Consider the following 56,383-nt stretch of genomic DNA (forward strand, 5'->3'; position numbering starts at 1 on the left):
CACTGCATCGCCCCCGACCGCGGGGTGGTCAAAACGTCCGCGCCCCCCGTCGGCGCGGGCCCAACACCGGAGGGGCGGGGGCCGCAGGACCCACGCGTCCGGCCCCGGCCTCCGGCACGACCGACGGCGCAGGCCGGTCGGGCCGCCGGGCTCAGCGGCTGAGCCGGTCGATCTCGGCGAGCTCCTCGGCGGTCAGCGGGCCGCCCTTCAGCGCGTCGAGGTTCTGGTCGAGCTGGGCGACACCGGACGCACCGATGATCACCGAGACCACCCGCTCGTCCCGCAGCACCCACGACAGTGCCAGCTGGGCGAGGGTCTGGCCGCGCTGCTCGGCGACCTTGTTCAGCGCCCGCAGCTGGTCCAGCTTCCGCTCGGTCAGCGCCTCCTCCCGCAGGAAGTGGCCGACCGACATCCGCGAACCGGCCGGCACGCTGCCGGACAGGTAGCGGTCGGTCAGCAGGCCCTGGGCCAGCGGGGAGAAGGCGATCATGCTGGTCTGCGTCTCGCCGATCGCGTCCAGCAGCCCGTCCTCGGGGGTGCGGTTGAGGATCGAGTAGCTGATCTGGTTCATCAGCACCGGCGTGCCCATGCCGCGGAGGATCTCCACCGCCTCCCGGTGCTGCTCGGCCGGGTAGTTGGAGATCGCCGCGTACAGTGCCCTGCCCGAGCGCACCGCGTGGTCCAGCGCCCCCATCGTCTCCTCCAGCGGAGTCGTGGGGTCGTAGCGGTGCGAGTAGAAGACGTCGACGTAGTCCAGGCCCATCCGGCCGAGGGACTGGTCCAGGCTGGACAGCAGGTACTTGCGCGAGCCGCCGTCGCCGTACGGGCCCGGCCACATGTCGTAGCCCGCCTTGGACGCGATGAACAACTCGTCCCGGTACGGCCTGAAGTCCTGCGCGAACAGGTAGCCGAAGTTGCGCTCGGCACTGCCGTACGGCGGGCCGTAGTTGTTCGCCAGGTCGAAGTGGGTGACACCGCGGTCGAAGGCCCGGCGCAGCACCGCGCGCTGCACCTCCAGCGGCTGCGAATCGCCGAAGTTGTGCCACAGGCCGAGCGAGACGGCGGGCAACTGCACACCGCTGCGGCCCGCCCGCCGGTAGGTCATGGACGCGTAGCGGTCGTCCGAGGGGAGATAGGTCATGCCGGCATCCTGCCAGGTGGCCCGCCCGCGCCCGGGACCAACGGCCCTGCCGGACCGGTGGGCCGCCGCGTAGCCTGGCCGCAACGGCCCGCAGGGCCCGTACCGAGAGGAGCCCGCCGGTGCCGCACCCCGACATCACCGACCGCGCCGACCTCGAACGGCTGCTGCGGCGCTTCTACGAAGTCGCCTTCGCCGACCCGCTGATCGGCCCCTACTTCACCGAGATCGCCCGGCTCGACCTCGAAACCCACCTCCCGCACATCACCGACTTCTGGGAGAGCGCCCTGCTGCGGACCGGCGAGTACCGCCGCAACGCCTTCTCCCCGCACCTCGGCCTGCACCAGCGGCGCCCGCTCACGGCCGCCCACTTCGGCCGCTGGGTCCAGCTCTGGCAGGCCGCCGTCGACGGCCTCCACACCGGCCCGAACGCCGACCGCGCCAAGGCCCAGGGCGAACGGATCGCCCTCGCCATGCTCCGCCGCACCGCCGGCCCCGACACCACCGGCACCGAGGGCGGCTTCGTCCCCCTCTCGGCCGTCCTCCTGCGCAGCTGAACCGACAGCCCAGGGGCAAGCCCGTCAGGGGCGCGGGGAACTGCGCAGTCCGGATGCGGGCCACCGTACGGATCGGGGCTTGGCCCATGCTGTCGTGACGCCCGCTCCCGGACTGCGCAGTTCTTCCCAGCCTTGGGCCGGGAGGTGCCCCCACACGCCCCTCGTGGGCCGGCCCGCAGCCGGTGGTGCGTTCCCTGCCCCGTGCGTGTCCGACCTGTCCGGGGGCTTGGAGCCGGCTTGGAACCGGCAGGGAGTCCGCTTGGAACGGGCACGAGGCCATCGCTTACGCTCGTTGCACGATGGTGCGGATATCGGTGCTGGGCACGCTGACGGCGCAGGTGGCGGGGGCGGGGATCGGCCTCGGCGGCCCGCGGCAGCGCGGTGTGCTCGCCCGCCTGCTGGTGGCCCGCGGCGCGGTCGTCCCGGTGGACCGGCTGATCGACGACCTGTGGCAGGGGAGGCCGCCGGCCAAGGCCGCCGTCTCGCTGCAGGCGTACGTGTCCAACCTGCGCCGCATCCTCGAACCCGAACGGGGCCCCCGCGAACCCGCCCGGCTGCTGCTCAGCCGTGCCCCCGGCTATGCCCTGGCGCTGCCCGCCTCAGGCGTGGACGCCTGGGACTTCGAGGTACGGCTGCGGGACGCCCGCGGGCTCCAGCCGTTCGCCGAGCGGGCCGCGAAGGATCTCGGGCACCCCGTCTCCCGGCTGTTCGACGAGGCGCTGGCGCTCTGGCGCGGCAGCGCCTTCGCGGAGTTCGCCGACGAGCCCTGGGCCGCCGCCGAGATCGCCCGCCTCGGTGAACTGCGGGTCGCCGCACAGGAGTCCGCCGTGGTGGCGGCACTGGAGGAGGGCCGTGCCGGCGACGCCGCTGCGGCCGCCCTCGCGCTGACCGAGGAGCACCCGCTGCGCGAGGAGGGCTGGCGGCTGCTCGCCCGGGCCCTGTGGGGCGCCGGCCGGCAGGCCGAGGCCCTGGACGCGCTGCGCCGTGCTCGTACCGTGCTGACGGCCGAGCTCGGCCTCGATCCGGGGCCGGCCCTCGCCGAGCTGGAGTCCGCCATCCTCCGGCAGCAGACGGACCTGCTCGGCGTGCCGCTCCCGGCCGCCGACCTGCCGCCGTCCCGCCCGGCCGGCCCGCGGTGCGGCAACGGCCCGCAGGATCCGCCGTTCGTCGGCCGGGAGGCCGAGCAGCGCACGCTGCGCGAGGCCGCGACGGCCGCCACCGTCCCCGGTGGCCGGTCGGTGGTGCTGGTCTCCGGCGAGGCCGGCGCCGGGAAGTCCACCCTGCTCGCCCGCCTCGGCAGCGAACTGCGGCGCAGCGGCTGGCTGGTGGCCACCGGCCGCTGCCCGGAGACGGAGGGCGCCCCGCCCGCCTGGGCGTGGACGGAGGCGCTGCGCGAACTCGCCGGGCAGCACCCGCCGTCCACCGTCACCAGGGCCGAACTCGCCCCGCTGCTCGGCGAGGACGACCCCACCCGCCGCCGGGACGCGCTGACCGGCCGCTTCCGGCTGCACCGGGCGGTCGCCCGCTGGCTGGAGGCCGCCACCGAGCGGGCGCCGGTCGCGGTGATCCTCGACGACCTGCACGCCGCCGACCAGGAGACCCGCGCCCTGGCCGCCGAACTCGCCGCCGTGCACGGCCCCGAGCGGCTGCTGCTGGTGTGCGCGCACCGCCCCGGGGAGGGCGGGCTCACCGACCTGCTCGGCACCTTCGCCCGCCGCTCGCCGTACCGGATCGCGCTCGGCGGCCTGGACGAGGCCGAGGCCGGCACCCTGATCGGCGCGGTCTGCGACACCCCGGTCGACGCGGAGACCGTCCGCGCCCTCGCCGAGCGCACCGGCGGCAACCCCTTCTACCTGGTGGAGAGCGCCCACCTGCTGGCCGGGGAGGGCGCCCTGGTGGCCCTCCAGGAGGTGCCGCAGGGCGTCCGGGACGTGCTGCGGCGCCGCTTCGACCGGCTGCCGCCCGCCACCGTGGAGGCGCTCCGGCTGGCCTCGGTGGCCGGCCGGGAGACCGAGGTCGAACTGCTGGTGCACGCCTCCGGCGACGAAGAGGAGGAGCTGCTGGAGGCGCTGGAGGCAGCCGTCGTCGGCGGCCTGCTCACCGAACCCCGCCCCGGTACCGTCCGGTTCGCGCACGCCCTGGTCCGCGACACCCTCTACGGCGACCTCAGCGGCCTGCGCCGGGCCCGCCTGCACGGCCGGTTCGCGGAGGCGCTGTGCGCACTGCGCCCCGACCGCCTCGCCGCCCTCGCCCACCACTGGACGAGCGCGGCCTCCTCCGCCACCGCCGAGCGCGCCGTCGACGCCTGCGTCCGCGCCGCCGAGGCCGCCGAACGCCGCTACGCCCACCAGACCTGCGCCGACCTGCTGCAGCAGGCCCTGGACAACCTCGACCGCGTCCCGGACGGCGGCGACGACCGGCCCGCCCGCCGGACCGCCCTGCTCGGCGCCCTGCTGCGGGCCCAGGTCCGCGGCGGTGCCGTCGCCGCCGCCACCGCCACCCGCGGCCGGGCCGTCGCCCTCGCCGAGGAGACCGGCCGGGAGGACCTGCTGATCGAGGCCTGGACGGCCTGGACCGAGCCCACTCCCTGGGTCACCCACCCCTACGGCACCTACGACGAACAGGCCGTGGAGACCCTGCAGCGGCTGCTGCGCCGCACCGACCTGGCCCCCGCCGTCCGCTGCCGCCTGCTGGACGCCCTCACCCAGGAGTGCAACTGCGCCGGCGAGCCGGTCGGCACCGCCGCCGCGGACGAGGCCGTCGCCATCGCCCGCGCCGAGGGGGACCCCCGGCTGCTGGCCCTCGCCCTCGCCGCCAGTGCCCGGATCTGCGACTACGAACTCGGCGCCCCGCGGCGCGCGGTGATCGCCGACGAGCTCGCCGCCCTGGCCCGCCGCCACGACCTGCCCGCCTACCGCTGGCACGCCGAGCAGCTGTACGCCACGGCGGCCGCCGTCGCCGCGGACATGCCGGCGCTGCGCCGCCACATCGCGGCCGCCGCGGCCATCGCCGGACGCTACGGGCTCGCCGAACTCGCCGACGTCGGCCTCTGCCACCGCGGCATGCTCGAACTCGCCGCCGGCCGCACCGCGGAGGCCGCCGAACTGTACGGGCGGGCCGTGGCAGGACTGCGCGCCCGCGCCTCGGTGCACGCCGAGGGATTCGGCGCGCTCGCCGAACTCACCATCGCCGTCCGGGAGGGCCGGATCGGCGGCGAGCTGCCCCGGGTGCGCTCGCTGTCCGCCGGGTACGGCCGGCTCGGCGCAGACGTCGAGGCCCTCGCCCTCGCCGCCCTCGGCCGGACGGAGGAGGCCCGCGCGGTGCGGGCCCGTCGGCTGCCCGTCCAGCCCGACTACTACCGGTCCTTCTTCCTCGCCCTGCGGGCCGCCGCCGTCCTGGCCCTCGAGGAGCACGCCGAGGCCGACGAGCTGATCACCGAACTCCTGCCGCTGCGCAACCTGGTGGCCGGCGCCGCCTCGACCTCCGTGGCACTGCGCCCGATCGCCATGGTGCTCGGCGAGCTGGCCCGGATGCTCGGCCGCACCGAGGAGGCGGCGGAGCACTTCGCGCACGCCGCCGAGATCGCCCGCCGCTGGGAGTCCGCGCCGTGGGAGGCGGAGGCGCTGGCCGCCCTGCACGGCCTTCCCGCGGTGCCGGACGAGGAGGCCGTCGCCCGGCACCAAGTGGGCTCCAAGCAGCACCCCGCAGGCTGAACGGGTAACGACCACCGGACTGCCGAAAGGCCCCGACCATGTCAACCCTGCTCGGCCGCCTCGGCGGCGCAGCCGCCGCCCGCCCCTGGCGCACCGTCCTCGGCTGGGTGCTGCTGCTGGCCCTCGCCCTCGGCCTGGCCGCCGCGTTCGGCGGCACCCCGCGCGACGACTACCGGGTGCCCGGCACCCGCTCCACCGCCGGCGCAGACCTGCTGAAGGACCGCTTCCCCGAGATGTCCGGGGCCAACGCCCGGGTCGTCGTCCACGACCGGCACGGCAAGCCGGTGCCCGCCGCAGAGCTGGACGGACTCCGCGCCCGGCTCGCCGCCCTGCCCAAGGTCACCGCGGTGGCCCCGCCGCAGCTCTCCGCCAAGGGCGACACGGCCCTGCTGGCCGTCGACTACTCGGCCCCCGTCACCGAATTCAAGGGCTCCGAGGGCCTCGACGCCCTCCGCGGGGCCGGCCGCCCCACCGAACAGGCCGGACTGCAGGTCGAGTTCGGCGGCCAGCTGCCGGAGAACTTCACCGCACCCGACGGCACCGCCGAGATGATCGGCATGGGCGCCGCACTGGTGATCCTGGTGATGGCCCTCGGCACCCTGGTCTCCGCCGGCCTGCCGCTGGTCGTCGCGCTCGCCGGCCTCGGCCTCGGCACCGCGCTCACCACCCTGATGGCCGCCGTCACCGACATCAGCCCCACCGCCCCGACCGTCGCCTCCATGGTCGGCCTCGGCGTCGGCATCGACTACGCCCTGCTGCTGGTCAGCCGCCACGTCGAGGGCCTGCGCAAGGGCCTGACGAAGCAGCAGGCCGCCGCCGAGGCCACCGCCACCGCCGGCGCCTCCGTCGTGGTGGCCGGCTCCACCGTGCTGGTCGCCCTGTTCGGCCTGCGGCTCGCCGGGCTGCCCACCTACTCCTCCTTCGGCTACGCCACCTTCGCCGTCGTCGGCTCCGTGATGCTGGCCGCGCTGACCCTCGTCCCGGCGCTCTGCTCGCTCGCCGGGGACCGCCTGCTGCGGCGCGCCGAGCGCCGCAACCCGAAGCTGAAGGCCGGGAACGGCCCGACCCGCACCGAGCGCTGGGCCGCACTGATCGGCCGCCGTCCGGTGGTCGCGGCCCTCGGTTCGCTGGTGGTCCTGCTGGCGCTGGCCGCACCGATGCTGCACATGCGCACCTGGCCGCAGGACGCCGGCAGCCAGGCCGCGTCCAGCACCACCCGCAAGGCGTACGACCTCACCGCGGACGCCTTCGGGCCCGGCGCCAACGGCCCGCTGCTGATCGCCGTCGACCTGAAGAAGCTCCCGCAGGAGAAGCTGCCGCCGCTGGTGGCCGGCCTGAAGGGGCAGCCCGGCGTCGCCGCCGTCAGCCCGCCGCTGGTCAACCGGGCCGGGGACGCCGCGATCGTGAGCGTCACCCCCGCCACCGGGCCGCAGGACGAGCGCACCGCCCGTCTGCTGAAGGACGTCCGCGAGGACGTCCTGCCGGACGGCGCCGAGGTCACCGGCACCGTCGCCGCCTTCTCCGACATCTCCGACCGGCTGGCCTCCCGGCTGTGGGTCGTGGTGCCGGTGGTCGTCGCGATGTCGCTGATCCTGCTGACCGTGCTCTTCCGGGCGCCGGTGATCGCGGTCAAGGCCGCGGCGATGAACCTGCTCTCGGTGGCCGCCGCGTACGGCGTGATGACCGCGGTCTTCCAGTCCGACACCGGCGCCCGGGCGCTGGGGCTGCCGCACGAGGTGCCGGTCTCCAGCTGGGTGCCGATCCTGATGTTCACCGTGCTGTTCGGCCTGTCCATGGACTACGAGGTCTTCCTGCTGGACCGCGTCCGCGAGGACTGGCTGGCCACCGGCGACGCCAAGGGCTCCGTGGTGCGCGGCCTGTCCGCGACCGGGCGGGTGATCAGCAGCGCGGCCGCCATCATGGTCGCGGTGTTCACCGGCTTCGCGATCGACCCGGACATCACCGTGAAGATGATGGGCGTCGGCATGGCCGTCGCGGTGCTGATCGACGCGACGATCGTCCGGCTGGTGCTGGTGCCCGCCACGATGACCCTGCTCGGCCGCCTCAACTGGTGGCTGCCCGCCCCGCTCGCCCGCCGGATGCCGGTGCCCGGCGCGGCCCGCGACCCGCAGCCCGCCGCCGCCGAGCCGGAGCGCGTCCCGGCCTGACCGGGCGCCGGCCGGCGCCGTTCGTCGGGAGCCGTCCCCGCCCGGGGGCGGCTCCCGCCGTTCTTCGCGCGGTGGACGGCTGTACCTACTGGTATGTACAGTCGGCGCATGAGCACCCAGGACCGCCTGATCGAGAGCACCCAGGAGCTCCTCTGGGAGCGCGGGTACGTCGGCACCAGCCCCCGCGCCATCCAGCAGCGCAGCGGCGCCGGCCAGGGCAGCATGTACCACCACTTCGCCGGCAAGCCCGGCCTCGCCGCCGCAGCCCTGCAGCGCAGCGCCGAGGAACTGCGCGCCCTCGCCGAGGAGCGGCTCTCCGCCCCCGGCACCGCCTACGAGCGGATCGCCGGCTACCTCGAGCGCGAACGCGAGGTGCTGCGCGGCTGCCGGATCGGACGGATGGCCCAGGACCCGGAGGTCGTCGCCGACCCGCAGCTGCGGGCCCCCGTCGAGGAGACCTTCGCCTGGCTGCGCGGCCGGATCGCCGGGATCGTCGCCGAGGGGCAGGCCGCCGGCGAACTCGCCCCGGGCGCCGACCCGGCCGACACCGCCGCCGTCGTCGTCGCCGTCGTCCAGGGCGGTTACGTCCTCGCCCGTGCCGCCGGCGACCCCGAACCCTTCCACCGGGCCGTCCGCGGAGCCCTCGCCCTCCTGCGGCCCGCGCCCTAGGGAGGCGGGCACGCAGGCGTTCCGACCCCGACTTCCGGAGAAGTGAGCCGATGCAGGCCATGCAGTACGAGATAGTCCTGCCCGCCGACTACGACATGGGGATCGTCCACCGGCGGGTGGCGGCCAAGGGCCATCTGACGGACGACTTCCCGGGCCTGGGGTTCAAGGCCTTCCTCGTCCGGGAGCGCGGCAGCCTCGGCTCCCCGGTCAACGCCTACGCCCCGTTCTACCTGTGGCGGACGGCCGCCGGCATGACCGACTTCCTGACCGGCCCCGGCTTCCGCGGGCTGAGCGCCGACTTCGGCCGCCCGGAGGTACGGCACTGGATCGGTGCGGGCCTCCGTACCGGGCCCGCCGCGGACGCCGTGCCCCGGTTCGCCTCCCGCACCGTCCGGGCCGTCCCGCCCGGCGCCGACCCCGGCGAGGAGACCGCCCGCGCCGTGGCCGCCCTCGGCGACGCCCCCGGGCTGCACAGCGCCGCCGTCGCCCTGGACCCGGCCCGCTGGGAGCTCGTCCACTTCGCCCTCTGGCAGGACACCCCGCCCGAGGAGCCCGCCGAGGGCCACCGGACGGCCTACCGGGTGCTGCACCTCTCCCGTCCGGAGTTCGGCCTGCTCGCCGAGGAGCGCTGAGGGGACCGCCCTGTCCCCGCAGAGCCGTGCCGCCCGGGCGGGGGAGGAGCATCCTGGTACGTGAGGCCCGTCCGTCCCCCGGCGCGTCGCACCGGTGCGGGCGGGTGCACCCCGGGAGCCGAAGATGAACAGCAGATCCCCCGCAGGTGTGGTCGTCGGCGTCGACGGTTCCGCACATGCCGCGGCCGCCGCCGAATGGGCCGCGCACGAGGCCGTCCGCCGCGGCTGCGCACTGCACCTGGTGCACGCGGTCAACACGGGCACGGTGACGCTCTCCCCGCGCGCCAGCTCGGCCGTCACCGACCTCATCCTGCGCGACGCCGAGGGCACCCTGGACGAGGCGCTCGGCAAGGTCCGCGCCTCGTACCCCGCCCTGCGGCTGACCGGGGACGTCGTCCCCCGGGACGCGGCCGAGGCCGTGCTCACCGCGGCCGAGCACGCCGAGCTGGCCGTCGTCGGCACCCGCGGCCACGGCGGGTTCGCCTCGCTGCTGCTGGGCTCGGTCAGCCTGCGGGTCGCCGCCCACTCGGTGTGCCCGGTGGTCGTCGTCCGCGGCACCGAGCACGTCGGCAGCCACGTGCTGGTCGCGATCCGCGACGAACGCGACACCGGGACGCTGCGGTTCGCGCTGCACACCGGCGAGCTCACCGGGCTGCCGGTGCGCGCCCTGCACACCTGGTCGCCGGTGGTCGCCGACGTGGGCCACATGGCGCCGATGGTGGACGAGCTCGGCGAGGAGGCCCGGCTGCACGAGCAGTTGCTGCACCGCGTCTGCGATCCGGTCCGCGAGGAGTTCCCCGACGTCTCCTTCGAGGCCAGGCAGGTCGGCGGTGCCACCGCGGGCACCCTGGTCGAGGCCTCCCGGCAGGCCGCCATGCTGGTGGTCTCGCGCCGGCAGCCGGCCCCGCGCTTCGGCCTGCGGCTCGGCACCGCGGTGCACGCCGTGCTGCACCACGCCTACTGCCCGGTCGCCGTGGTGCCGCTGCGCTGACGCCCCGCCAGTGCGAACCGGCCGTCCGTCAGCGCTCCGCGGCGGACGACACGGCAGGGTGAGCTGAGTCACCGCCACCCGCCCGGTGGACGGGGAGACCCGCCGGGACGTGCATACTTGTCCGTCGGCGGGAGCGGGCCACGGGACGGTCTGCGGGAACCGGCCGGTCCCCGGTGGAACCGGATGCCCCCCGTTCGGCGTGCGTTCAGCCGGGGGCCACCCGGCGGTTGCGGGGCGGGCCCGTGCCGTGGCGCACGCAGGAACTCGGGGAGTGGCGGAAGCATGGGGCTGACCAGCACGACGGTCTTGGTGATCGCGATCTCCGTCGCGCTCCTGCTGCTGGCGGCGACGGTCGTCTGGTGGCCCCGGCTGGCCCGGCCGTCCTGGCAGGCGGTGCTCGGCCGGATCGGCGCACTGTTGACCACCCAGATCGCCGTGCTCTGCGCGATCGGCCTGGCGGCCAACAACTACTTCGCCTTCTACAGCAGCTGGGACGACCTGCTCGGCACCGGCGACCCCGGCCCGGTCAGCGTCCAGGCCGCGGTGGACGGCCGGCCTGCCGCCGCCCCGCCCGTGGTGAAGGCCCACCTGCTGGGCAAGGAGCCGGTGCAGGGCGGCACCGGCGGCCCCGAGCAGACCGGGGAGATCCACGCGGTGCGGATCACCGGATCGCACTCCGGGCTGAGCACCGACGCGTACGTCTACCTGCCCCCGCAGTACTTCCAGCCGGCCCACGCCCAGAAGCACTTCCCGGCGGCGGTCGTGATGACCGGCTTCCCCGGCGACGCCAAGAACCTCATCACCCGGCTGAACTATCCCTCCGCCGCGCTCCAGTTGATGCAGGCGGGCAAGATGCAGCCGACCGTCCTGGTGCTGATGCGGCCCTCGCCCGCCATGCCGGCCGACACCGAGTGCGAGGACATCCCCGGCGGGGCGCAGTCCGAGACCTACTTCACCAAGGACGTGCCGAAGGTGATCTCGGCGAGCTACCGGGTGTCGGCGGCCGCCGCGGGCTGGGGCGTGGTGGGCAACTCCACCGGCGGGTACTGCGCGGTGAAGATGGCGATGCGGCACCCCGAGGTGTTCCCCACCGCCGTCGCGCTGTCCGGTTACTACAAGGCGGCGGAGGACGCCACCACCGGCGACCTCTTCAAGGGCAGCCAGCAGCGCCGCAACGAGGCCGACCTGATGTGGCGGCTCAACAATCTGCCGCAGCCGAAGATCTCGGTGCTGCTGGCCGGCCCGCAGGCCGGCGACGGCGGCTACAAGCCGGGCACCGAGGCGTTCCAGAAGGCGGTGAAGGCGCCGATGACCGCCAACACCGCCTGGGTCCCGCAGGGCGGCCACAACTTCCGCACCTGGTCGCAGCTGTTGCCGCCCTCGCTCGAGTGGCTCTCGCAGCACCTGACCGCCGCGGCCTGACCCGGCGGCGGGCGGCCGGTCAGCTGAGCTGCTCCAGGGTGCCGGTGTGCAGCTCTCCGACCCGGCCGCCCTCGCCCTCGTACGTCCAGAAGACCCGGACGGTCAGCGCGGCGAGGTCCATCACATGGCTGACGGTGATGCCGCTCTGCTCCGTCCAGCTCACGAACCAGAGCTGCTCGCCGACCTGTGCGACGTGCAGCGACACGTCCTCGAACTGGCCGGCGGACTCGCCGAGGCCCTCCCAGCGCAGCCGCTTGCCGTCGGCGGAGTACGAGTTGCGGAAGGCGGCGCCGTTGTCGACCTGGAAGAGGTAGGTGTGGCCGGCGAAACCCGGCAGAGGCGCGGTCATCTGGGCGGTTCCTCGGAATCTCGGCGGGTGGGTGCGGCCGGGGCGGCCGCACCCTTTCAACCTAGCGGACGCAGTGATCGTTCCCCACCGTGCACGGCCCACTGCGACCGAGGACACGCCGGTTCTGCGCCGGTCGCGTCGCCCGGTGAACGGCCGGACTCCACCGATAGAGGACACCGCGGGAGGTTCACCCGCAGCCCCCGGTGCCCCGCCGCAGCAGCGGCCCGGGCCCGGCGCGCCCCCACCGCACGCGGCGTAGGCCCGGAGACACGCCAGAAGGGGGAGAGCCCGCCCGCCGGCGGAGCACTCGGCCCTGATCGGTCCTGACCCGTGCATTCCTCGGTGCGGAAAGGGAGTTGGGCCTCCGTCGAATGCACTCGGATCCGAATGCCCCTGCCGTGGCGCTGTCTTCGCCCGGGTTCCGCTCCGCAGGGAGTCGTCGAACCGGCATCAATGGTCCGGCTCCTTGGCGAACTTGACGCCAAATCGCCACCGACTCCGCATCCGTCGCCGGAGGTGGAATCCTCCGGCCGCCCGGAGGCCTGCGGGCGGCGGCAAGTGGTCTGGACCTCATGATTATTCGGCGTGTATCAACATCGACAATCGCGGCGCGCCGGCAATTGCACTCGAATGGGCCTCGGATTTGCACAACTCCCATAACGAGTAGCAAGGTTGGGGTTTGCGTTGGTGCGTTCTTCAATCCTTCACACATCAACAGATGGTGAACAAACGGCAGTCGTCCGCTCTCGAACCGTGTGCTCATTCTCCGATCGATGTTCGCCCCCTGCGGACCTCGCGGCCGGCACGCCGAGTCCCGACCGGCCCCACGGTGCCGGGGCCGACGACCCCGACCGATCCCGACAGCCTCGTCCCGCACGGCTCGTTGGCGTGGTCCGACGAGTTCGACGGCTCGATGGCCTGGGGCACGAAGTGGGTCGGCGACCGGAGCGGCGCCTACCGCTACGGCGACCACAACCCGGACGACAACAAGCTCGACTGGCTCGACCCCGCCGCCGTCCAGGTCTCCGACGGCGCGGCGGTCTTCACCGCGAAGCCCTCCGGGCGGATGCTGGAGAGCGGCCGCCGGGCCCGGGAGACCGGGCTGCTCACCACCGAGGGCTCGGGCGAGGGATTCCGGGTCCACGCCGGCGACTACGTCGAGACCCGCGTCCAACTCCCGGAGGGCAGCGGCGCTTGGCCCGCCCTTGGACCTGGCGCAACGGCGGCAGCGAGGTGGACAGCTTCGAGTACCACCCCGACAATCCGCACCTGCTGGAGCTCACCGACCACGTCCGCCGCGGCGGGAAGTACTACTCCGACCCGGAGGCCGTCGCCCCCGGGCGGCGGGTGACCACCGGCACCCGGTACGGCGCCAGCTCCGTCGAGTGGTACGTCAACGGCGAGCGCGTCCGGTCGGACGGCCGCGGGGTCGGGCGGCGCTGGACGGCGTACCTGATCCTCAACCTCTCGGTGGTCGCCGGGAAGTGCCACCCCGGACCGTCCGGTGACGAACCGATCACCACGGCGGTGGATTACGTGCGGGTCCACCGCTGAGCACGGCGTGCCGCCGCACCACCGGCCCGGATGTCACCCTGTGCAGTTGAATGATCGCGTCAAGTGGTCGGCCGGAAGTGCCCGTTCGACGGCTGCGCGCGGCGACCGGACCCGGCGTACGTTGGAGGTCCGGAGGTGAGTGCCATGACCGAACAGGTTCTGAGTGAGGTCGGCGCGGTCGTCGCGCCGGAGCGGGAGGCCGAACTGGTGGCCCTGTACCGCGAACTGGTGTCCGGGCCGCTGCCCGAAGGTCTCGTCCGCACCGAGTTGCTCCGCGGCCCGGGCGGTCACTGGCGGGTGCAGAGCCTGTGGCGCGACATGGCCGCGCTGGAGGCGGTGCGCAACGCACCTCAACGGCCTGCCGCCCCGGCGCTCTTCCGCCGGGTGGGCACCGAGCCGGAGCTCGCCGTGTTCTCGGTGGCCGCGGCGCAGACCGGGGAGCTCAGCCTGAGCTGAACCCCTTGCGGGTCGCGGGTGCTGGCGTCCTGTCAGGGCGCCAGCACCCGGCCGAGCCGGGCGGCGATCTGCCGCATCACCGGTACCAGCGCGGTGTCGCCGTCCTGTGCCTCCAGGGCCCTGATCCGGGCCTCGGGGCCGGACACCGACAGTGCGGTCGGTGTCGGGGCGCCCGGCACGGCGACCGCGATGCAGCGGACGCCGATCTCCTGCTCCTGGTCGTCGACCACGTAGCCGGAGTCCCGGGCCGCCGCCAGGTGCCGCAGCAGTTCCGCAGGGTCGGTGTGTGTGTACGGGGTGTGCGCCTGCAGCGGTCGGGTGCCCAGGACGGCGCGGGCCTCGTCCTCGGGCAGCTGGGCCAGCAGCGCCTTCCCGACGCCGGTGCAGTGCGGCTGCACCCGGCGGCCGACCTCGGTGAACATCCGCATCGAGCGCCGCGACTGCACCTGCCCGACGTACACCACCTCGCCGCCCTCCAGGACGGCGAGGTTCGCCGTCTCCCCGGTGGCCTCCATCAGCTCGGCGAGGTAGGGGCGGGCCCAACTCCCCAGCAGCCGGCCGGCGGTCTCCCCGAGCCGGATCAGCCGCGGGCCGAGCGTGTACCGACGGGCCGTGTCCTGCCGGACATATCCCTGCTGGACGAGGGTACGGATGAGACGGTGGATCGTCGGCATCGGCAGGCCGGAGCTGGCGGACAGCTCGCTGAGCGCGGCCGTGCCGCCGGCGTCGGCCAGGGCCTCCAGGAGGTGGAAGGCGCGTTCGACGGACTGCACGCCGCCGGAGCGGTCGGTGCCTGTCCGGTCTGCGGCGGGAGTGCTGGCCACCGGTGTTTCCTTCGCTGTCGGGGGAGGAGTAGAGTCCCGGCGATCGCATCAACAAACCGTTGAAATTCTGTATCGCGGAAACTAGGCTCCACTGTACAGAACGGAACCCGCCCGTAGGGGGGTCCGGATCTCGGGAGTTCCCGTCGGAGGAACCCCCAGTGCTGGCTCAACCGTCCAAGGAGTGTCCTGCCCATGGCTGCAGATCAGGGACCTGTCGGCGCATCGTCCGCCGCCCCGGTCGTCACGGTCGCCGGTCCGCGCGTCGCCCGCGCCGAGGAGGTGCTCACCCCGGAGGCCGTCGCCTTCGTGGTCGGGCTCCACCGCGCCTTCGAGGGCCGCCGCCAGGAGCTCCTCGCCCGACGGAAGACCCGCCGCGCCGAGATCGCCGCCGCCGGCACCCTCGACTTCCTGCCCGGGACCGCCGACGTCCGGGCGGGCGACTGGAAGGTCGCCGAGGCGCCCCGCGCGCTCCAGGACCGCCGGGTGGAGATCACCGGCCCCACCGACCGCAAGATGGTGATCAACGCGCTCAACTCCGGCGCGAAGGTCTGGCTCGCCGACTTCGAGGACGCCACCTCGCCCACCTGGGAGAACGTCGTCTCCGGCCAGCTCAACCTGATCGACGCCTTCGAGGGGCGGATCGACTTCACCTCGCCCGCGGGCAAGGCCTACACCCTGAAGCCCGCCGTCGAACTCGCCACCGTCGTCGTCCGCCCGCGCGGCTGGCACCTCGACGAGACACACCTGCTGGTCGACGGCACCCCGGTCGCCGGCGGCCTGCTCGACTTCGGCCTCTACTTCTTCCACAACGCCGCCCGCCTGCTCGCCCGCGGCACCGAGGACCCGAACTCCGGCCCGTACTTCTACCTGCCGAAGACCGAGAGCCACCTCGAGGCGCGGCTGTGGAACGACGTCTTCACCCACGCGCAGGCCGAGCTCGGCATCCCGCACGGCACGATCCGCGCCACCGTGCTGATCGAGACCATCACCGCGGCCTTCGAGATGGACGAGATCCTCTACGAGCTGCGCGACCACGCGGCCGGCCTCAACGCGGGCCGCTGGGACTACCTCTTCTCCATCGTCAAGAACTTCCGCGACGCCGGCGAGCACTACATCCTGCCGGACCGCAACAGCGTCACCATGGCCTCGCCGTTCATGGCCGCCTACACCCGCCTGCTGGTGCAGACCTGCCACCGCCGCGGCGCCCACGCGATCGGCGGCATGGCCGCGTTCATCCCCTCCCGCAGGGACCCGGAGGTCAACGCGGCCGCCTTCGAGAAGGTCAAGGCCGACAAGGACCGCGAGGCGGCCGGCGGCTTCGACGGCTCCTGGGTCGCCCACCCGGACCTCGTCCCGGTGGCCCGCGCCAGCTTCGACGCCGTGCTCGGCGACCGCCCGCACCAGAAGGACGCGCCGCCGCCCGCCGAGCCCGTCACCGCCGACCAGCTGCTCGACATCGCCGGCGCCGGCGGCCACTGCACCCGTGCGGGCCTGCACAACGCCGTCCAGGTCGGTGTCCGCTACATCGAGGCCTGGCTGCGCGGCCTCGGCGCCGTCGCCATCTTCAACATGATGGAGGACGCCGCCACCGCCGAGATCTCCCGCTCGCAGATCTGGCAGTGGATCAACAACGGCGTCGTGCTCTCCGACACCGGCGAGAAGGCCACCGCGGAGCTCGTCCGCCGGCTGGTGGCCGAGGAGCTCGCCGAGCTCCGCACCGAACTCGGCGCGGACGCCTACGCCGCGGGCCGCTGGGCCGAGGCCGCCAGGCTCTTCGAACAGGTCGCCCTGGCAGAGGAGTTCGTCGACTTCCTCACCCTGCCCGCGCTGCCCCTGCTCGACTGACCCCAACCTATCCGCCCGCGGGCGTCCCACCGCCCCTCCAGGTCGTCGAACTCGCCCGCCACATTTCACCGTTCCGTACGGCTCCCGCCGCCCCGGCACCGGAGCCGTACGGAACGCCTGTTTTCGGAGGCACTTCCCCATGGCGCTCATCTTCTTCAACGGCCAGGCCATGACCGGCGGACCGTTCCACCCGCTGGTCGCCGAGTACCTGGTCGGCCCGGTGCGCACCGCGCCCGGCCACCGCTTCTTCTCCGTCCGCGACGTCTGCCCCGGGCTGCTGCCCGACCCCGGCAGCGGCTCGGCGATCGAGGGCGAGCTGTACGACGTCCCGCTGGAGCACCTGCGCGACGCCGTCCTGCCCGGCGAGCCGCCGGAGTTGGAGCTCGGCGTGATCGCCCTGGAGGACGGTACCCCGTGCCTGTCCATGGTGCTGCGCAGGGGCGAACTCGAGCGCGGGGTGCACCGGGAGATCACCGGCCACGGGGGCTGGCGGGGCTACCTCGCCACGCTCGGCCGCACCGCCTGACCGGCGCCCCCGGGGGGAGGGCGCCGGCCGGGCGGACGAGGAAGGTCAGCCCGCCTTCCAGAACTTGACCGAGTCGACGGCGATGTCCGCCGAGGAGCCCACGGCGGGCACGGTGCCGCCGAGGGCCGTCTCGGACTGCAGCACCCAGTGCATCGAGTTGGCGGGGATGCGCGCGGTGGAGCGCCCGATCACCTTGCCGTCCAGGTAGAAGGTCACGCCGTCCTTCTGCCAGTCGACCGCCGAGGTGTGCCACGCGCCGGCGGTCGGGACGCCGGTGGAGAAGGCGTCCTGGTCGCTGCCCGAGGTGGCGTCGGCGCGGTGCATGAAGGCCTTGATCGTGCCGTTGAGGTCGCCCTCGGGGAAGTCGATCTCGCCGTGCTGCGGCCAGACGTCGTCGTCCGGCCAGAGCAGCCACGCCATCTTGTAGCCGGCCGCCGAGGTCGCCTTCCAGGTCACCTCGAAGCGCCCGTACTGGACGCCGCCGCCGGTGGGGGAGGGGAGCTTGGGCACCGGCGCGGAGACCCAGGTGCCGGAGGCGTCCCGGTTGAGGTGGAGGTTCATCTGGCCGTTGGCGATGGACATCGTCTTCGACGGCGAGTAGGTGCCGTTCTTGCTGGTGTCCTTCCAGCCGTCCGGGTAGGCCCACCACTTGCTGTCCACCGCGGCCGGCAGCCCGGTGCAGTGGCTGGCGGTGATGGACGGGCCGTTGGAGCAGCCCGTCCAGCTGCCGAGCGGCACGTTCACGCCGTCGAAGTCGTCCGACCAGGTCGGTGCACCGGCCGTCGAGGTGGGGGAGGAGCCCGCCGACGGGGAGGCGGTGAAGCCGGGGGCCGGCGAGGACGAGGTCGCCGAGGCCGTGGGGGAGGGCGTCGCCGTGGGGGAGGGGCTCGGGGCGGCCGTGGTCGGTGCCGTGGTCGGGCTCGGGGCCGGCGCGGGGGTGCCGGTGCTGCGGACGTCCAGCGTCTGCGCCGGGAGGTTGTGCCAGCGCCGGTTGCCGTCCTGCCAGGTGCCGAAGGCGGTGTAGACGCCGGCCGGCAGGGTGCGGGCGGCGGTGGTGACGGTGACCCCGTCGGGGCAGATCCGCACGTTGCGGGCGGTACCGGGGAAGTCCAGCCTGTTGCCGGCGGCGTCGCGGACGGCGACGCCGACCTTCCGGGCGGTGAAGCAGGCGGAGGAGTGGACGGAGAGGGAGGCGGCTGCCGCGGTGTCCGCGGCGATGGCGACCGGCGAGAGCCGGTCCTGGGTCACCTCGGGCACGTCGGCGGCCTCGGCGCTGCCCAGGAAGGGGACGGCAAGCAGGCCGAGCCCGGCGACCGCGCCCACCTTGAGGGCGATGGCGGAAACAGGCATGGAGTTGTTCCTCGACGACGCCTGCGAGGTGAGCTGTCGGATTCGGGCCGTCAGGTGGCCCGGCCGCCGGAGGGCGGCTTCACCCCGAGCCCTGGCCGTCCCGCGAGCGTGCGCGCGGGGCCAGGGCGACTTACCTGGTTCCCCCGCTCCCGTCCGTGTCGCATCTCGCGTTTCCGTCACCGGGCGGACGGGACTCGGCGGTCCCGGGACGGGGCCCGCATGGCGCGGGCGTCCGAGCAGGTTAGCAGTGTCCTCCCGGAGGGCAAGGCGCCGGACCGCCGGTGTCAGGTCCATCACATCCGGGCACGCCGCAGCCCCCGGACCCTCGCCGTGGGTCCGGGGGCTGTGCTCCGGCCGGCCCCGGCCCGCTGCGGGCCGGCCGGGGCCGCGGAGTCCGGGTGGCGCACCGTCCCTGGTGCGGCCCGGAGTCCTGGGATCAGGCGCGGGAGGCGAGCTCCTTCGCGGCGCGGGCGCAGGCCAGCGCGATCCGGTCCTCGTCGACGGTGGTCAGCACGCCCTTCTCGACGACCGCGTTGCCGTTGACGAAGAGCACGGCGAGCGGCGGCAGGGCGCCCAGGGTGAGCGCGGCCACCGGGTCGGCGATCGAGGAGTGCATGATGCCGTCGACCTTCCACAGGGCCAGGTCGGCGAGCTTGCCGGGCTCGATGGAGCCGATCTCGTTCTGCCGGCCGAGCACCCGGGCGCCGCCCATGGTGCCCAGGCGCAGCGACTGACGGGTGGTCAGGGCGTCCGGCCGGCCGTGCAGGCGGTTGATCAGCAGGGCGTTGCGCAGCTCGGTGCCGAGCTCGCCGGACTCGTTGGAGGCGGTGCCGTCCACGCCCAGGCCGACCGGCACGCCGGCCTTCAGCATGTCCGGGACGCGGGCGATGCCGGCCGCCAGACGGGCGTTGGAGGACGGGCAGTGCGCGACGCCGGTGCCGGTCTCGGCGAACTTGGCGATGTCGGAGTCGTTCATGTGGACGCAGTGCGCCATCCACACGTCCTCGCCGAGCCAGCCGGTGGACTCGAAGTAGTCGGTCGGGCCCATGCCGAACAGCTCCTTGCAGAACTGCTCCTCCTCGGCCGTCTCCGAGCCGTGGGTGTGCAGCCGGACGCCCTTGCGCCGCGCCAGCACCGCGGACTCCCTGAGGAGTTCGGTGGAGACCGAGAAGGGGGAGCAGGGCGCGAGGGCCACGTGCAGCATCGAGCCGAAGGAGGCGTCGTGCCAGGTGTCGACGGCGGCCTCGGAGGCGATCAGGATGTCCTCGGTCCTCTCCACCGCGTGGTCCGGCGGCAGGCCGCCGTCCTTCTTGCTGCGGTCCATGGAGCCGCGCAGTGCGGTGAAGCGCAGGCCGAGCTCCTGCACGCCCTCGATGGAGGCGCCGAGGATGTCGCCGCCGCCTTGCGGGAAGACGTAGTGGTGGTCGGAGGCGGTGGTGCAGCCGGACTTGAGCAGGGCGGCGGCCGAGCCCTGGGTGGCCGCGTGCACCAGCTTGTCGTCGATCCGGGCCCAGGTCGGGTAGAGCGCGACCAGCCAGTCGAAGAGGATGTTGTCCTGGGCGAGGCCGCGGGTGATCCACTGGTAGAAGTGGTGGTGGGTGTTGACCAGGCCGGGGGTGACCAGGTGCCCCTCGCCGTTGATCCGGCGCACCACGTTGTCCAGCCACTGCGGGGCCGGGCCGTCGCCCACCGACTCGATCCGGTTGCCGAGGATCACCACGTGGCCGCGGGCGTACTCGGTGTCGTTCGCGTCCACCGTCGCGACGGCGACGTTCTCGATCACGATCCGCTGGTCGGCGGGTGGGGGCTGGACTGTCATGGTGTGAACTCCTATGGGGGCGAGGGCTGAGGGGGCGCCGCGGGCGGAGCGGCGGGTGGTGCGCCCGGGCCGCCGGACGGGGCGGGTCGGGCGGGCCGGGCCGGACGGGGTGCGGGCGCCGCGGGGAGGCACAGGTGCCCCGCGGCGGCCGTCCGGCCCGTGGGCGGGTGCGCCGGCCCGGCCGTCAGGCGACGGGGATGACCGGGACGACGCCCTCGCGGTGCACGGTGCCCTCGATCAGGCCGTACATCCGGTCGGCGGCGTAGTACACCTCGTTCTCGTTCTTGAGGCCGAAGGGCTCCAGATCGACGAGGAAGTGGTGCTTGTTGGGGAGCTCCAGGCGGACCTCGTCCACCTCGGCGCGGTTGTTGAGCACCCGGGTGCCCATCGCGTGCAGGGTCTGCTGCAGCGAGTAGGAGTACGTCTCGGCGAAGGCCTCCAGCATGTGGCGCTTCACGTGGTTGTACGAGCGGTTCCAGTTCGGCTGGGGCTCGTCGTCGCGGCCGGTGTAGCCGTACTTCCAACGGGCCGTCACCTGGGTTGCCAGGATGCGGTCGTAGGCCTCCTGGAGGGTGGTGTACTTGTCCTTGATGTAGCCCCAGAACTCCGAGTTGGTCGTGTTCATCACGACCAGGTCCTTGAGACCGGAGATCACCTGGACGGACTCGCCGTCGTAGACGATCTCGGAGGTGCGTACCTCCTGGCCGCTGCGGACGAAGGAGTGGCCGACCTCCTCGGAGCCGATGAAGCGGGCGGAGCTGTCCGGGGTCCGGATGCGGTCCCAGGTGTACTCCTCGATCCGGATGCGGGCGCTGTGCACCACGCCGCGCTCGGTGTTGTCGACGAAGTGGCGGGCCAGCGTTATGCCGAAGGCCTCCGCCGACTCGATGCCGTACTCCTTGGCGAAGGCGTAGACGGTGTTCTTGGTGGTGTCGGTGGGCAGGCAGTTGGCGTTGGAGCCGGTGAGGTGGACGTCCTCGAACTCGCCCTGCAGGGAGACCGAGACGTTCAGGTCCTTGATCTCGTGCCGGGTGGAGTCGCGGTAGACCCGCACGATGCGGTTCTCCGCCTTGCCGTACTGGTTCTGACCGAGCACATGGGCCATGGCATGGCTCCTAAGCTTCCAGGTCGGTCCACTAGCTTCCGCGGTAGACCGAGTAGCCGAACGGGTTGAGCAGCAGGGGCACGTGGTAGTGGTGCTGCGCGGGTGCGACCGTGAAGACGATCGCTACCTCGGGGAAGAACGGCGCCTCCTCGGACCGCCCCGCGTAGTACGCGGCGGTGTCGAAGAGCAGCCGGACGACCGAGCCCGCCTCCACGGCCGGCAGGTCCTTGACCCGGCCGTCGGAGTCCGTGGCGGAGGTGCCGAGCACCTTCCAGCCACCCTCGGTGTTCAGCGCAAGCTCGACCGGGACGCCCTCGGCCGGCCGGCCGAGGCTGGTGTCGAGCACGTGCGTGGAGATGCCAGTCATGGGGTGGACGACCTTCACTGTGGCAGGGAGGGGCTGCCCGTGGGTCCTCAGGCGGAGGCCTGCGGACCGTCGAGCAGCCGGTTGATGCGGATGTCGTTGATCTTTCGCAGCTCGCCGCGGACGATCTCGCTCTCGGTGGCGGCGTCGTTGGGGAAGCGCTCGCGCAGCGAGGCGAGCATGGTGCCGGCGGTGCGGCCGGTCGCGCAGATCAGGAACACGTGGCCGAACTTCGCCTCGTAGGCGGCGTTGGCCTCGTGCAGCTCGTCGAGGAGTGCGGTGTCGGCTCCCCGGATGCCGGCCTGCTCGCGCTCGGAGGTGGCGTCGCCGGCCTTCGGCGTGCCGATCCGGGCGTGACCGGCCATCGCGTCGGCGAGGTCGTCGGCGGTGAGCACCGCCATGGCGGCGGCGTTGGCGGCCAGCAGGGCCGGCCGGTCCCGCCAGGGCCTGGCGGCCTCGACCGCCTCGGCCCAGCGGGGGCTGGAGCAGATCTCCAGCAGCGTCTCCCGCAGTTCGGCGGCCGGGGCCGCCGCCAGGGCCTCAAGGGCCCCGGTGTCCGCGGTCGATGCGGTGGGTTGGTTGGTCACGGGTGGACCTCCTGAAGAGTGGTGCCACTCGCACAAGCTAGATCCACCACCCGAGGCCGTCAACACTTTGTTGAACGGTTGGTGGTTACGTGTCGCGGCGGGCCCGGTCGCCGGGGGATGTCGTGTGTGATCCGCCAATGGGCCCGGCCGCCGCTCGGGTGAAGACTCGGGGCGGGCGGCGTCAGCCCTTCCGGGCGCCTTCCTGCCGGTTCAGGTAGTTGTAGACCGTGAAGCGGCTGACGCCCAGGGCCGAGGCCACCGTCTCCACGCCGTGCCGGACGGTGAACGCGCCGCGTTCCTCCAGCAGGGCCACCACCCGCTGCTTCTCGGCCCGGTCGAGCTCGGTCAGCGGGCGCCCGTCGAACTGACGGGTCATCTCGGCGAGCAGCCGGTCGAGCGCACTGCTGAGGTGCGGCAGGCGCACGGCCACCGCCGCCTCGCCGTCCCACTCCAGGACGACGTCGTCCGGGCGGGCCTCGGCCGGCTCGACCGCGGTGGCGCCCACCGCGTCCAGCAGTGGCTTTATCGCCGCGGTGAGCGGGTGTTCCAGGGCGTTGCTCACGGCGTACCCACTCCTTCCGGGGACTGCTCGTCGCCGAGCACGCTGATCTGGAGGGAGATCCGGGTGGCCCCGGCCTCCAGGGTCTCGCGCAGCAGGCGCGTGACGGCGGCCAGGGTCTGCTCGGCATCGCCCTCGGCGCTGGTGCCGAACGGGCCGACCGAGACGTCGAGGCCGGCCTCGTCCACGACCCGGCGGGCTGCCTTGGCGTGGTCCGGGAAGCTGTCCAGCTCGAACGGTTCTGTCGTGAACTCCACCATCAATCGCACGCGCTCACTCTAGACGCCGTGCGCAAGGGCCGGACCGGGCGCACGGGTGCGCGGGGCGGCTGGGTGATCGGACAGCCCGGAGGCGGTGCGACCGGCCGCGTTCGGCCACTTCAACAAATTGTTGCGGCGGCCTTGACGGCCCGGAAGCTCCTCGGCAAAGCTTCCACCAGACAGAATCCCCCTTCCGGATCGTGGAAGTCGGGAACGGAAGAGAGGGAAGGTGAGCACGTGACTGCCGCCGCCGCGCACAGCTACACGGTCAACCTGTCGATCCTGTTCAACGAGCTCCCGCTGCTGGAGCGCCCCGCCGCCGCCGCGGCCGCCGGCTTCACCGCCGCCGAGCTCTGGTGGCCCTTCGGCGAGGAGCACGACCCGTCGCCGGCCGAGCTGGACGCGCTCCGCAAGGCCTTCACCGACGCGGGCGTGCAGCTCACCGGCCTCAACTTCCTCGACGACCTCGTGAAGGGCGCCCGCGGCACCGCCTCGGTGCCCGCCGAGAGCGAGCGCTTCCGGGCCAACGTCCCGGTCGCCGCCGCCCTCGCCGGGTCGCTCGGCACCGGGGCGCTCAACGCCCTGTACGGCAACCGCATCGCGGGCACCGACCCGGCCGAGCAGGACGCCCTGGCGCTGGAGAACCTCGTCCTCGCCGCCCGGGCCGCGCACTCCGTGGGCGCGATCCTGCTGATCGAGGCCCTCAACGAGGTCGAGTCGCCGGACTACGCCCTGCTCAGCGCCGAGGCGGCGATCGAGGTCGTGGACAGGGTCAACGCGGCCACCGGCCTCGGCAACGCCAAGTTCCTCTGCGACCTCTACCACCTGGCCAGGAACGGCGAGGACCTGGCCGCGGTGATCGAGAAGTACGCCGACCGGATCGGCCACGTGCAGATCGCCGACGTCCCGGCCCGCAACGAGCCCGGCACCGGCGGGCTGGACTTCGAGGACCTCTTCGCCCGCCTCACCGCCGCCGGCTACCAGGGCCGGATCGGCCTGGAGTACAAGCCCTCCACCGGCGTCAGCGCCGACAGCTTCGAGTGGCTTCCGCGCGAGCTCCGCGCCGCGAAGTGAGCCACCCCCACACCACCCTCCCCAACGCAAGGAGCACGACGCGATGAGCCGCAAGATCGCCTTCATCGGCCTCGGCATCATGGGCAGCCCGATGGCCGCCAACCTGGTCAAGGCCGGCCACCACGTCACCGGCTACAACCTGACCCAGCCCCAGATCGACGCCCTGGTCGCCGCCGGCGGCCACGGTGCCACCGGCATCGCGGACGCGGTGAAGGACGCCGAGGTCGTCATCACCATGGTCCCCGCGGACCCGCAGGTCGAGGAGGTCATCCTCGGCGAGGGCGGCGTGCTGGAGAACGTGCAGCCCGGCACCCTCGTGATCGACATGTCCTCGATCACCCCGCAGACCTCGATCAAGGTCGACGCCGCGGCCAGGGCCAAGGGCGTGCGCACCCTGGACGCCCCGGTCTCCGGCGGCGAGGCCGGCGCGATCGAGGCCGTCCTGTCGATCATGGTCGGCGGTGCGGCGGAGGACTTCGCCGAGGCGAAGCCGCTGTTCGACGCCCTCGGCACCACGGTGATCCACGTCGGCCCGGCCGGCGCCGGCCAGACCGTGAAGGCCGCCAACCAGCTGATCGTGGCCGTCAACATCCAGGTCCTCGCCGAGGCCGTGGTCTTCCTGGAGAACGCCGGCGTCGACCTGCAGGCCGCGCTGGAGGTGCTCGGCGGCGGTCTGGCCGGCTCCACCGTGCTCAACCGCAAGCGGGCGAACATGCTGAACCGCGAGTTCGCCCCCGGCTTCCGGATCGACCTGCACCACAAGGACATGGGCATCGTCACCGACGCCGCCCGCGCCGTCGGCGCCGCCCTCCCGGTGGGTGCCGTGGTGGCCCAGCTGGTCGCCTCCGCCCGTGCCAACGGCGACGGTGCGCTCGACCACTCCGCGCTGCTGCGCGGCGTCGAGCGGCTCTCCGGCCGGACGGTCTGACCCGCCCCCCGACTCCTCCTGGCGGCGTGTACCTGTCCGGTCGTGCCCGCGCCGCCAGGAGGCCGTAACCCGACCGGCAGCGGGCCGAGGCCCTGCCCGCCCCTGCCGGTCGACCCAGACCGGCGGCGCGCCACCCTCCCGGAGGCACTTCGGTCGTGCCCGTGCGCGCCGCCCGCCCCCTCTCGGCCGAGGGGAGCCTCTCGAACGTCGGAAGCGGAACGAGTGGAACGGCCGAGAGGGGGTCGCACCACGCGAGGGGACTGCCGGGTGACGGCCGGTCGCGCTGATCCCCTCACCCCCTGGGTAGTGCCAGTACAGAGACGTTCCCGAAGAAAGGCCACCACCATGCCCGCCACCCCCGCCCGGGGCCATGTGGTCGTCGCCCCCGACAAGTTCAAGGGCTCCCTGGAGGGCGCCGAGGTCGCCGCCCGGATCGCGGCCGGCGTCCGCCGCGCCGCCCCCGGCACCGAAGTGCGCGAACTCCCGGTCGCCGACGGCGGCGAGGGCACCCTGGCGGCCGCCCTGGCGGCCGGCTTCGAGCGGGTCGCGGTCAAGGTGGCCGGCCCGACCGGCCTGCCGGTGGACGCGGCGATCGCCGTCCGAGGCGACACCGCCGTGGTCGAGCTGGCGCAGGCCTCCGGCCTGGCCCGGCTCCCCGGCGGGCGCACCGCCCCGCTGGCGGCCGGCTCCTACGGGGTGGGCCAGCTGATCGCCCGGGCGGTCGCGCTCGGCAGCAGGCGGATCGTGCTCGGCCTGGGCGGCAGCGCCTGCACCGACGGCGGGGCCGGCATGGTCCAGGCGCTCGGGGTGAGCCTGACCGACGTGGACGGTGCCGAGCTGGCGCCCGGCGGCGCGGCCCTGCGCCGGCTCGCCCGGATCGACCTCGGCCCGCTGGCCGACCTGCTGGCCGGGGTGGAGGTCGTGGTCGCCTGCGACGTCGACAACCCGCTGCTCGGGCCGCGCGGCGCCACCGCCGTCTACGGCCCGCAGAAGGGCGCGTCCGGCGAGGACCTGGTGGTCCTGGAGGAAGGCCTGACCCGGTGGGCGGACGCCGTCCGCACCGTGGCCGGGCGGGACGTGAGGGACGCCCCCGGCGCCGGGGCGGCGGGCGGGGTCGGCTTCGCCGCCCTGGCCCTGCTGGGCGCCACCATGCGGCCCGGGATCGAGCTCCTCCTCGATCTCCTGGGCTTCGACGAGGCTGTGCGTGGGGCGCGCCTCGTCGTCACCGGCGAGGGATGCCTGGACGCGCAGACGCTCCACGGCAAGGCCCCCGCCGGCGTCGCCGCGGCGGCCACCCGGGCGGGGGTTCGGGTGGCCGCCGTGGCCGGACGGCTCGAACTCTCCGAACCCGAGTGGCGGGCGGCCGGCTTCGCCGCGGCCGTCGCGCTGACCGACCTGGCCGAGCGGCCGGGCGACAGCATGGTCAGGGCGGGCGAGCTCGCGGAGACCGCGGGCGAGCAGCTGGCCGCCCAACTGCTGGCCGGCTGACGGCCGGTGCCCTCGTAGCTTCCTACATAGACGTTTTGTTGAAGGCGGGCCTAGGCTCCGAGAACTCGCAGCCGACCGGTCCCTGTCGCCACCCCCGACCGCCGCGCGCGCCTTCGGCACACCCCACTCGTACGCTCGTTTCGGAGGTCCCGATGCCCCTCAGCGACACCCCGTCGAACGCGGCGGTGATCCGCTCCCGCCGGGTCGTCCTGCCGGACGGCGAGCGCCCCGCCGACGTGCTCGTCCAAGGCGGGCGGATCGCCGAGGTGGCGGCCCACGGCTCGCTGCTCGCCGGGGACCGCCACCTGACCGACCTCGGCGACACCGCCCTGCTGCCCGGCCTGGTGGACACCCACGTGCACGTCAACGAGCCCGGCCGCACCGAGTGGGAGGGCTTCGCCACGGCGACCCGCGCGGCCGCGGCCGGCGGGGTCACCACGATCGTCGACATGCCGCTGAACTCCGTCCCGCCGACCACCACGCCCGCCGGACTGGAGGCCAAGCGGAAGACCGCGGAGGGCCAGGCCTGGGTCGACCTGGGCTTCTGGGGCGGCGCCGTCCCCGGCAACACCGGCGACCTGGCCGCCCTGCACGAGGCCGGCGTGTTCGGCTTCAAGAGCTTCCTCGCCCCGTCCGGGGTGGACGAGTTCCCGCACCTGGCCACCCAGGAGGACCTGGAGTCGGCGCTCGCCGAACAGGCCAGGCTCGGCGCGCTCGCCATCATCCACGCCGAGGACCCGGCGGTGCTGGACGCGGCCCCGCAGCAGCCCGGCGTGCACTACCGCGACTTCCTGGCCTCCCGGCCGGACGACGCCGAGGCCGCCGCGGTGGCCCGGCTGCTGGACACCGCCCGCCGCACCGGAGCCCGGGTGCACGTCCTGCACGTCTCCTCGGCCGCCGTGCTGCCGCTGCTGCGGCAGGCCCGCGAGGACGGCGTGCAGGTGACCACCGAGACCTGCCCGCACTACCTCACCCTCACCGCGGAGGAGGTGCCGGACGGCGACACCGCCTTCAAGTGCTGCCCGCCGATCCGCTCCGAGTCCAACCGGGACGCCCTGTGGGCGGCGCTGGCGGCCGGCGAGTTCGCCGCCGTGGTGTCCGACCACTCGCCGTCCACGCCCGACCTGAAGCTCCTCCGGCGGTACGGCGGCAGCGGCGACTTCGCCGCGGCCTGGGGCGGCATCGCCTCCCTGCAGCTCGGCCTGCCGGCCGTCTGGACGGAGGCCCGCCGCCGCGGCCACACCCTCGCCGACGTCGTCCGCTGGATGTCGTCCGGCCCGGCCGCCCTGGTCGGCCTGACCGGCACCAAGGGCGCCATCGCCGCCGGGAACGACGCCGACCTGGTCGCCTTCGACCCGGACGCCGACTTCGCCGTGCACGCCGAGCAGTTGCACCACCGCAACCCCGTCACCCCGTACGCCGGACGCACCCTCAGCGGCGCCGTGCGCACCACCTGGCTCCGCGGCCGGGTGGTCGACACCGCCGGAGAGCCGTTCGGACGGCAGATCAACCGTCCTCGAGGAGAGTCGAGTTGAGCACCGAGAAGACCGCGGCCGCGCCCTTCACCGAGCTGGTCGACCTGGCCTCCCGCCGGCTGGGCGCCGGTGTCGTCGCCACCAACGAGGACACCTTCGCCGACGCGGAGAACCTGCTGGTCGCCGAGCCCGCCGAGTTCCGTCCGCACACCTTCGGCCACAAGGGCCAGATCATGGACGGCTGGGAGTCCCGCCGCCGCCGCGGCGCCTCCGCCGACCAGCCGCACCCCACCGACGAGGACCACGACTGGGCGGTCGTCCGGCTCGGCGCGGCCGGCGTGGTCCGCGGCGTCGTCGTGGACACCGCGCACTTCACCGGCAACTACCCGGAGAGCGCCTCCGTACAGGGCGCCTCCGTACCCGGCCACCCCTCGCCCGCCGAGGTCGGGGCCGCCGAATGGGTCGACCTGGTGCCCCGCACGCCCCTGCAGGGCAACACCGCGCACGAGTTCGCGGTCGAGGACGCCACCCGGTACACCCACGTGCGGCTCAACATATGGCCGGACGGCGGCGTCGCCCGGCTGCGGGTGTACGGCGAGGTGCTGCCCGACCCGCGCGAGCTCGACGGCCTCAGCTTCGACCTCGCCGCCCAGGAGTACGGCGGCGTCGCCGAGGCCGCCTCGGACCGCTACTTCTCCTCCCCGCACAACCTGAACGCTCCCGGCCGCGCCACCGTCATGGGCGAGGGCTGGGAGACCCGGCGTCGGCGCGACAAGGCCAACGACTGGGTCCGGATCGCCCTGGCCGGGGGCGGCGAGGTCCTGGCCGCCGAGGTGGACACCACCCACTTCGTGGCCAACGCCCCCGGCTGGGCCGACCTGGTCGGCTACGACGCCTCCGCCGGCGGCGACCCCGCCGCCGACCCGGCCGGCTGGTTCCCGCTGCTGCCCCGCACCCGGCTGCAGCCCGACACCCGGCACCGCTTCCGGCTCGACACCGGACGCCCCGTCACCCACGTGACGATCAACGTCTACCCCGACGGCGGCCTCGCCCGGCTCCGGCTCACCGGCCGCCTCACCGATGAGGGCCGCGCCGCCCTCGCGCTGCGCTGGTTCGACGCGCTGCCCGCCGCCGAGGCCGAGGCCGCGCTGACCGCGGCCGGCCTGACCGCCGACGAGGCCGCCGGCCTGACCGCCGCCCGGCCGCTGCGCGACGCCGCCGCGGTCGGTGCCGCCGTGGCCGCCCTCCGGCCCGCCGACGGCCCCGACGGCGAGCACACCGTGCGCCGCGCCGCCGCCGTCTGGCGCCTCCTCGGCGTCTGATCACCGACCCCCCGCACTGCACCGCTGCTACTGAAGGACCCTCATGCCGAAGACCCTGACCACCGAATCCGGCGCGCCCGTCGCCGACAACCAGAACTCCGCCTCGGCCGGCGAGTACGGCCCGCTGCTGATCCAGGACCAGCAGCTGCTGGAGAAGCTCGCCCGGTTCAACCGCGAGCGCATCCCGGAGCGCGTGGTGCACGCCCGAGGCTCCGGCGCGTACGGCTACTTCGAGGTCACCGACGAGGTGTCGCAGTACACCAAGGCGGACTTCCTGTCGGCCGTCAACAAGCGCACCGAGGTCTTCCTGCGCTTCTCCACGGTGGCCGGCAACCTGGGCGCCTCCGACGCGGTGCGCGACCCGCGCGGCTTCGCGCTGAAGTTCTACACCGCCGAGGGCAACTACGACCTGGTCGGCAACAACACCCCGGTGTTCTTCATCAAGGACCCGATCAAGTTCCCCGACTTCATCCACTCGCAGAAGCGCGACCCGTACACCGGCATCACCGAGGCCGACAACGTCTGGGACTTCTGGGCGCACGCCCCCGAGGCCACCCACCAGATCACCTGGCTGTTCGGCGACCGCGGCATCCCGGCCTCCTACCGGCACATGAACGGCTACGGCTCGCACACCTACCAGTGGGTCAACGAGCAGGGCGACGCCTACTGGGTGAAGTACCACTTCAAGACCAACCAGGGCATCCGCTCGCTGGACGGCTCGCAGGCCGCCGAGGTGGTCGGCGGCGACGCCGACAGCCACCAGCGCGACCTCCACCAGGCCATCGAGCGCGGGGTGTTCCCGTCCTGGACGCTGTACGTCCAGCTGATGCCGGTGGCCGAGGCGGCGACCTACCGCTTCAACCCCTTCGACCTCACCAAGGTGTGGCCGCACGCCGACTACCCGCTGGTCAAGGTCGGCCGCCTGGTGCTCAACAAGAACCCGGAGAACGTCTTCGCCGAGGTCGAGCAGGCCGCCTTCTCGCCGAACAACTTCGTGCCCGGCATAGGCCCCTCCCCGGACAAGATGCTCCAGGGCCGGCTGTTCGCCTACGCCGACGCCCAGCGCTACCGCCTCGGCGTCAACCACACCCAGCTGCCGGTGAACGCCCCGCGCGCCACCGAGGCCGACAACTACGGCCGCGACGGCCTGGGCGCCCTCAACAAGGCCGGCCGCGCCAAGAACTACGAGCCCAACTCCTTCGACGGCCCGGTGCAGACCGACGCCGCCCTCGCCGCCCCCGTCCGGGTGGAGGGCCACACCGGCACCTACACCACCCCCGCCCACACCAAGGACGACGACTTCTTCCAGGCCGGCGAGCTCTACCGGCTGATGTCCGACGGTGAGAAGGACCGCCTGATCGCCAACCTGGCCGGCTTCCTGGCCCAGGTCGGCCGCGAGGACATCGTGGAGAAGAACCTCGCCCACTTCCACGCCGCCGACGAGGAGTACGGCAGCCGCCTGGAGGCCGCCGTCAAGAAGCTCCGCGCCCGCGACGACGCCTGACCGGCCCCGTGAGACCGGGCCCCTCCCCCCAGGGCAGTGGGGGAGGGGCCCATCGGCATCAGCAGAACCTGACGGGTGCTCACGATCCTTTCACCGCATCCGGCGGAGAACCCTCGCACGGGCCGTCGGCGCAGCTACGCTGGAGGTGCGCGGCCGTGCGCCGCGCGCACGTGCGAGCGGAAGGGGACGCCCATGTCGGCACCGAGTCGGGGCCGCCGGAGCGGGCCCGCCCACGGCCACCCGAACCCCTACGGGCCGCTGCACCGCGCACTGCGGCTGCTCGAGGCCGTCGACCGGCACCCGCACGGCATCGACACCGCCCGGCTCGCCCGCGAACTCGGCCTCCAGACGGCCGCCGTCCGGGAACTCGCCGAGACCCTCGAATGGGAGGGCTACCTGCTCTTCGAGGACGGCGTATGGGTGCTCGGCGGAGCCCTCACCCTGCTCGGCCAGCACAACCGCGAACAGCTCGTCCGCGCCCGGCTGCACCGCAAGCTCGCCGACCTGCGCGACGAACTCGGCGCCGCCGTCTACTTCAGCCGCTACCACGACGGCGAACTCTCCGTGGAGGCCGTCTCCGCCACCGACCAGGCACCCGCCGTCCAGGAATGGGTGGACTTCCGGGCCACCGCCCACGCCAGCGCCATCGGCAAGTGCCTGCTCAGCCAGCTGGACCACGACGGCCGCCGCGACCACCTCGCCCGCCACCCGGTGGCCCGGCTCACCTCCCGCACCATCACCGACCCCGAGCAGCTGATGCACCGGCTGGAGCAGCAGCCGGCCACCGTCCCGGTGCTCGACATCCAGGAGTACGCACTGGGCACCGTCTGCGCCGCAGTCCCGGTGACCGCCGGCTCCACCGTCGGCTGCCTGGCCACCTCCCTCCCCGCCGCCGAGACCCACCGCCTCCGCGCCGCCGCCGAACTCCTCGCCCGCCGCGCGGCCCCGCTGATGCTGGCCATGGCGGTGTAGGACGGGCCTGCCGGGGCAGTCGGGCGGGCCTTCGGTCAGGCCGGGTCGGTGTCGAGTTCGGAGAGGGCGTCCGTCGGGTCGTCCGGGTGGTGGCGGACGGTGGCGCGCTGCCCGCGCCGCGGGAGGTCGTGGACCGGGAACATCCGGACGAAGCGGAGCGTGCGGTCCGAGCCGTCGGCGGCGGTGTAGCGGACGGTGACGCCGAGTTCGGGGTGGGAGGGGTCGGAGACGGTGTCCGCGCCGTCCACGGCGGTGACCGTGCCGGGACGGTCACGCCGTGCTCCGCCAGCCGCCGCAGCTGTTCCAGGCTGCGCCGGTGGGCCGTCAGCTCGGCGGTCCGGCGCCGCCGGACGGGCCGGGCGGCCAGGACGGCGAGCAGCAGCAGGAGCACGGCGCCCACGGCCGGCCACAGGCCGAAGCTGGGTGTCGGCGAGCGCCACCCCGAGCAGCCCGCAACCCACCGCGCCGAGCACCGTGCTGCCGGTGGCCAGCACCGGTTCGTACGTGCCGGGCACCTCCTCGCCAGCTCCGAGCGCGGTGGCCGTGAACATCCCGGCGAGCCAGAGCAGCACGCCGCCGACCACCTCCGCCGCGGCCCACCACCAGCCGTCCTCGGAGCTGCGGGCACCGGCGGCCAGCAGCGGGAAGCGGCGGTGCAGACCGCCGCGCAGAGCGCCAGGCTGGCCAGACGGGCGGGCGACAGCCGCAGGTCCTCGGTCGCGGGGGCATGCTAGCCGTTGCTCGCTTGCTCGCCTCCGGGCCCTCTTGACCCGGCGCCCACGGTCGTCGCTCCGTCGCTTCGCTCCCGCGCTTCTCCCCTTCGGCGCCGGCGGGCCCTTCGGCTCAGGCCGCAGCTGGTTCAGACCACTGTGGGAATGCCGGGGCGCAAACTTATTAGACTCAATGTCGATAAGACCCTTGCCGGGCCTGCTACCCGCGAGTACGTTGCCAGGGTCGAAGCCGCCACTGCAGGCCAGGAGGCTCCCCCATGCCCCGTCCCACCCCGCCCCCGCGCGTCCACGACAGCCTCGTCCTGGAGTCGCGCGACGTGCAGTTCGACTGGTCCGGCCTGCCGCTGCACTGGATCCCCGACGAGCCGTTCGCCACCCACACCGTCAACGTGCTCCACCTGCTGCTCCCCGAGGGCGAGCGCTGGTTCGTCCGGGTCTTCTCCGACGCCCTGCCGATGATCACCGACGAGCAGCTCCGCGAGGAGGTGCTCGGCTTCATCGGCCAGGAGGCCATCCACGCCGAGGCCCACCAGGAAGTCCTCGACCACCTCCTCGGCCAGGGCCTCGACCCGCGCCCGTACGTCCGTCAGGTCGACTGGCTCTTCCGCCGCGTCCTCGGCGACAAGCCCGGCCTGACGGGCCGCCGGCGCCGCGAGAACGTCATCGAACGGGTCGCCTTCGTCGCCGCCATCGAGCACTTCACCGCCTTCCTCGGCAACTGGGCGCTCAACTCCCCGGGCCTGGACCGCGCCCAGGCCGACCCCACCATGCTCGACCTGCTGCGCTGGCACGGCGCCGAAGAGGTCGAGCACCGCAGCGTCGCCTACGACCTGCTCGTCCACCTCGACCCCGGCTACCTGCGGCGGGTCCGCGGCATGCTGGTCTCCGGACCACTGCTGGTGCACCTGTGGGTCCGCGGCGTGCGGTTCCTGCTCGCCGCGGACCCCGAACTGCAGGGCCGCATCCGGCCCACCTGGCGCGACGCACGGATCCAGGCCCGCCGCGGACTGCTGCCCGACCCGCGGGCGATGGCCCGCTCCGCCGTCCGCTACTTCAAGCCCGGCTACCACCCCACCCACGAGGGCTCCTCCAGCCAGGCCCTGAGCTACCTGGCCACCTCGCCGGCCGCGCGTGCGGCTGCCGCCCGCTGAAGCGCCAGGGCGCGGGGAACTGCGCAATTCGGATGCGGATCACTGCACGACCCAGGGCCGGCCCTTGTCTGTGAGGATGCCCGCCCTCTGATTGCGCAGTTCCCCGCGCCCCTATGGGTGCACCACCCGCGCCCTGTTGACAGCTCACCGTCCGACCCGTCCCGGAGCCGCTCTCGATGGATCTCGTCACTCCGCCTCCCGACCTCTACGGCCGTCCCCGGGACGACCGGTTCATGCGGTGGCTCGCCGCCTTCGGCGACCACTACAGCCCGGCTCTGGGCAGCCCCGGGCTGCGCCGCAGCCCCCGCAGACCGGCCCCGTCCCCGATCCCGCCGCTGCGGCTGGTGGTCGCCGGCCACCGCGCCGTCGCCGACGGCGTCGCCGCCCTCCACCTGGCCGAGCCCTCGGGCGGCCCGCTGCCCGCCTGGCAGCCCGGTGCCCGGCTCCAGCTGACGCTGCCGTCCGGCCGCCGCCGGCACTACTCGCTCTGCGGGGACCCGGCGGACCGCCACCGCTACCTGATCGCGGTGCGCCGGGTCGCCGACGGCGGCGGCGGGTCCGTCGAACTCCACGACGAGGTGCGGGTCGGCGACGTCCTCACCGCCCGCCGCCCCCGCAACGGCTTCGCCTTCTGCGCCGAACCCGCCGTGCTCCTCCTGGCGGGCGGCATCGGCATCACCCCGCTGCTGCCGATGGCCCGTCAGGCTCGGGCCCTGGGCCTGGACTGGCGCCTGGTGCACACCGGCCGCACGGCGGACGCGCTGCCGTTCACCGAGGAGCTGCGCGCCCTCGACCCGGCCCGGGTGGAGATCCGCACCGACGACCGCGACGGCCCGCCGGACGCCGCCGACCTGCTGGCCCGCGCCCCGCGCGGCGCCGCCGTCTACTGCTGCGGCCCCGCCCCGATGCTCGCCGCCGTGCAGCAGGCCCTGGACGCCTCGCCCGCCGCGGCCCTGCACTTCGAGCGCTTCGGCGCCGCGCCGGTCACCGGCGGGCACCCGTTCACCGTGCGGCTCGGCACCGACGGCCCCGAACTGGCCGTCCCCGCCGACCGGTCTGCGCTGGACGTCGCCCGCGAACTGCGCCCCGACCTCCCGTACTCCTGCAAACAGGGCTTCTGCGGCACCTGCCGGGTGCGGGTGCTCGACGGCACGCCCGAGCACCGCGACCGCCGGCTCACCCCCGCGGAGCGGGCCGACGGCGCCCTGCTGCCCTGCGTATCCCGCGCCGCCGAGGGCGAGACCCTCGTCCTGGACCTCTGAACCGCCGAGGAGAGCCGTGACCTTCCCGTACGACGAGCACGACCTGGCCCGCTTCCGCGAGACCCAGCAGCTCGCCTACCACTGCGCCGAACAGGTCGCCGCCTGGATCGAACCCGGCGTCACCGAGCGCCAGGCCACCGCGAAGCTGCGCCGCTGCCTGGAGCGGGCCGGGGTGCAGGACTACTTCCACGTGCCGTTCGCCTGGTTCGGCGACCGCACCGCCTTCCGGCACTTCCACACCCCGCTGCAGTTCTTCGCCGGAGGTCGGCGCCTCGAGGAGGGCATGCCGTACGTGCTGGACTGCGCGCCCGTGGTGGACGGCTACACCGCCGACATCGGCTACGGCGGCAAGGTCGGGGAGAACCCCGTCTGGGACCGCCTCGCCGCCGACCTGAAGGTCTACCGGGAGCTGATCCTCGCCGAGGTGAGGGCCCGCAAGCCGCTGAACGAGGTGTACGCGGCCGTCGACGCCCAGCTCGCCGTGCACGGCTACGACAACCGGCACCGCGTCTACCCCGGCCGGGTGATCGGCCACCGGGTGACCAGGACCACCGCCCGCGGCCCGGCCGGTGTCACCCTCTTCGGCTTCGGCGTGCGTACACTCCAGACGCTCGGCCGGGAGCTGATCGGCGAGCGGCTGCACGGCCGCTCCCCGCTCTGGGCGGACGGCCGGTCCTCCCGGCACGCCCCCACCCCGGGCCTGTGGGCGGTCGAGCCGCACATCGGCTTCCGGGACGTGGGCATCAAGTTCGAGGAGCTGCTCGTCGTCACGGAGGACGACGCGTACTGGCTCGACGACGACCTGCCGCACGTGCGGCGCTGGACGCTCCAGGAGGAGGCCGCATGACCATCCGCCGCCGCACCGTCCACTCCGGCGGGCTGCCGCTGGCCGTGTACGAGCAGGGCGACCCGGCCCACCCCACCGTCCTGCTGGTGCACGGCTACCCGGACACCCATGCGGTCTGGGACGACGTCGCCGCCGAGCTGGCCACCGACCACCACGTGGTGCGCTACGACGTGCGCGGCGCCGGCGGTTCGGGCGTTCCCGCGGCGCGCGACGGCTACCGGCTGGCGCATCTCGGCGCCGACCTGTTCGCGGTCGCCGACGCGGTCAGCCCGGACGAGCCGGTGCACGTGGTCGCGCACGACTGGGGCTCCATCCAGTCCTGGGAGGCCGTCACCGAGCCCGGCGCGCACCGGCGGATCGCCTCCTACACCACCGTCTCCGGGCCCTCGCTGGACCACATCGGCCACTGGATCAGGCACCGGATGCGCCGCCCCACCCCGCGGCACCTGCGCCAACTCCTCGTCCAGGGCGCGCACTCCTGGTACATCACCGCCTTCCAGCTGCCGTACCTGGCGCCGGCCGTCTGGCGGCTGTTCCTGGCCCGCGCGTGGCCGACGGTGCTGCACCGGATGGAGGCCGTCACCCCGCGGGCCGGCCACCCGCAGCCCACCCTGCACCGCGACGCCGTCCGCGGCATCGAGCTGTACCGGGCCAACTTCCGCCCGGTGCTGCGCAGTCCGCGGGAGCGGCCGACCGAGGTGCCGGTCCAGCTGATCACCCTGGAGCGGGACAGGTACGTCTCCACCTTCCTCTCCGAGGGCCTGGAGCGCTGGGTGCCCCACCTCACCCGCCGCACCCTGGACGCCGGCCACTGGTCGGCCCTGCTGGAGAAGGGCGCCACCGTGGCCCACCTCGTCCGCGAACACGTCGCCCGGGTCGCCGCCGGCCACGTCCAGGGCCCGCCCGACGGCGGCCGGCTCGCGGTCGTCACCGGCGGCGGCAGCGGCATCGGCCGCGCCACCGCCCTCGCCTTCGCCGAACAGGGCGACCGCGTCGTGGTCTGCGACCTCGACCTCGCCGCCGCCGAACGCACCGCCGAACTCTGCGGCCTGGTCGGCCCGCGCGCCCATGCCTACCGGGTGGACGTCTCCGACGGTGCCGCGGTGGACGCCTTCGCCCAGCAGGTCGCCGCCGCCCACGGCGTGCCCGACGTGGTGGTCAACAACGCCGGCATCGGCCACGCCAGGACCTTCCTGCAGACCACCGAGAAGGAGTGGCAGCGCGTCCTGGACGTCAACCTCTGGGGCGTCATCCACGGCTGCCGGGCCTTCGGCAACCTGATGGTCGCCCGCGGCAGGGGCGGACACATCGTCAACCTGGCCTCCGCCGCCGCCTACCTGCCGGCGAAGTCGCTGGCCGCGTACGCCACCAGCAAGGCCGGGGTGCTGATGCTCTCCGACTGCCTGCGGGCCGAACTCGCCCCGCACCGGATCGGCGTCTCCGCGATCTGCCCCGGCATCGTGGCCACCAACATCACCAGCACCACCACCTTCTCCGGCACCGACCCCGAACAGCAGGCCGCCAAGCAGGCCAAGGCCACCAAGGCCTACGCCCGCCGCGGGTTCCCGCCCGAGAAGGTCGCCGCCGAGATCCTCCGCGCCGTCCGCACCGGCAAGCCGGTCGTCCCGGTCACCTTCGAGGCCAAGGCCGCCCGTCTCCTCGGCCGCCTCAGCCCCGCCCTGCTGCGCCGCCTCGCCCGCCTCGACGTCGGCTGACGGCCTCCGGGGCCGTGATATCGGATAGCATGGGATTCGATATCACGGCCTCGGGAGGTTGCCATGACGCGCACGGTGATAGACGTGGACGACGAGCTGCTGGCCGAGGCTGCGGAGATCTTCGGCACCACCACGAAGGTGGCCACCGTGAACGCCGCGCTCGCCGATGCGATCAAGCGTCGGAAACGGGAGTCCTTCCTGAACTGGCTGGCCGAAGGCGGCCTGCCGGACCTCACCGGTCCGGTGGAGGGTGATACGGGGCACCGGGCGGCATGACGGAACGCTTCCTGATCGACACCTCGGCACTCGCCCGGTTCCCCAAGCAGGCCGTCCGCAGGGCGGTGGAACCGCTCCACAACGCCGGCTTGCTGGCCGTCTGCGCGGCGGTCGAACTGGAGGTCCTACGCAGCGCCCGGTCGAAGGCCGAGGCCGAGCGCATCCGCGACGAGATGCGCGGCTTCGACCGGCTGCCGACGACCGACGAGGTCTGGGACCGGGCGCTGGACGTCCAGGTGCTGCTGGTCGGCGCGGGCAACTGGCGGGCGGTGTCGACGGCCGACCTGGTGATCGCCGCCACGGCCGAGCGCCACGGCGTCACCGTGCTGCACTACGACGGTGACTACGACATGATCGCGCAGGTCACCGGTCAGCCGACGCGGTGGGTGGTGCCGGCCGGCGAGGCCGACTGAGGGCCGGGGTCGGTCGTCTCAGGGTCGGCTGCTTCAGGAGCGGTCGGCGAGGCGGTTGAGGCCGGTGCGGAGTTCGTCGGCGTTGACGCAGGGGACGACCTCGACGTCGGCGCCGAGTTGCAGCCAGAGCGGTTCGACCGTGGTGATCAGGGAGGCCTCGTCGGCGAGGTCCACGACTTCCAGCGTCCCGCTGCGGCGGTGGCCCCGCACCCGGACCGCCGGAGGGTCAGGCGGCGTGCGGCCGGGGCTCCTCCGCTTCCGGTGCAGCGGCCGCCAGGTCGTGGTGGATGGGGCCGTCGCCGGCGGAGAGGGGCAGGCAGCTGCCGCCGCGCCGGTGGGCGACGATCTCGGCGGCGACGGAGACGGCGGTCTCCTCGGGGGTGCGGGCGCCGAGGTCGAGGCCGATCGGGGAACGGAGGCGGGCGATCTCGGTTTCGGTGAGGCCCACCTCGCGCAGCCGGGTGTTGCGGTCGCGGTGGGTGCGGCGCGAGCCCATCGCGCCGACGTAGCCGACGGGCAGGCGCAGGGCGCGCTCCAGCAGCGGGATGTCGAACTTGGCGTCGTGGGTGAGGACGCAGAGCACGGTGCGGCCGTCGATGCGGTGGTGCTGGGCGTCGAGGTAGCGGTGCGGCCAGTCGACGACGACCTCGTCGGCGTCGGGGAAGCGGCGGGGGGTGGCGAAGACGGGGCGGGCGTCGCAGACGGTGACGTGGTAGCCGAGGAACTTGCCGATGCGGACGACGGCGGCGGCGAAGTCGATGGCGCCGAAGACGATCATGCGGGGGGCGGGGACGCAGGCCTCGACGAAGACGGTGACGGTGCCCTGGTCGGTGGGGTCGCAGGGGCGGCCGTCGAGGGCGAGGACGACGGTGCCGGTGCGGCCGGCGTCCAGCATGGCGCGGGCCTCGGCGACGACCGACCGCTCCAGGGACAGCGCGGTGGGCCCGGGGGTGGCGGAGGCGGCGGGGGAGAGGCTGCCGTGGTGGGTGTCGGCGGTGACGGCGACGGCGGCGCCGAGCAGGGCGTCGGGGCCGGAGACGATCCGGGCGAGCGCCACGGGGGTGCCGGAGGCGATGTACGCGATGCCGGCGTCGATGGCCGGGTCGGCGCCGGGCACCACCGGCTGGACGAAGACGTCGAGGATGCCGCCGCAGGTCAGGCCGACGGCGAAGGCGTCCTCGTCGCTGTAGCCGAAGCGCTCGAGGACGGGCTCGCCGGTGCGGATCGCCTCCTGGCAGAGGTCGTAGACGGCGCTCTCGACGCAGCCGCCGGAGACCGAGCCGATCGCCTCGCCGGTCTCGTCGACGGCGAGGGCGGCGCCGGGGTCGCGGGGGGCGCTGCCGGAGACGCCGACGACGGTGGCCACGGCGAAGGAGCGCCCGGACGCGTGCCAGGCGTTGAGCTGCGCGGCGATGTCCTGCATGGGTGGGTGCTCCTTAGGACGGGGTAACCGGGTGTGCGGCCGCCGTACGGAAGCCGGGCTTCCGTACGGCGGCCGGGGCGATCAGTGCACGCCGAGCCACGCCTTGACGGGCGTGAGGGCGAAGTAGACGACGAAGACCGCGGTGAGGATCCACATCAGCGGGCCGGGCTCGCGCCACTTGCCGGTACCGGCCTTGATGGCGGTGTAGGCGATGACGCCGGCGGCGACACCGGCGGTGATGCTGTAGGTGAACGGCATCAGGACGCAGGTGAGGAAGGCCGGGATGGCGACCTCGCGGTCGGACCAGTCGATGTGCCGGGCCTGGCTCATCATCATCGAGCCGATGACGACGAGGGCGGCGGCGGCGACCTCGACCGGGACGATGCCGGCGATCGGCGAGAAGAACAGCATCGCGGCGAAGAACAGGCCGGTCACGGCGGAGGCGAGGCCGGTGCGGGCGCCGTCGCCGACGCCGGTGGCGGACTCCACGAAGACGGTCTGGCCGGAGGCGCCGGAGATGCCGCCGACCGCGCCGCCGGCGCCGTCGATGAACAGCGCCTTGGACAGACCGGGCATCCGGCCCTTCTTGTCGGCCAGGCCGGCCTCGGTGCCGACGCCGATGATGGTGGCCATCGCGTCGAAGAAGCCGGCCAGCACCAGGGTGAAGACCGCGACCGAGGCGCTGATCGCGCCCATGCCCTGGCCGCCGAAGGCGCCGAACAGGTCGACGTGGCCGAAGAGGCTGAAGTCCGGGGCGGAGACGGGGCTGCCGGGCCACACCGGGGCCGAGCTGGCCCAGGTCTTGGCGGGCAGGTCGGCGACCGCGTTGACGACCATGGCGACGACGGTGCCGCCGGCGATGCCGATCAGGATGGCGCCGCGGACGTTGCGGGCCATCAGCACGAAGATCGTCAGCAGGGTGAGCGAGAAGATCAGCACGGGCCAGCCGGCCAGCTCGCCGAAGGGGCCGAGCGAGAGCGGGGTGGGGCCGCCGGTGTGCACGAAGCCGGCCTTGTAGAGGCCGATGATGGCGACGAACAGGCCGATGCCGATGGTGATGGCGTGCTTGAGCGGCAGCGGTATGCCGTTCATGATCTTCTCGCGGAGGCCGGAGACCACCAGCAGGACGATCAGCAGGCCGTAGATCACGCACAGGCCGAAGGCCTGCGGCCAGGTGGTGTGCGGCACGACGAGTGCGGAGATGGCGCCGGAGACGCTGAGTCCGGCGGCGAGGGCCAGCGGCACGTTGCCGACCACGCCCATCAGGATCGTGGTGACCGCGGCGGCGAGCGCGGTCGCGGTGGTCAGCGCGGAGTGGTCGAGCTTGACGCCGTTGACGTCGGCCCCGCTCAGGATGATCGGGTTGAGCAGGACGATGTAGGCCATCGCCATGAAGGTGGTGATGCCGCCCCTGAGCTCGGTGGCGAGGGTGGAGCCCCGCGCCGAGATCTTGAAGTACGCGTCCAGCGGGTTCTTCGGGGTGACGGCCGGCGGCGTGAGGGCGTCGCCGGTGGCAGGTCTGTCTTCAGTGGTACCGGGCTCCGTGGGGATCCGGGTCATGTCCACTCCCAAGGTTCAAAGGGGATTGGGGTGGGCGAGCCGACCTGAATGCCAGGCTGTGGGAGGTAGGCACTAAGGGGGACTGTTCGACTCACGGTCGGCACGCGGCGGGTCCGCGTACCGGATGGGGTGGTGCGTGCCGCTGCCGGTCCCCGGCGTGGGTGGGGCAGCGGGTGGAGCACATCCGGTGTGTGGAGTTGTGGTGCGCCCCCGGGGCGGCGGGGAAGACGTGTCGCCGCCCCGGGGAGGTCCTGCGCGGTGTGGCTAGAGCGTCCCGGTGAGGTGCTCCGGCCGGACCGGCACCCGGTTGAGGGCGAGGCCGGTGGCGTTGCGGATCGCCGCGACGATCGACGGGGTGGCGGACACGGTGGGGGCCTCGCCGACGCCGCGCAGCCCGTACGGGGCGTGCGGGTCGGGGAGCTCCAGCACGTCCACCGGGATCGGCGGGGTGTCCAGGATCGTGGGGATCAGGTAGTCGGTGAAGGAGGCGTTGCGGACCTTGCCGTCCTTGACGACGATCTCCTCCATGACGGCGAGGCCGAGGGCCTGGGTGCAGCCGCCCTGGATCTGGCCGACCACCGAGAGCGGGTTGAGCGCCTTGCCGACGTCCTGGGCGGCGGTCAGCTCGACCACCTTGACCAGGCCCAGCTCCACGTCCACGTCGACCACCGCGCGGTTGGCGCAGAAGGTGTACTGGACGTGGCCGAAGCCCTGGCCGGTCTCCTTGTCGAACGGCACGGTCGGCCGGTGGTGGTGCTCGCGGGTCAGGTCGATCGCCTCGTCGCCGAGCAGGTCGACCATGGGGACCAGCACGCCGCCGGTCTCGGAGACGACCTTGCCGCCGACCAGGGTGATGTCCTTGTGCTCCCAGCCGTAGCGGCGGCGGCCCTTGTCGATCAGCGCCTGCTTGACCGCCTCGGCGGCCAGCTTCACCGCACCGCCGGTCATGTACGTCTGGCGGGAGGCGGAGGTGGAGCCGGCCGAGCCGACCTCGGTGTTGGCCGGGTGGATGGTGACCTGCTCGACGCCGAGCTCGGTGCGGGCGATCTGGGCGTGCACGGTGACGCCGCCCTGGCCGACCTCCGCCATCGCGGTGTGCACCATGGCGACCGGCTCGCCGCCGATCACCTCCAGGCGCACCCGGGCGGTGGAGTAGTCGTCGAAGCCCTCGGAGAAGCCGACGTTCTTGATGCCGACGGAGTAGCCGATGCCGCGGACGATGCCCTCGCCGTGCGAGGTGTTGGACAGGGCGCCCGGCAGGGTGCGCACGTCCAGGTCCTCCAGGTCCAGCGGCGGCGGCAGCGGCATGTCCTTGACCCGCTGCAGCAGCTCGGCGACCGGGGCCGGCGCGTCGATCTCCTGGCCGGTCGGCATGAAGTCGCCCTGGGTGACGGCGTTGATCTGGCGCAGCTCCACCGGGTCCATGCCCAGCTCGGCGGCCAGCTTGTCCATCTGCGACTCGTAGCCGAAGCAGGCCTGCACCGCACCGAAGCCGCGCATCGCGCCGCAGCTCGGGTTGTTGGAGTAGAGGGCGATCGCCTCCATCCGCACGTTCGGGATGACGTACGGGCCGTGGCCGAGCGAGGCCGCGTTGCCGACGACCGCGGGGGAGGCGGAGGCGTACGCGCCGCCGTCCAGCACGATCCGGCAGTCGGCGAAGACCAGCTTGCCGTCGCGGGTGGCGCCGTGCTCGTAGGTCATCTTCGCCGGGTGGCGGTGCACGTGGCCGAAGAAGGACTCGTCGCGGGAGTAGACGATCTTGACGGGCTTGCCGGTGTGCAGGGCCAGCAGGCAGGCGTGGATCTGCATCGACAGGTCCTCACGGCCGCCGAAGGCGCCGCCGACGCCGGCCAGCGTGAGCCGGACCTTCTCCTCCGGCAGGGCCAGCACCGGCGCCATCTGCTGGCGGTCCACGTGCAGCCACTGGGTGGCGATGTACAGGTCGACGCCGCCGTCCTCGGCGGGTACCGCGAGGCCGGACTCCGGGCCGAGGAAGGCCTGGTCCTGCATGCCGACCTCGTAGGTGCCCTTGACGATCACGTCCGCCAGCGCCCGGATCTCGTCGGTCACGCCGCCGCCGGAGACCAGCTTCTGGCTGTGGCAGATGTTGCCCGAGCCGTGCGACTTGTACTCGTGCGGCTCGTGCACGTAGCCGTACGTCTCCGGGTCGAGGCACTGCTCCTCGGTGGTGATCGGGGTGAGCACCTCGTACTCGACCTTGATCTTCTTCACCGCGCGGCGGGCCGTCTCCGGGTGGTCGGCGGCGACCAGGGCGATCGCCTCGCCGTGGTAGCGGACCTTGTCGATGGCCAGCGCCGGCTGGTCCTGGATCTCCAGGCCGTAGTACTTGGAACCGGGGATGTCCTCGTGGGTCAGCACCGCGTAGACGCCGGGCACCTTCAGCGCCTCGGAGATGTCCACCGACAGGATGTTGGCCCGCGGGTGCGGCGAGCGCAGCGCCATGCCCCACAGCATGTCCTCGTGCCACATGTCCGAGGAGTAGGCGAACTCGCCCTTGACCTTCAGGGTGCCGTCCGGGCGCAGCGGGGAGCCGCCGATGCCGTCCTTGCTCGCCTGGTGGATGTTCTGCAGGTTCTTCTGACCCTGGATGGTGCGGGTGCCGCTCATTCGGAGACCGCCTTCGCGCAGGTGCGGGCGGAGGCGAGCCGCACCGCGTCCATGATCTTCTCGTAGCCGGTGCAGCGGCACAGGTTGCCGGACAGCGCCTCGCGGATGTCGGTGTCGCTGGGCTGCGGGTCCTGGGCCAGCAGCGCGTCGGTCTGCACCAGCAGACCGGGGGTGCAGAAGCCGCACTGCACGGCGCCGGCGTCGACGAAGGCCTGCTGGACGAGGCCCAGCTCGCCGTCCTCCTCGGTCAGGCCCTCGACGGTGCGCACCTCGCGGTCCTGCACCTGGCCGGCCGCGACCAGGCACGAACAGACCGGGACGCCGTCCAGGTAGACCGTGCAGGAGCCGCACTCGCCCTGCTCGCAGGCGTTCTTCGAACCCGGCAGGCCGACCCGCTCGCGCAGCACGTACAGGAGGCTCTCGCCCTCCCAGACGTCGTCGGCCTCGACCGGCTTGCCGTTGGCGGTGAAAGTGACCCTCATGCCGCGCTCCTGATCTGCTTGCTGTAGTCGTTCCACGTCCAGGTCAGCGTGCGGCGGGCCATCACGGCCAGCGCGTGCTTCCGGTAGTCCGCGGTGCCGCGGACGTCGTCGATCGGCGAGGCGGCGGCGCGCACCAGCTCGCCGAACCGCTGGACCACCTCGGAGCCCAGCAGGTCGCCGGATTCCCACAGGCCGCGCTCGGCGAGCACGCCCTGCAGGTACTCCTCCGCCTCGACGGCGCGGCGCGGGGTGGGGGCGGCCGAGCCGATGCCGGTGCCGACGGTGCGGCTCTTGGGGTGGAGGGCGAAGCCGAACGCGCAGACCGCGATGACCATCGCGTTGCGGGTGCCGATCTTCGAGAACTGCTGCGGGCCGTCCGCCACCGGGATGTGCACGGCGCGGATCAGCTCGTCCGCCTCCAGGCTGTTGCGCTTGACGCCCGTGTAGAAGTCGTCGATCGGGATCAGCCGGGTGCCGCGCACCGAGGCCGCCTCCACGAAGACGTCCCGGCCGGCGGCCAGCAGCGCCGGGTGCGAGTCGCCGGCGGGCGAGGCCGCACCCAGGTTGCCGCCCACGGAGCCCCGGTTGCGGATCTGCGGCGAGCCGACCGTGTGCGCCGCCAGCGCCAGGCCCGGCAGCGGCTCGGACAGCTCGTCGATGATCCGGCTGTAGGGCACCGCGGCGCCCAGCCTCACGACGTCGCCGTCGATCGACCAGGTGGCGAGGTCGCCGATGCGGTTCAGGTCGAGAATCGCGGATGGCCGGTGCACGTCGAAGTTCATCTCGACCATGACGTCCGTGCCGCCGGAGATGGGCAGCGCGGTCGGGTACTCAGCCTTCGCCGCGAGCGCCTCGTCCCACGTAGCGGGCCGAAGGAACTCCATGCGGGTGTCTCCTCAAGTCGTCGCCAACCGGACAGTGGGCACAGTGCCCCGGACTCGGTGTTCGGACCTTGCTACCGCTTCGTTGCCTCGGCGTTGAGCTCCGGTCACCGGGGTGTTCCGGTGGCGTGTGGCCAGTGAACCGCTGTGACGGGGCCCACTGGCAGTCACCGATGGCATGAAGCCCGCGCGCCGGTCCTGCCCGGCATCCTGTACGTTCCTCTAAGGCTGACAAGTGCCCGGTCCAGCGGTTTCCCTACCGCCATCTACGACCGTAATCCGGCCGTGACGGTGAGGCGACGAGCCCGTGATCGGCGGGCCGGTCGGGACGGTTCCGTCGGGCAAGCCCCGAGCCGTGCACCTGGTGCACACTGTGAGGCCCCACAACCGCCCGACCCCCACCCTCCAGCACGAAGGAGTCTGCGGATGCGTGTCCGCGACCTGCTCGCCCCCGGCGCCCCGCGGCTACGGCTGCTCACCGCCGAGGAAGAGCTCGACCGGCAGGTCAGCGGTGTGATGACCACCGACCTGCAGGACCCGGGCCGGTACCTGCACGGCGGCGAACTGGTGCTCACCGGCATGCTCTGGCGCACCGGCCCGGACGACTCCGAGCGCTTCGTCCGCACCCTCGCCGCCGGTGGCGCCGTCGCGCTGGCCGCCGGCGAGGCCGAGGTCGGCCCGGTGCCCGACGACCTGGTGGACGCCTGCCGCCGGCACCGGATGCCGCTGCTCGTGGTGCCCGACGACGTCGCCTTCGGCACGGTCGCCGAGTTCGTCGGCCGACAGGTCTCCGCCGACCGGGCCGCCGACCTCGCCGCCCTGGTCGACCGCCACCGGCTGCTGGTCTCCGCCGCCGGCGGCGGCGGCCTCGACGCCGTCCTCGACCTGCTCGGCGGCGACCTCGACCTCGACTGCTGGGTGCTCACCCCCACCGGCCGGGTGGTCGCCGGGCCCGCCGACCGGCTCACCGCCGAGGACCGCGACCAGCTGGTCCGCGCCCACCTCGCCGCCCAGCGCCAGCGCCGCCGTCCCCCGCATCGCGCCCGCCTCGCCGCCGGCGCGTACTCGCTGCTGCCGGCCGCCGCCGACCCGGCCGACGAAGTGCCGCTCGCCGACTGGCTGCTCGTCGTCGCCGGCGACGTCACCGAGTGGACGGCCAAGCGCCAGCAGCTCGCCGAGAACCTCGCCCGGCTGGTCGCCGCCGAACGCACCCGCCGCGACGAGGGCCGCCGGCTGCGCCGCAGGATCGCCGACGAGGTGCTCGTCCTGCTCCAGCGGGACGCCGACCCGCTGGAGATCTCACGCGCGCTGCAGGCCTCCGCCACGATGGCCGCCAAGTACGAGGGCGGCCGCACCGAGTCGGCCGACTCCTGGCTGATCCTCTCCGCCGAGGGCACCGGCCTGCCCGAGGGCACCGTCCGCGCCGTCCTGGAGGAGGCGCTCACCGACGCCACCGACCGCGCCCTGGTGGCCGGCGCCGGCAGCGGTGCCGTCGTGGTGCTGCCCGCTCCCGCCGACACCGGGGTGCCCGCGGACGCGCTGCGCGAACTGCTCGCCCCGCTGGAGTCCGGTCTCGGCTCCGAGGGCCGGATCACCGTCGGCGTCTCCGCCCCCGCCAGCGAGGCCGACGGCCTGCGCGGCGCCCTGGAGGAGGCCCGGCACGCCCGCCGGATCGCCGCCGCCCGGGTCGGCCGGGTCTGCGTCGCCGGGCCGGAGGAGCTCGCCTCGCACGTGCTGCTGCTCGCCGCCGTGCCGGACGAGGTGCGCCGCGCCTTCCGCAGCCGGCTGCTCGACAAGGTCATCGCCTACGACCTGGAGCACCAGGCCGACCTGGTGCGCACCCTGGAGGCGTTCCTGCGCTCCGACGGCTCCTGGACGCGCTGCGCCGCGCAGCTGCACGTCCATGTGAACACCCTGCGCTACCGGATCGGCCGGATCGAGGAACTGACCGGCCGTGACCTGTCCCGGCTGGAGGACCGGGTGGACTTCTACCTGGCCCTGGAGCTGGCCTGACGCACCGACGGCCGGGAGCGGCGGTGCCCGGCCGGAACGCCGAACGGGCCGCCCCTCCCAGCGGAGGGGCGGCCCGTTCGAGGTCGGCCCGGCGTCAGTGCTTGGCCGGGATGATGCCCGTCAGCCAGGTGAACACCTGCGGCAGCAACGGCTTCCACACGTCGACCGCGTGCGGGCCGGTGGTCTCCACCACGGTGACGCTGGTCGGCGACTTGGCCGCCTGCTGGAGGGCCAGCCCGCCCTCGTAGCCGTCGCCCTTGTTGCCGCTGACGAACAGTGAGGTCTTCGGCGGCCGGGCGGCGTGCTTGAGGATGTTCAGCGGGTTGGAGATCTCGCGCAGGTGCGCGTCCTTGGCGGTCAGCGAGTCCTTCTCGGTCGCGGGGTCGTTGTAGCCGGAGAGGCTGACGCCGGCGCGGTAGCGGTCGGGGTGCGAGAGGGCCAGCTTGGCGGCGCAGTGGCCGCCGGCCGAGTAGCCGGCCACCGCCCAGCGGTCGGGCGAGGAGTCGGCGCGGAAGTTGTCGAGCACCATCTTCGGCACGTCCCGCGAGAGCCAGGTGTCGGCGTTCACCTTGCCGGCCACGTCCGCGCAGCCGGTGTCGGTGCTGCGGCCGAGCAGCAGGGTGCGCGGGGAGACCAGGATGAAGGGCGCGACCTTGCCCTCCTTCATCAGCGGCTTGAGCTGCTCGGACACCTTCAGGGTGCCGTACCAGGTGCTGGAGGAGCCGGGGAAGCCCGGGATCAGCTCCACGACCGGGAAGGTCTTGTCCTTGTACGCGGGATCGTCGTACTGCGGGGGCAGCCAGACCAGCACCTCGCCGTCGACGCCGGAGAGCCGGCCCTTGAGATCGGTGCGCTTGACGTCCTTCGGCACCATCGGGTCGTCGACGGCCTTGAACTGCTGCGTCACCTTGGGCTCGGACTTGGAGTCGTTGCCCGGGCCGCCGGGGCCGCCGTCGGCCGGCACCTGCGGGACGGCACGGACGTGGTTGCCGGTGCCGAGCAGGTCGTCCCAGCTGCCGTAGATCAGGTTGGCGTTGTTGACCATGACGAACACCATGAGCACGGCCGTGACCTGGCAGAGCAGGATCATGACCAGTCTGCTCAGCACCTGGACCGGTTGCGGGCCGCGGACCCTGCCCCAGAGCAGCAGTGCCGCCGCGATGGAGATCGGCACGAGCACGATCGTGACGACGAGGAAGGGGGTTCCGGTCAGTTGCATTCAGGTTCTCGTATCCGGGTCGCAGGCCGCACGGGTCCCGCTTGCCCGTACGCGTTCCGATGTGATCAGACAGATGGAAACCGCGAATCGGTTCCGTCCCAAACTGAGCAGAACCTGAGAGGAACATCACGTTTCCGTGTGAATCCCCCGCGCGGCGCAGCCCAGTTTGCCAGCCGGCTGTGCGAATCCCTCGAACGGGGCAGCACCTGCGGTCATTCGGATGAGGATTCCCCCGGAGTCGCCGCGGCCGCCGAGGCCGGTCGCGGCGGGCCCGCGGGGAGGGAGGAGGATGGCGGGGAGCCGGACCGCGCACCGGCCGTCCGACCCGAAGGAGCCCCCGCCCCCGTGACCAGCCCGCACAGTACCCAGCGGCCGGCCGTCCTGCCCACCCTGTTCGGCCTCGGGCCGCGCAGCGCCGACCGCCGGCGGCGGGCCCTGCCACCGGGCGTGCTGCGGCTGCCCACGGTCGGCGTGGACATCGGCGGCACCAAGGTGGTGGCGGGCGTGGTGGACGGCGAGGGCCGGGTGCTGGACCGCGTCCGCACCGAGACCCCGCACAAGAGCAAGAGCCCCAAGGTGGTCGAGGACGTCATCGTCGACCTGGTGCTGCAGCTCGCCGACAAGCACGACGTGCACGCCGTCGGCGTCGGCGCCGCGGGCTGGGTGGACGCCGACCGCTCCAAGGTGCTGTTCGCCCCGCACCTCAACTGGCGCAACGAGCCGCTCCAGGAGGCGCTCAGCGAACGGCTGCGCTTCCCGGTGGTGGTGGAGAACGACGCCAACGCCGCGGCCTGGGCCGAGTGGCGGTTCGGCGCCGGCCGCGGCGAGGACCACATGGTGATGATCACCCTCGGCACCGGCATCGGCGGCGCGGTCGTCCGGGACGGCTTCGTCGACCGCGGCAAGTACGGCCTGGCGGGGGAGTTCGGCCACATGCAGGTGGTGCCCGGTGGCCACCGCTGCCCGTGCGGCAACCGCGGCTGCTGGGAGCAGTACTCCTCCGGCAACGCCCTCGTCCGCGAGGCACGGGAGCTGGTCGCCGAGGAGTCGCCCGTCGTCCAGCCGCTGCTGGCCCGGGCCGGCGGCGCCGCCGACGGCATCACGGGACCGCTGGTCACCGAGGCCGCCCGGGAGGGCGACGCCGTAGCGGTGGAGCTCCTCTACGAGGTCGGCCACTGGCTGGGGGTGGGAATCGCCAACCTGGCCGCCGCCCTGGACCCGGGCCGCTTCGTCGTCGGCGGCGGCGTCTCCGAGGCCGGCGACCTGCTGCTCGGCCCCGCCCAGGAGGCCTTCAAGCGGACCCTCACCGGCCGCGGTTTCCGCCCCGAGGCCGGCATCGTGCACGCCGCCCTCGGCAACGAGGCCGGCCTGGTCGGCGCCGCCGACCTGGCCCGCCAGGTGGCCCGCCGCTTCCGCACCGTCAAACGCCGCCGCAAGCTGTCGTAGGCACTCGGGCAACCCATCGGGGTGCCCCCACGCGCCCCTGTGATGCTGCCCCTGTGGGTTCGGTCTCCTACTTGAGCGGTACGGAGACCCAGGACGGGTCCTCGGCCGTCGAGCCGAAGGCGAGGGTGGCGAGGGCCGGGTCGTGGGTGATGTAGAGCGGGTCGACGCCGTCCACGACCAGGGCGAGGCGGTGGCCTGCATCCGGATGTCGGCGGTGAACCGCCGCCCGGGGGTGCGGCCGAGGAAGGTGTACGGGGCGTGGGCGACGAGCCGCCCGACGCCGAGTGCGTCCACGTCGTAGAGGTGGCGGCGGAGCGCTTCGCGGCCCAGGCGCGGATGGCCGGTTCGTTCTCCCGGTCGCTGCCGAAGTAGCGGGTGAGAACCGTCTTCAGTTCGTCGCCCGGACGGCCCGTCAGGTGGTCGGCGACGGCGAGCAGCCCGGCGGACTGCAGGTGCTGGGTCTCGTCGCTGAAGGGCGAGTCGGCGAGGTCGGCCCAGCCGCTGAGCGCGGCGACCGTGCTGATCCGGGGGTCGAAGGCGGCGCCGAGCAGGCTGATGCCGGCGCCGTAGGAGATGCCGGCCATGCCGATCCGCTGCGGGTCGGCGTCGGAGCGGTAACGAAACTACCCGCGGGTAGTGGCCGGCGGTGCTGTTGTCCTGCCCACCGCGCCTGTGGCAGAACGGAGAGCTGACGCTGCCTCAGGAGGCTCACGCATGAGGACACTGGCCCGACTCGTCCCGCCGATCGCACTCGCCACCACCCTCGTCCTGGGCGCCGTCGCGCCCGCCGGGGCGGCGCCTGCGGAGGCCTTACCGAAGACCCCCGAGGCCGCCGGCTGGGGCGGCGCCGTCGCCAGCGTCGACGCGGACGCCACCGCGGCCGGCATCGAGGTGCTCCGCCGCGGCGGCAACGCCGTCGACGCGGCCGTCGCCACCGCCGCCGCCCTCGGCGTCACCGAGCCCTACTCGGCCGGCATCGGGGGCGGCGGCTACTTCGTCCACTACGACGCCCGCACCGGCAGGGTCTCCACCCTCGACGGCCGCGAGACCGCCTCCCGCACGGCGGACACCGGCCTCTTCCTCGATGCCGTAGGCAAGCCGCTGCCGTTCGCCGACGCCGTCACCAGCGGCCTGTCCGTCGGTGTCCCCGGCACCGCCGCCACCTGGGAGAAGGCCCTGCGGCTGTGGGGCACCCGGCCGCTCGCCGAGGTGCTGCGCCCGGCCGAGCGGATCGCCGACCACGGTTTCAGCGTCGACCAGACCTTCCGCGACCAGACCGCCGCCAACCAGGCCCGGTTCCAGGACTTCCCGGCCACCCGGGAGCTGTTCCTGCCCGGCGGCGCACTGCCCGAGGTCGGCTCGAAGCTCCGCAACCCCGACCTCGCCGCCACCTACCGGCAGCTCGGCCGGGACGGCACCGCCGCGCTCTACCGCGGGCCGATCGGCGCCGACATCGTGAACACCCTGCAGCACCCGCCGGTCGACCCGGCCTCCGGCCGCACCGCCCGCCCCGGCAAGGTCGACCGCGCCGACCTCGCCGCCTACCGGGTGCTGGAGCAGAAACCCACCCGGGTCTCCTACCGCGGCAACGAGGTCTACTCGATCGCCCCCTCGTCCAGCGGCGGCACCACCGTCGGCGAGGCGCTCGGCATCCTCTCCCACTCCGACGTGGGCCACCTGGACGCCATCCAGTACTACCACCGCTTCCTGGAGGCCTCCCGGATCTCCTTCGCCGACCGCAACCGCTGGGTCGGCGACCCCGCCGCGCAGCCCGTCCCCACCGACCGGCTGCTCTCGCCCGCCTTCGCCGCCGCCCGCGCCTGCCTGCTCGACCCGGCCCGCGCCCTGACCAGCCCGCTCGCCCCCGGCGACCCCTACCACCCGGCCGCCTGCGGCAGCAGCGGCCCCGCCGTCACCGAGGCGTACGAGGGCCCCAGTACCACCCACCTCACGGTCGCCGACCGCTGGGGCAGCGTCGTCTCCTACACCCTGACCATCGAGCAGACCGGCGGCAGCGGGATCACCGTGCCCGGCCGCGGCTTCCTGCTCAACAACGAGTTGACCGACTTCTCCTTCACCCCGGTCGTCCCGGGCGTGCCCGACCCCAACCTGCCGGGGCCGGGCAAGCGGCCGCGCTCCTCGATGTCGCCGACGATCGTGCTGCGCGACGGCCGTCCGCTGCTGGCCGCCGGCTCGCCCGGCGGGGCCACCATCATCACCACCGTGCTCCAGGTGCTGCTCGGCCGGCTCGACCGCGGGCTGACCCTGGAACAGGCGATCGCCGCACCGCGGGCCAGCCAGCGCAACGCCGCGACCACCGCGGCCGAGTCCGGCTTCCTGGCGCTGCCCGAGCGGCCCGGCCTGGAGGCGCTCGGCCAGGTGTTCGCGCCCTCCCCGGAGATCGGAGCCGCCACCGGCGTGGAGCGGCTGCCCGACGGCCGCTGGCGGGCGGCCGCCGAACCGGTGCGCCGCGGCGGCGGCTCGGCGGCCGTGGTGCGGCCCGCCCGCTGACGGCCCGGCGCTGTCGGTGCCGGGCGGTATGTTCGGGGTGGGCGCCTTCTGGGCGCCCGCCCCGTCCGCGCCCGTTGTCCGTACCACCCGGGAAGGCCGCCAGCCGTGACCGTCCGCATCGCCACCTGGAACATCAACTCCGTCACCGCCCGGCTCCCCAAGCTCGTGGAGTGGCTGGAGAGCGCCGCCCCCGACGTGCTCTGCCTGCAGGAGCTCAAGTGCGCCGCCGACGCCTTCCCGTACGAGGAGGTCCGGGCGCTCGGCTACGAGACGGCCGCCCACGGCACCGGCCGCTGGAACGGCGTCGCCGTGCTGTCCCGGATCGGGCTGGACGACGTCGTCCGCGGCCTGCCCGAGCAGCCCGGCTACCTGGCCGACGACGCCCTGCTGCCCGAGGTCGAGCCGCGCGCCCTCGGCGCCACCTGCGGCCCCGTCCGGGTCTGGTCGGTGTACGTGCCCAACGGCCGCGAGGTCGACCACGCCCACTACCGCTACAAGCTGGCCTGGCTGGAGACGCTGCGGCAGACGGTGCTGGAGGACGCCGCGGGCGAGCGCCCCTTCGCGGTGCTCGGCGACTTCAACATCGCCCCCACCGACGCGGACGTCTTCGACCCGGCCGAGTTCGTCGGCCTCACCCACGTCACCGAGGCCGAGCGGGCCGCCCTCGCCGCCCTGCACGAGGCCGGCCTGCAGGACGTCATGCCGCGGCCGCTCAAGTACGACCACCCCTACACCTACTGGGACTACCGCCAGCTGGCCTTCCCGAAGAACCGCGGCATGCGGATCGACCTGACCCTCGCCAACAAGGCCTTCGCCGACGCCGTCACCGACAGCTACGTCGACCGCGAGGCCCGCAAGGGCAAGGGCACCTCCGACCACGCCCCGGTCGTGGTCGACCTGGAGCTCTAGGCCGGTCAACAGGGGACGCGGGGAGAACTGCGCAATTCGGATGCGGGCAACTCGGCGCGTACGGGTTCCGGGCTCCCTCCGGAGCTTACGTGCAGTGACGGTGCGGACTCGAACGGTCGCTGTGCGGTGGCCGGGCGGGGCGGGGCTGCCTAGCGTCGGGCATGACCGGGTGCAGCCGACCGACCACGGGGCGACCCCGCCCCCGGCCGCATCCGAGAACCTGGAGGTCCGGCATGCGCATCCCGCGTACCGCCGCCGTCCTCGGCACGGCCGTCCTGCTCGCCCTCGCCGCGCCGACCGCGCACGCGGCACCCGCCAAGGGTCCGGAACCGGCCAAGGTCACCCCGGCCCAGGCCGCCCCCGGCGAGAAGGTCACCGTCAACGTGACCTGCCCGGCCAGCACGACGAAGACGATCACAGCCAGCTCGAAGGCGTTCACCGGCGGCACGGTCACGCTGACCGCGGGCCCGAACGGCACCTACACGGGCTCCATCGCGCTGCTCTCGGCGACCGAGCTGACCTTCACCGAGCAGGTGACCGAGAAGCCCGCGTCCTGGGGCATCGACGGCAAGTGCCCCAACGGCGACGCGTTCAGCGGCAGCGTCGGGGTGCTGGCACCGCTGACCAAGCCCGGCCAGCACGCGAGCACCGCCCCCGAGCCGCACGGCAGCATCGCCACCGGCACCGGCGGCTCCGTGGCCGGCACCGGCGCCCGTGAGCTGGCCACCGGCGGTGCGCTGGTCGCGGCCGGACTCGGCGGCTTCTGGCTGCTGCGACGCCGCGCACCGCAGTCCTGATGCGGCTCGGTCCGCCCGGCGCCCCGCCCGATCAGGCCGGGGCGCCGAGTCGTGCCCCGGCCGCCCCGTCCCCGCGCTCGGACTGCGGCGACCCGGAGGCCGGTGCGGTCCGGGCCTCCTCCGCCCGCAGCGCACCCCGCGCCAGCAGGTACTGCGCCGCGACGTAGGTCGCCATCACCAGCACGTTGTGGCCGGGCAGCAGCTTCCAGCCGGCCAGCCGGGCCGCGATGAGGCTGTCCGACAGCAGGAACAGCCCGCCGCCGATGCCGGTCGTGAGCCCCAGGCCCGCCGAGGAGACCGCGGTCGAGGCCAGCAGCAGGCTGTACGCCGCCACCGGGATCTGCAGCGAGCCGAGGTCCGGCCACAGCTGAGTGATCATCACCGCCCAGGCCGTCGCGTAGGCCGCCGCCACCAGCAGGGTGCGCCGCCGGTCCGAGAACGCCCCCTGCCCGGCGAACATGATCACGTAGGCGACGTGCGCGGCCGCGAAGGAGCCCATCCCGGCCAGGAAGGCGGTGTCCCCGCCGACCTGCAGCAGCACGTCACCCGCGGTGCTCGCCAGCAGGGCCGGCGCCAGCAGCTTCGGAGCGCGCTCCGCGGAGGCCAGGCTGTGCGCGGCCAGCAGCGGCATCAGCGCCGGCTTGGTGGCGTGCTGCAGCCCGGTCGCCCCGGTGGCGATCGCCCCCAGGTGGGCCGCCGAGGTGGCGGCGAAGGCGGTGACGAGCCCGCGCGCGGCGCGCAGTCGTGCGGTGACGGTCATGCGGGGGTGCCCTCCGGGCTTTCGGTGCGGGCGGGCTGCCAGCCCGGCCCCTTGGTGAGGTGGCGGAGCCGGTCGCCCCAGCTGTGCGCGGCCGCCACGTCGCGGGCGATCGCCGCGTACTCGTGGGTGGCCACCCGCAGCGGGTTGTGGCTCTCCAGGTTCTTGGTCAGGCCGTAGACCGGCCGGACGGTCTCCGGCGTGAACGAGCCGAACAGCCGGTCGAAGACGATCAGGATGCCACCGAAGTTCCGGTCCAGGTAACCGCCCTGCGAGGCGTGGTGCACCCGGTGGTGGGACGGCGTGTTGAACAGGAACTCGACCGGCCGCGGCAGCCGGTCGATCCGCTCGGTGTGGATCCAGAACTGGTAGACCAGGTTGACGGACGAGCAGAAGGCCAGCGCCGCCGGGTGCACGCCCAGCGCCACCATCGGCAGGTAGAACACCCAGGAGGTGGCGCCCGTCCACGGCTGCCGCAGCGCGGTGGAGAGGTTGTAGCGGCGGCTGGAGTGGTGCACCACGTGGCAGGCCCACAGGATGCGGACCACGTGGTGGCCGCGGTGCGACCAGTAGTAGCAGAAGTCCTGCGCCAGCAGCATCAGCGGCACCGTCCACCACAGCAGCGGCACCCGCAGCGGCGTCAGCTCGTACAGCGCCGAGTAGACGGCCACGATCGGGATCTTCCACGCGGCGTCGAACAGCAGGCTGCCGAGGCCCATCGACAGGCTCGTCGCGGTGTCCTTCGCGGAGTAGCCCTGTTCGTCCTCGTCCGGGTGGAACCGGTACGAGAGCACCTCCAGCGCGGTGAGCAGCACGAAGGCGGGGATCGACCACCGCACGACGTCGGGCAGGTTCGGCATGCGAGGACGATAGGGGACGCCGCACGTGTGCGGAAGAGGTGAGATTACCCGTCCGTAGCAGCCGGTGCCCGGCCGACCGGCGGAGGCTTCCCCTCCCCGCCCGGCCACCGTCTAGGCTGGGACGCGACATGGAGCAGCACGAGTACGCGGCCGGCGCCCGGGAGGCGGCCAGCGGCGCGGCGGACGGGCGCTTGGGCGGGGCGGGGCAGCTCACGGTCCACGCGCGCACCGGTGCGTACCCGCGGGCCGAGCTGCTGGCCAGACGCTTCGCCGACGCGGACGAGGCGGCCGCGCACGAGCTGTTCACCGCGGTCTTCGGCCTCTACCCCGCCCGGCACCTCGGCGGGCGCCCCGCCGAGCCGCACGGCGCGCCGAACGCCCCCGCCAGCTGGTGGCACGGGCCCACCGTGCACCGCGCCCCCGCCGCCGGCCGCACCCGCGGGCTGCGCCGGGCCCGGCAGGACGGCGCGGGCGGCCGCGTCCCGCCGCAGGCCGCCCCGGGACGCCACCGCCGGCCCGAGCGCAGCCGCAGCACCGGCCAGGGCGCGGTCGTCGGCGAGCGCCGCACCGCGGCCCGACTGCTGCTCGCCCACCCCCTGGTCACCGCGCACGGCCCGCACGGCGCCGGCTTCCCGCTGATCCACCGTCACGCCGACTGGCTGGCGGAACGGTTCGGCGAACTCCTCGGCTACCCGCTCACCGTCGGCTCCGCCCACGCCCGCCTGCACAAGGCGCCGCTGGCCGGCCGCACCCTGCCCGGCTTCCGCCCCGACGGGTACGCCGCCCTGGTGCTCGCCCTCGGCGCAGCCGCCGACGGCCGGATACCCGAGCTGGAACGACCCGAGGTGCTG

Annotated in this window: 50 protein-coding genes, 1 pseudogene and 1 riboswitch (1 of these 52 cut by a window edge); of the genes and pseudogenes, 30 read left to right on the forward strand and 21 right to left on the reverse strand. The window is 73.8% G+C overall.

The features are described 5' to 3' along the window. Positions 1-151: 151 nt before the first annotated feature. The gene (locus AB0M03_RS05935) at positions 152-1,141 is read right to left on the reverse strand and encodes an aldo/keto reductase (RefSeq protein ID WP_363488874.1); all 990 of its coding nucleotides are present in this window, start codon (positions 1,139-1,141) and stop codon (positions 152-154) included. Between the two features lie 119 nt (positions 1,142-1,260). On the opposite strand from AB0M03_RS05935, the gene AB0M03_RS05940 reads away from it, so the two are divergent. The 7 genes from AB0M03_RS05940 to AB0M03_RS05970 all read left to right on the forward strand — a co-directional run bounded on the left by AB0M03_RS05940 (position 1,261) and on the right by AB0M03_RS05970 (position 11,290). After that, positions 1,261-1,695 carry a group III truncated hemoglobin gene (locus tag AB0M03_RS05940; RefSeq protein WP_363488876.1) on the forward strand — a complete coding sequence of 145 codons (435 nt, stop codon included), beginning with the start codon at positions 1,261-1,263 and terminating at the stop codon, positions 1,693-1,695. A gap of 299 nt (positions 1,696-1,994) precedes the next feature. Beyond that, a complete protein-coding gene (locus AB0M03_RS05945) occupies positions 1,995-5,408 on the forward strand; it encodes a BTAD domain-containing putative transcriptional regulator (protein ID WP_363488878.1) in 3,414 nt (1,137 codons plus the stop codon). A 38-nt stretch (positions 5,409-5,446) separates the two neighbouring features. Further along, positions 5,447-7,576 (forward strand): MMPL family transporter, encoded by a 2,130-nt coding sequence (locus tag AB0M03_RS05950; protein WP_363488880.1) that lies wholly within the window; start codon positions 5,447-5,449, stop codon positions 7,574-7,576. 93 nt (positions 7,577-7,669) lie between these two features. Further along, positions 7,670-8,245 carry a TetR/AcrR family transcriptional regulator gene (locus AB0M03_RS05955; RefSeq protein WP_363488882.1) on the forward strand — a complete coding sequence of 192 codons (576 nt, stop codon included), beginning with the start codon at positions 7,670-7,672 and terminating at the stop codon, positions 8,243-8,245. A gap of 50 nt (positions 8,246-8,295) precedes the next feature. Further along, on the forward strand, positions 8,296-8,877 hold the full coding sequence (locus tag AB0M03_RS05960; RefSeq protein ID WP_363488884.1) for a DUF4865 family protein: 582 nt from the start codon (positions 8,296-8,298) through the stop codon (positions 8,875-8,877). Positions 8,878-9,001: 124 nt separating this feature from the next. Beyond that, positions 9,002-9,868, forward strand: a complete 867-nt coding sequence (locus AB0M03_RS05965; RefSeq protein WP_363488886.1) for a universal stress protein — start codon at positions 9,002-9,004, stop codon at positions 9,866-9,868. Positions 9,869-10,150: 282 nt separating this feature from the next. Next, positions 10,151-11,290 carry an alpha/beta hydrolase-fold protein gene (locus AB0M03_RS05970; RefSeq protein ID WP_363488888.1) on the forward strand — a complete coding sequence of 380 codons (1,140 nt, stop codon included), beginning with the start codon at positions 10,151-10,153 and terminating at the stop codon, positions 11,288-11,290. A 19-nt stretch (positions 11,291-11,309) separates the two neighbouring features. Here AB0M03_RS05970 and AB0M03_RS05975 read toward each other — a convergent pair whose 3' ends face one another. After that, positions 11,310-11,639 (reverse strand): hypothetical protein, encoded by a 330-nt coding sequence (locus AB0M03_RS05975; protein ID WP_363488890.1) that lies wholly within the window; start codon positions 11,637-11,639, stop codon positions 11,310-11,312. 1,194 nt (positions 11,640-12,833) lie between these two features. Here AB0M03_RS05975 and AB0M03_RS05980 point away from each other — a divergent pair. Beyond that, complete coding sequence (locus AB0M03_RS05980) at positions 12,834-13,193, forward strand: hypothetical protein (protein WP_363488892.1); 360 nt, start codon at positions 12,834-12,836, stop codon at positions 13,191-13,193. A gap of 144 nt (positions 13,194-13,337) precedes the next feature. After that, positions 13,338-13,649 (forward strand): antibiotic biosynthesis monooxygenase, encoded by a 312-nt coding sequence (locus AB0M03_RS05985; protein ID WP_363488894.1) that lies wholly within the window; start codon positions 13,338-13,340, stop codon positions 13,647-13,649. A gap of 32 nt (positions 13,650-13,681) precedes the next feature. Here the strand turns inward: AB0M03_RS05985 and AB0M03_RS05990 are convergent, their stop codons facing one another. Next, positions 13,682-14,473: an IclR family transcriptional regulator gene (locus AB0M03_RS05990; protein WP_363488896.1), complete on the reverse strand. Its 792-nt coding sequence runs from the start codon at positions 14,471-14,473 to the stop codon at positions 13,682-13,684. 192 nt (positions 14,474-14,665) lie between these two features. Between AB0M03_RS05990 and aceB the strand changes: the two genes are divergently transcribed. Together aceB and AB0M03_RS06000 are read left to right on the forward strand one after the other, a co-directional pair. Further along, positions 14,666-16,318, forward strand: a complete 1,653-nt coding sequence (gene aceB, locus AB0M03_RS05995; protein ID WP_363488898.1) for a malate synthase A — start codon at positions 14,666-14,668, stop codon at positions 16,316-16,318. A gap of 139 nt (positions 16,319-16,457) precedes the next feature. Continuing rightward, on the forward strand, positions 16,458-16,844 hold the full coding sequence (locus tag AB0M03_RS06000) for a gamma-glutamylcyclotransferase (protein ID WP_363488900.1): 387 nt from the start codon (positions 16,458-16,460) through the stop codon (positions 16,842-16,844). A 45-nt stretch (positions 16,845-16,889) separates the two neighbouring features. Here AB0M03_RS06000 and AB0M03_RS06005 read toward each other — a convergent pair whose 3' ends face one another. From AB0M03_RS06005 to AB0M03_RS06035, 7 genes are all read right to left on the reverse strand, one after another. Then, entirely contained in the window at positions 16,890-18,194 is a 1,305-nt protein-coding gene (locus tag AB0M03_RS06005; RefSeq protein WP_363488902.1) for a glycoside hydrolase family 16 protein, read from the reverse strand. 3 nt (positions 18,195-18,197) lie between these two features. Further along, positions 18,198-18,374: riboswitch (cyclic di-AMP (ydaO/yuaA leader) on the reverse strand. Between the two features lie 256 nt (positions 18,375-18,630). Continuing rightward, positions 18,631-20,013 (reverse strand): 8-oxoguanine deaminase, encoded by a 1,383-nt coding sequence (locus AB0M03_RS06010; protein ID WP_363488904.1) that lies wholly within the window; start codon positions 20,011-20,013, stop codon positions 18,631-18,633. A 184-nt stretch (positions 20,014-20,197) separates the two neighbouring features. Further along, positions 20,198-21,118, reverse strand: coding sequence for a factor-independent urate hydroxylase (pucL, locus tag AB0M03_RS06015; RefSeq protein WP_363488906.1), 921 nt, complete (start codon positions 21,116-21,118; stop codon positions 20,198-20,200). A 31-nt stretch (positions 21,119-21,149) separates the two neighbouring features. Beyond that, positions 21,150-21,485: a hydroxyisourate hydrolase gene (gene uraH / locus AB0M03_RS06020; protein WP_363488908.1), complete on the reverse strand. Its 336-nt coding sequence runs from the start codon at positions 21,483-21,485 to the stop codon at positions 21,150-21,152. A gap of 47 nt (positions 21,486-21,532) precedes the next feature. Beyond that, on the reverse strand, positions 21,533-22,069 hold the full coding sequence (uraD, locus tag AB0M03_RS06025; RefSeq protein ID WP_363488910.1) for a 2-oxo-4-hydroxy-4-carboxy-5-ureidoimidazoline decarboxylase: 537 nt from the start codon (positions 22,067-22,069) through the stop codon (positions 21,533-21,535). 181 nt (positions 22,070-22,250) lie between these two features. Continuing rightward, entirely contained in the window at positions 22,251-22,631 is a 381-nt protein-coding gene (locus tag AB0M03_RS06030; protein ID WP_363488912.1) for a helix-turn-helix domain-containing protein, read from the reverse strand. Continuing rightward, positions 22,628-22,897 (reverse strand): thiamine-binding protein, encoded by a 270-nt coding sequence (locus AB0M03_RS06035; protein ID WP_363488914.1) that lies wholly within the window; start codon positions 22,895-22,897, stop codon positions 22,628-22,630. Before AB0M03_RS06035 ends, AB0M03_RS06030 begins: the two co-directional genes overlap by 4 nt. A gap of 228 nt (positions 22,898-23,125) precedes the next feature. Here AB0M03_RS06035 and AB0M03_RS06040 point away from each other — a divergent pair, with 228 nt between their 5' ends. From AB0M03_RS06040 to AB0M03_RS06070, 7 genes are all read left to right on the forward strand, one after another. After that, entirely contained in the window at positions 23,126-23,962 is an 837-nt protein-coding gene (locus AB0M03_RS06040; protein ID WP_363488916.1) for a TIM barrel protein, read from the forward strand. Between the two features lie 43 nt (positions 23,963-24,005). Beyond that, complete coding sequence (locus tag AB0M03_RS06045; RefSeq protein ID WP_363488918.1) at positions 24,006-24,890, forward strand: 2-hydroxy-3-oxopropionate reductase; 885 nt, start codon at positions 24,006-24,008, stop codon at positions 24,888-24,890. 345 nt (positions 24,891-25,235) lie between these two features. Continuing rightward, positions 25,236-26,378: a glycerate kinase gene (locus AB0M03_RS06050; RefSeq protein WP_363488920.1), complete on the forward strand. Its 1,143-nt coding sequence runs from the start codon at positions 25,236-25,238 to the stop codon at positions 26,376-26,378. Between the two features lie 152 nt (positions 26,379-26,530). Then, complete coding sequence (gene allB / locus AB0M03_RS06055) at positions 26,531-27,913, forward strand: allantoinase AllB (protein WP_363488922.1); 1,383 nt, start codon at positions 26,531-26,533, stop codon at positions 27,911-27,913. Continuing rightward, positions 27,910-29,175 (forward strand): allantoicase, encoded by a 1,266-nt coding sequence (gene alc, locus AB0M03_RS06060; RefSeq protein WP_363488924.1) that lies wholly within the window; start codon positions 27,910-27,912, stop codon positions 29,173-29,175. Before allB ends, alc begins: the two co-directional genes overlap by 4 nt. 43 nt (positions 29,176-29,218) lie before the next feature. Further along, positions 29,219-30,679 carry a catalase gene (locus tag AB0M03_RS06065; RefSeq protein ID WP_363488926.1) on the forward strand — a complete coding sequence of 487 codons (1,461 nt, stop codon included), beginning with the start codon at positions 29,219-29,221 and terminating at the stop codon, positions 30,677-30,679. Between the two features lie 192 nt (positions 30,680-30,871). Beyond that, complete coding sequence (locus AB0M03_RS06070) at positions 30,872-31,651, forward strand: IclR family transcriptional regulator C-terminal domain-containing protein (protein WP_363488928.1); 780 nt, start codon at positions 30,872-30,874, stop codon at positions 31,649-31,651. Positions 31,652-31,686: 35 nt separating this feature from the next. Here the strand turns inward: AB0M03_RS06070 and AB0M03_RS06075 are convergent, their stop codons facing one another. Further along, entirely contained in the window at positions 31,687-31,899 is a 213-nt protein-coding gene (locus tag AB0M03_RS06075) for a hypothetical protein (RefSeq protein WP_363488930.1), read from the reverse strand. Between the two features lie 740 nt (positions 31,900-32,639). Between AB0M03_RS06075 and AB0M03_RS06080 the strand changes: the two genes are divergently transcribed. From AB0M03_RS06080 to AB0M03_RS06105, 6 genes are all read left to right on the forward strand, one after another. Continuing rightward, on the forward strand, positions 32,640-33,533 hold the full coding sequence (locus AB0M03_RS06080) for a metal-dependent hydrolase (RefSeq protein ID WP_363488932.1): 894 nt from the start codon (positions 32,640-32,642) through the stop codon (positions 33,531-33,533). A gap of 176 nt (positions 33,534-33,709) precedes the next feature. After that, a complete protein-coding gene (locus AB0M03_RS06085) occupies positions 33,710-34,795 on the forward strand; it encodes a PDR/VanB family oxidoreductase (protein WP_363488934.1) in 1,086 nt (361 codons plus the stop codon). Positions 34,796-34,811: 16 nt separating this feature from the next. Continuing rightward, positions 34,812-35,642: a M24 family metallopeptidase gene (locus AB0M03_RS06090; RefSeq protein WP_363488936.1), complete on the forward strand. Its 831-nt coding sequence runs from the start codon at positions 34,812-34,814 to the stop codon at positions 35,640-35,642. Next, a complete protein-coding gene (locus tag AB0M03_RS06095; protein WP_363488938.1) occupies positions 35,639-37,357 on the forward strand; it encodes an SDR family oxidoreductase in 1,719 nt (572 codons plus the stop codon). Before AB0M03_RS06090 ends, AB0M03_RS06095 begins: the two co-directional genes overlap by 4 nt. 63 nt (positions 37,358-37,420) lie before the next feature. Continuing rightward, positions 37,421-37,633: a type II toxin-antitoxin system VapB family antitoxin gene (locus tag AB0M03_RS06100; RefSeq protein ID WP_095872202.1), complete on the forward strand. Its 213-nt coding sequence runs from the start codon at positions 37,421-37,423 to the stop codon at positions 37,631-37,633. Further along, complete coding sequence (locus tag AB0M03_RS06105; protein ID WP_363488940.1) at positions 37,630-38,046, forward strand: PIN domain nuclease; 417 nt, start codon at positions 37,630-37,632, stop codon at positions 38,044-38,046. The genes AB0M03_RS06100 and AB0M03_RS06105 overlap by 4 nt, the downstream gene beginning before the upstream one ends. Before the next feature lie 33 nt (positions 38,047-38,079). Here the strand turns inward: AB0M03_RS06105 and AB0M03_RS06110 are convergent, their stop codons facing one another. The 6 genes from AB0M03_RS06110 to AB0M03_RS06135 all read right to left on the reverse strand — a co-directional run bounded on the left by AB0M03_RS06110 (position 38,080) and on the right by AB0M03_RS06135 (position 45,023). After that, positions 38,080-38,220, reverse strand: coding sequence for a hypothetical protein (locus tag AB0M03_RS06110; RefSeq protein ID WP_363488942.1), 141 nt, complete (start codon positions 38,218-38,220; stop codon positions 38,080-38,082). Between the two features lie 52 nt (positions 38,221-38,272). Then, positions 38,273-39,469: an XdhC/CoxI family protein gene (locus AB0M03_RS06115; RefSeq protein WP_363488944.1), complete on the reverse strand. Its 1,197-nt coding sequence runs from the start codon at positions 39,467-39,469 to the stop codon at positions 38,273-38,275. An 81-nt stretch (positions 39,470-39,550) separates the two neighbouring features. After that, positions 39,551-41,029 (reverse strand): NCS2 family permease, encoded by a 1,479-nt coding sequence (locus tag AB0M03_RS06120; RefSeq protein WP_363488946.1) that lies wholly within the window; start codon positions 41,027-41,029, stop codon positions 39,551-39,553. A 264-nt stretch (positions 41,030-41,293) separates the two neighbouring features. Continuing rightward, complete coding sequence (gene pucD, locus AB0M03_RS06125) at positions 41,294-43,657, reverse strand: xanthine dehydrogenase subunit D (protein ID WP_363488948.1); 2,364 nt, start codon at positions 43,655-43,657, stop codon at positions 41,294-41,296. Further along, positions 43,654-44,139, reverse strand: coding sequence for a (2Fe-2S)-binding protein (locus AB0M03_RS06130; RefSeq protein WP_363488950.1), 486 nt, complete (start codon positions 44,137-44,139; stop codon positions 43,654-43,656). Before AB0M03_RS06130 ends, pucD begins: the two co-directional genes overlap by 4 nt. Continuing rightward, entirely contained in the window at positions 44,136-45,023 is an 888-nt protein-coding gene (locus AB0M03_RS06135) for an FAD binding domain-containing protein (protein ID WP_363488952.1), read from the reverse strand. Before AB0M03_RS06135 ends, AB0M03_RS06130 begins: the two co-directional genes overlap by 4 nt. A 423-nt stretch (positions 45,024-45,446) precedes the next feature. Between AB0M03_RS06135 and AB0M03_RS06140 the strand changes: the two genes are divergently transcribed. Further along, positions 45,447-47,033 (forward strand): helix-turn-helix domain-containing protein, encoded by a 1,587-nt coding sequence (locus tag AB0M03_RS06140; protein ID WP_363488954.1) that lies wholly within the window; start codon positions 45,447-45,449, stop codon positions 47,031-47,033. A gap of 94 nt (positions 47,034-47,127) precedes the next feature. Here the strand turns inward: AB0M03_RS06140 and AB0M03_RS06145 are convergent, their stop codons facing one another. Beyond that, on the reverse strand, positions 47,128-48,252 hold the full coding sequence (locus AB0M03_RS06145) for an alpha/beta fold hydrolase (protein ID WP_363488956.1): 1,125 nt from the start codon (positions 48,250-48,252) through the stop codon (positions 47,128-47,130). A 345-nt stretch (positions 48,253-48,597) separates the two neighbouring features. Here AB0M03_RS06145 and AB0M03_RS06150 point away from each other — a divergent pair, with 345 nt between their 5' ends. Continuing rightward, positions 48,598-49,698 carry an ROK family glucokinase gene (locus tag AB0M03_RS06150; RefSeq protein ID WP_363488958.1) on the forward strand — a complete coding sequence of 367 codons (1,101 nt, stop codon included), beginning with the start codon at positions 48,598-48,600 and terminating at the stop codon, positions 49,696-49,698. Between the two features lie 67 nt (positions 49,699-49,765). Here the strand turns inward: AB0M03_RS06150 and AB0M03_RS06155 are convergent. Further along, positions 49,766-50,303 (reverse strand): annotated as a pseudogene (locus tag AB0M03_RS06155) (CocE/NonD family hydrolase); the annotation flags it as partial. A 109-nt stretch (positions 50,304-50,412) separates the two neighbouring features. Here AB0M03_RS06155 and ggt point away from each other — a divergent pair. From ggt to AB0M03_RS06170, 3 genes are all read left to right on the forward strand, one after another. After that, on the forward strand, positions 50,413-52,209 hold the full coding sequence (ggt, locus tag AB0M03_RS06160) for a gamma-glutamyltransferase (RefSeq protein WP_363488960.1): 1,797 nt from the start codon (positions 50,413-50,415) through the stop codon (positions 52,207-52,209). A gap of 105 nt (positions 52,210-52,314) precedes the next feature. Next, the gene (locus AB0M03_RS06165; protein ID WP_363488962.1) at positions 52,315-53,118 is read left to right on the forward strand and encodes an exodeoxyribonuclease III; all 804 of its coding nucleotides are present in this window, start codon (positions 52,315-52,317) and stop codon (positions 53,116-53,118) included. Between the two features lie 233 nt (positions 53,119-53,351). Continuing rightward, positions 53,352-53,915: a hypothetical protein gene (locus AB0M03_RS06170; RefSeq protein WP_363488964.1), complete on the forward strand. Its 564-nt coding sequence runs from the start codon at positions 53,352-53,354 to the stop codon at positions 53,913-53,915. Positions 53,916-53,946: 31 nt separating this feature from the next. On the opposite strand, the gene AB0M03_RS06175 is transcribed toward AB0M03_RS06170, so the two are convergent. Next, the gene (locus AB0M03_RS06175) at positions 53,947-54,675 is read right to left on the reverse strand and encodes a lysoplasmalogenase (protein ID WP_363488966.1); all 729 of its coding nucleotides are present in this window, start codon (positions 54,673-54,675) and stop codon (positions 53,947-53,949) included. Further along, positions 54,672-55,532, reverse strand: coding sequence for a sterol desaturase family protein (locus AB0M03_RS06180; protein ID WP_363488968.1), 861 nt, complete (start codon positions 55,530-55,532; stop codon positions 54,672-54,674). Before AB0M03_RS06180 ends, AB0M03_RS06175 begins: the two co-directional genes overlap by 4 nt. Before the next feature lie 128 nt (positions 55,533-55,660). Here AB0M03_RS06180 and AB0M03_RS06185 point away from each other — a divergent pair, with 128 nt between their 5' ends. Then, positions 55,661-56,383: the 5' portion of a DUF2398 family protein gene (locus AB0M03_RS06185; RefSeq protein ID WP_363488970.1), read on the forward strand. Its footprint extends 678 nt past the window's final position; only the first 723 of its 1,401 coding nucleotides appear in the window; the start codon lies at positions 55,661-55,663; the stop codon falls past the right edge of the window.

Origin of the sequence: Kitasatospora sp. NPDC051914 (assembly GCF_040680995.1) — a bacterium.
GTDB lineage: Bacteria > Actinomycetota > Actinomycetes > Streptomycetales > Streptomycetaceae > Kitasatospora.

What these genes read in the sequence shown, in the direction of transcription:
- AB0M03_RS05935 (WP_363488874.1), bottom strand. Translation starts at nt 1,141, where the DNA reads ATGACCTATCTCCCCTCGGACGACCGCTACGCGTCCATGACCTACCGG.
- AB0M03_RS05945 (WP_363488878.1), top strand. Translation starts at nt 1,995, where the DNA reads ATGGTGCGGATATCGGTGCTGGGCACGCTGACGGCGCAGGTGGCGGGG.
- AB0M03_RS05950 (WP_363488880.1), top strand. Translation starts at nt 5,447, where the DNA reads ATGTCAACCCTGCTCGGCCGCCTCGGCGGCGCAGCCGCCGCCCGCCCC.
- AB0M03_RS05955 (WP_363488882.1), top strand. Translation starts at nt 7,670, where the DNA reads ATGTACAGTCGGCGCATGAGCACCCAGGACCGCCTGATCGAGAGCACC.
- AB0M03_RS05960 (WP_363488884.1), top strand. Translation starts at nt 8,296, where the DNA reads ATGCAGGCCATGCAGTACGAGATAGTCCTGCCCGCCGACTACGACATG.
- AB0M03_RS05965 (WP_363488886.1), top strand. Translation starts at nt 9,002, where the DNA reads ATGAACAGCAGATCCCCCGCAGGTGTGGTCGTCGGCGTCGACGGTTCC.
- AB0M03_RS05970 (WP_363488888.1), top strand. Translation starts at nt 10,151, where the DNA reads ATGGGGCTGACCAGCACGACGGTCTTGGTGATCGCGATCTCCGTCGCG.
- AB0M03_RS05975 (WP_363488890.1), bottom strand. Translation starts at nt 11,639, where the DNA reads ATGACCGCGCCTCTGCCGGGTTTCGCCGGCCACACCTACCTCTTCCAG.
- AB0M03_RS05985 (WP_363488894.1), top strand. Translation starts at nt 13,338, where the DNA reads ATGACCGAACAGGTTCTGAGTGAGGTCGGCGCGGTCGTCGCGCCGGAG.
- aceB (WP_363488898.1), top strand. Translation starts at nt 14,666, where the DNA reads ATGGCTGCAGATCAGGGACCTGTCGGCGCATCGTCCGCCGCCCCGGTC.
- AB0M03_RS06000 (WP_363488900.1), top strand. Translation starts at nt 16,458, where the DNA reads ATGGCGCTCATCTTCTTCAACGGCCAGGCCATGACCGGCGGACCGTTC.
- AB0M03_RS06005 (WP_363488902.1), bottom strand. Translation starts at nt 18,194, where the DNA reads ATGCCTGTTTCCGCCATCGCCCTCAAGGTGGGCGCGGTCGCCGGGCTC.
- AB0M03_RS06010 (WP_363488904.1), bottom strand. Translation starts at nt 20,013, where the DNA reads ATGACAGTCCAGCCCCCACCCGCCGACCAGCGGATCGTGATCGAGAAC.
- pucL (WP_363488906.1), bottom strand. Translation starts at nt 21,118, where the DNA reads ATGGCCCATGTGCTCGGTCAGAACCAGTACGGCAAGGCGGAGAACCGC.
- uraH (WP_363488908.1), bottom strand. Translation starts at nt 21,485, where the DNA reads ATGACTGGCATCTCCACGCACGTGCTCGACACCAGCCTCGGCCGGCCG.
- AB0M03_RS06045 (WP_363488918.1), top strand. Translation starts at nt 24,006, where the DNA reads ATGAGCCGCAAGATCGCCTTCATCGGCCTCGGCATCATGGGCAGCCCG.
- AB0M03_RS06050 (WP_363488920.1), top strand. Translation starts at nt 25,236, where the DNA reads ATGCCCGCCACCCCCGCCCGGGGCCATGTGGTCGTCGCCCCCGACAAG.
- allB (WP_363488922.1), top strand. Translation starts at nt 26,531, where the DNA reads ATGCCCCTCAGCGACACCCCGTCGAACGCGGCGGTGATCCGCTCCCGC.
- AB0M03_RS06065 (WP_363488926.1), top strand. Translation starts at nt 29,219, where the DNA reads ATGCCGAAGACCCTGACCACCGAATCCGGCGCGCCCGTCGCCGACAAC.
- AB0M03_RS06070 (WP_363488928.1), top strand. Translation starts at nt 30,872, where the DNA reads ATGTCGGCACCGAGTCGGGGCCGCCGGAGCGGGCCCGCCCACGGCCAC.
- AB0M03_RS06080 (WP_363488932.1), top strand. Translation starts at nt 32,640, where the DNA reads ATGCCCCGTCCCACCCCGCCCCCGCGCGTCCACGACAGCCTCGTCCTG.
- AB0M03_RS06085 (WP_363488934.1), top strand. Translation starts at nt 33,710, where the DNA reads ATGGATCTCGTCACTCCGCCTCCCGACCTCTACGGCCGTCCCCGGGAC.
- AB0M03_RS06095 (WP_363488938.1), top strand. Translation starts at nt 35,639, where the DNA reads ATGACCATCCGCCGCCGCACCGTCCACTCCGGCGGGCTGCCGCTGGCC.
- AB0M03_RS06100 (WP_095872202.1), top strand. Translation starts at nt 37,421, where the DNA reads ATGACGCGCACGGTGATAGACGTGGACGACGAGCTGCTGGCCGAGGCT.
- AB0M03_RS06105 (WP_363488940.1), top strand. Translation starts at nt 37,630, where the DNA reads ATGACGGAACGCTTCCTGATCGACACCTCGGCACTCGCCCGGTTCCCC.
- AB0M03_RS06115 (WP_363488944.1), bottom strand. Translation starts at nt 39,469, where the DNA reads ATGCAGGACATCGCCGCGCAGCTCAACGCCTGGCACGCGTCCGGGCGC.
- AB0M03_RS06120 (WP_363488946.1), bottom strand. Translation starts at nt 41,029, where the DNA reads ATGACCCGGATCCCCACGGAGCCCGGTACCACTGAAGACAGACCTGCC.
- pucD (WP_363488948.1), bottom strand. Translation starts at nt 43,657, where the DNA reads ATGAGCGGCACCCGCACCATCCAGGGTCAGAAGAACCTGCAGAACATC.
- AB0M03_RS06130 (WP_363488950.1), bottom strand. Translation starts at nt 44,139, where the DNA reads ATGAGGGTCACTTTCACCGCCAACGGCAAGCCGGTCGAGGCCGACGAC.
- AB0M03_RS06135 (WP_363488952.1), bottom strand. Translation starts at nt 45,023, where the DNA reads ATGGAGTTCCTTCGGCCCGCTACGTGGGACGAGGCGCTCGCGGCGAAG.
- AB0M03_RS06140 (WP_363488954.1), top strand. Translation starts at nt 45,447, where the DNA reads ATGCGTGTCCGCGACCTGCTCGCCCCCGGCGCCCCGCGGCTACGGCTG.
- AB0M03_RS06145 (WP_363488956.1), bottom strand. Translation starts at nt 48,252, where the DNA reads ATGCAACTGACCGGAACCCCCTTCCTCGTCGTCACGATCGTGCTCGTG.
- ggt (WP_363488960.1), top strand. Translation starts at nt 50,413, where the DNA reads ATGAGGACACTGGCCCGACTCGTCCCGCCGATCGCACTCGCCACCACC.
- AB0M03_RS06170 (WP_363488964.1), top strand. Translation starts at nt 53,352, where the DNA reads ATGCGCATCCCGCGTACCGCCGCCGTCCTCGGCACGGCCGTCCTGCTC.
- AB0M03_RS06175 (WP_363488966.1), bottom strand. Translation starts at nt 54,675, where the DNA reads ATGACCGTCACCGCACGACTGCGCGCCGCGCGCGGGCTCGTCACCGCC.
- AB0M03_RS06180 (WP_363488968.1), bottom strand. Translation starts at nt 55,532, where the DNA reads ATGCCGAACCTGCCCGACGTCGTGCGGTGGTCGATCCCCGCCTTCGTG.